The sequence below is a fragment of the Anaeromyxobacter oryzisoli genome (assembly GCF_022690765.1).
GTDB lineage: Bacteria > Myxococcota > Myxococcia > Myxococcales > Anaeromyxobacteraceae > Anaeromyxobacter > Anaeromyxobacter oryzisoli.
Genome location: NZ_JALCZA010000001.1, coordinates 113,498 through 165,937 on the forward strand (window position 1 = coordinate 113,498; position 52,440 = coordinate 165,937).

The following is a 52,440-nucleotide window of genomic DNA, read 5'->3' on the forward strand; positions in this document are numbered from 1 at the left end:
ACCGGAGACGACCCGTTCGCCCCGAAGTCGAAGGGCGACGTGCGCCACGAGGCGTGGTTCGACTCCGCGCCCGCTGACGCGGGCGCTACGCTCACCACGAACGGGTGAGGCTGGCGCGAATCGCGAACTCCCGTTCAGTTCGGCACGTCCTCGGGGGTGCGCGACACCTCGAGCCAGCTCGCGCCGTCGTACACGAACTCGATGGCGCGGCTCATCCCGGCTGCCGGCTGCTTCCAGGGAGCCAGCTTGTACGCGGGGCTCCAGACCGCGCCGCCCATCGCTCCGGCGGTCGTGTTCTTGACGCGGATGGTGACGTGCTGGCCGGCGATCCCGTTGCTGGGGGCCGCGATCTGGAAGCCCGCGGCGTCCTTCGGCTCGATCAGGAAGTCGGTCCCCGACAGCGCGGTGGCGGCGAGCGACGCTCCGTACGTCACCGTCACCGGCTTCGCGACGGCAGAGGTTCGCGCGTCGGTCGGGGTTCCCTTGCCGGTCGCGCCGGGCGCGGCGCGCGCCGTCGTCTCCGGTGCCGGCGCCGCCTCGTGACCTGCCCGGCTCGGCTGCTGGGGGCGCGGCTTCAGCGCCTCCTCGAGCCTCCCCTCGCTGATCCCGCCTGCGAAGGCGAGGCGGGCGAAGACGATCACGACGGCGACGACGAGGATCCGGATCCGCTTCATGCCGATCTCTCCGAGAAGTTCCGCGGCAGGCTATCCCGGGCTCGAGCCCTGCGCCACGCCGGGAGCAGCAGCGAATCCCGGATCCAGTTCTCGACGGTGACGCCCGGGGTGTGCTCGTAGTGCCGCCGATTCCCGGTGACCACCGTCGCCTGGCGGACCACGGCGATCGCCGCGACGAAGAGATCGGCGTCCGCGAGCCGCTGTCCCCTGCGCTCGAGGAGCGCCTTGGCCTCGCCACGGCGGCGACGCCCGGGCCAACACCACCGAAAGGGCGGCGCGGACGCGGGCGGCCCGTAGAGGGGATAGTGGTCGAGCTCGGGTTCGCGTGCCCTACGGTTTCCGACCGGTCACGGGTCGCTCGGCGGGCATGGCCAGGGTAGGATACGTGCGTGGCGACGAGGATCCGGATCGACCGCGGGGCGCTTGCCGAGTTCTGCAAGCGTCATCACATCCGCAGGTTGTCCCTGTTCGGGTCGGTGCTGCGCCAAGACTTCAGACCGGAGAGCGACGTCGACGTGCTGGTGGAGTTCGAGCCGGACCAGGTGCCAGGCTTCATCGCACTGCACGGCATCGAAGAGGAGCTGTCGAGCCTGCTCGGCGGGCGCACGGTGGACCTCGTGACCGAGCGCTTCCTGAATCGCCGCATCCGCGATCGCGTGCTGGCCGGCGCCGAGGTCCAGTATGCAGCGGGATGACGAGGTCTACGTCGGGCACATGCTCGACCTGTCGCGCAAGGTCGCAGCCAAGGTCGCTGGCGTTCGCCGCGAGGAGTTCGAGGAGGACGAGAACCTTCGCCTCGCGCTCGCGCACCTGCTGCAGACCATCGGCGAGGCTGCGCGTCGCGTCTCGGGCGAGTTTTAGGGAGCTCGCCCGAAGCTGATCTCCCGACTCCGGTCCGGCTGAGCCGCGCCGCTTGATGCCACGCCGGAACCTTGCGACTGTGTCGCCTGATGGCCATCCACCTGCCCGATGAACGCATCCTGGTGACCGGCGGCGCCGGCTTCCTCGGCTCCTTCGTGGTCGAGGAGCTCCGCCGCCGCGGCGCGCGCGAGATCTTCGTGCCGCGCTCGAAGGACTACGATCTCGTCCGGATGGACGCGGTCGAGCGGCTCTACCGCGACGCGCGCCCGACCCTGGTGCTGCACCTCGCGGCGCGGGTGGGCGGCATCGGGGCGAACCGCGAGAACCCGGGGAAGTTCTTCTACGAGAACCTCATGATGGGCGTGCAGCTCATCGAGGTGGGCCGGCGGATCGGCCTGAAGAAGCTCGTCGCCCTCGGCACCATCTGCGCCTACCCCAAGTTCTGCCCGGTGCCCTTCAAGGAAGAGGACCTCTGGAACGGCTACCCCGAGGAGACCAACGCGCCGTACGGCCTCGCCAAGAAGATGCTGCTCGTCCAGAGCGAGGCCTACCGGCAGCAGTACGGGTTCGACTCGGTGGTGCTCTTCCCGGTGAACCTCTACGGCCCGCGCGACAACTTCGACCCGAAGAGCTCGCACGTGATCCCGGCCCTGATCCGGAAGTGCGTGGAGGCGCGGGAGCGCGGCGAGAGGCAGATCGTGGTCTGGGGCGACGGCTCGGCCTCGCGCGAGTTCCTCCACGCCCGCGACGCGGCGGAGGGGATCGTCGCGGCGGCGGAGCGGTACGAGAAGTCCGAGCCGGTGAACCTCGGCGCGGGGTTCGAGATCAAGATCCGGGACCTGGTGCCGCTCGTCGCGCGGGCCTGCCGCTTCGAGGGCGAGCTCGTGTGGGACGCCTCGAAGCCGAACGGGCAGCCGCGGCGGATGCTGGACACCTCGAAGGCGCTCCGCGAGTTCGGCTGGAAGGCGCGGACCGGGTTCGAGGAGGGGCTCCGGGAGACGGTGGAGTGGTTCGAGAAGAACCGGTGAGCGGGCGCCCTTCGACTCCGCGCGGCCTGCGGCCGCGCTACGCTCAGGGCGAACGGGGGCGGGGTCACTGGGGCCCCTTCGACCGCCCGCGGCCTGCGGCCGCGCTACGCTCAGGGCGAACGGGTCATGGGGTAGGTTCAGGAACGGGCCCGGGTGACGGGTTCACAGCCAGCGACGAACGTAACGGGGGCAGCGCGTGAAGAAGGCGCTCATCACCGGCATCACCGGCCAGGACGGCAGCTACCTCGCGGAGCTGCTGCTCGAGAAGGGGTACGAGGTCCACGGCATCGTCCGCCGCTCCTCCTCCTTCAACACGCAGCGGATCGACCACGTCTACCAGGACCCGCACACCCCGGGCTGCCGCCTCTTCCTGCACTACGGCGACCTGAACGACAGCTCGTCGCTCAACCTGCTCCTCAGGAAGCTGCGGCCGGACGAGATCTACAACCTCGGCGCGCAGAGCCACGTGCGCGTCTCCTTCGACGTCCCGGAGTACACCGGCGAGGTCACCGGCCTCGGCGCCTGCCGCCTCCTCGAGGCGATCCGCGAGCTCGACCTGAAGGACACCCGCGTCTACCAGGCGTCCTCGTCCGAGATGTTCGGCGCCTCGCCGCCGCCGCAGAACGAGAAGACCCCGTTCTACCCGCGGAGCCCGTACGGCTGCGCCAAGGTCTACGCCTACTGGATCGGCGTGAACTACCGCGAGGCGTACGGGCTGCACGTCTCGAACGGCATACTTTTCAACCACGAGGGACCTCGTCGCGGTGAGACCTTCGTCACGCGCAAGGTCACCCGCGCCGCCGCCCGCATCAAGCTCGGCCTCCAGAAGAAGCTCTTCCTCGGCAACCTCGAGGCGCGCCGCGACTGGGGCTACGCGAAGGACTACGTCGAGGCGATGTGGCTGATCCTCCAGCAGCCGGAGGGGGACGACTTCGTGATCGCGACCGGCGAGGATCACTCGGTCCGGGAGCTCTGCGACGCGGCCTTCGGCCACGTCGGCCTGGACTACCGCGAGTTCGTGGACAAGGACCCGCGCTACTACCGGCCGACCGAGGTCGATCACCTCCTCGGCGATCCCTCGAAGGCCGAGCGGAAGCTCGGCTGGAAGCCGCGGACCAGCTTCGCGGAGCTCGTCCGGCTCATGATGGAGAGCGATCTCCAGCTCGCCGAGCGCGAGCTGCGCGCCGGCGTCGGGCCCGCGGTGTCGCGCCACGGCTGACGGGCGAGCGGGCCTCGGGCTTCAGGGCCTTCGGGCCGCGGGGTGGACTGCGGTCGAGTCCGAGGTCTCGATCGCGGCGGACGAAGGCGACGGAGCGCTCGCCGCGCGTGGCGGCCTCCCCGCGGGCGCGCTGGCGGCCGCCAGGCGACGGCGCCTCCTGCCCCCTCCTCGGCCGGTTTCGGCGGAGAGGGACGGGTGGTAGAAGTCGTCCCTCGAATGACCTCCCTCTCCGTCCTCGTCCCCGTCTACAACGAGCAGCACCTCGTCGCGACCTCGCTCCAGCGGCTCGAGGTCCTCGAGGGATCGCCGCACCTCGAGCGCGTCCAGGTGGTCGTCGTGGACGACGCCTCCCGCGACGGCTCCGCAACGGTGCTCCGCGCCTTCGCCGAGGCGCGCGGCGTGCGCTGGCTGGACGACGGCCCGATCGAGCAGGGGGTCGAGCTCAAGGGGCACGGCCGGCAGGGGAAGATCGAGTGGGTCTTCCTCCGCCACGTCCTGAACGGCGGGAAGGGCCGGGCGATCCGCACCGCCCTCGCCGAGGCGGACTGCGAGCTCTCGGTCATCCACGACGCCGACCTCGAGTACCACCCGAAGGACCTCCTCCGGATCGTCGAGGTCTTCGTGAACGAGCAGGCCGACGCGGTGTTCGGCTCGCGCTTCGCCGGCGGCGAGGCGCGGCGCGCCCTCCTCTTCCGGCACGAGCTCGGGAACCGGCTCCTCACGTTCCTCACCAACTGGGTGACCAACGTGAACCTCACGGACATGGAGACCTGCTACAAGGCGGTCCGCACCGACCTCCTCAAGTCGATCCCCATCGTCTCGAACGACTTCCGCCTCGAGCCCGAGCTGACCATCAAGCTCGCGAAGCGCGAGGCGCGGATCTTCGAGGTCCCGATCAGCTACGCGGGCCGGACCTACCAGGAGGGGAAGAAGATCAACTGGCGCGACGGATTCAAGGCGCTCTGGGCGATCCTCCGCTTCGCCCTCTCCGACGAGGTCTACGCGCAGGATGCCTACGGCTCGCAGATCCTGGGCCGCCTCGCCCGCGCGCCGCGCTTCAACGCCTGGATGGCCGACACGATCCGGCCGTTCTGCGGGCAGAAGGTCCTCGAGATCGGGAGCGGCACCGGCAACCTCACCCGCCGCCTCGTCCCGCGCGACACCTACGTCGCCTCGGACGTCAACCCGCTCTACCTGCAGACCCTGAACGGCCTCACCGTCGATCGCCCGTACCTCGAGGTCACCCTCACCGACGTCACCAAGGGCGAGTCGTTCCCGCAGGTGCCGGACGGGTTCGACACCGTCGTCTGCCTGAACGTGATCGAGCACGTGGACGACGACCGCGGCTCGCTCGAGAACATCCGCCGGGTCCTCGCCCGCAACGGCAAGGCGATCATCCTCGTCCCGCACGGCCCGGGGCTCCTCGGGACGCTCGACGAGGTGCTCGGCCACCGCCGCCGCTACACCGAGGAGACGCTCCGGCAGCTCGCGGCGGACGCGGGCTTCGACGTGCTCGAGGTGCTCCGCTTCAACCGGGTGGGCTGGTTCGCGTGGTGGCTGAACGGGAAGGTGCTCCGCCGCCACACCTTCGGGCTCGGGCAGATCCTCATGCTGAACGTCCTCACGCCGATCTTCCGGCTGGTGGACAAGGCGATGCCCTTCCCGCCGCTCTCGCTCATCGCGATCCTGCGGCCGTCGGCCGACGCCGCGGCGCCGGAGGTGCAGGTGGCACCGGGCGAGGCGGCCGCCCCCGACGAGGCGACCGACGTGGCGGCCTCGATGCCGCGGTGACGCCGGCGCCCCCTGCGACCCTCCGCCGCTCCCGGCGGGGCGTGCGTGGCGCGCGCGGCCGGGTTAGTCCCGGAGGCCGGGAGGCTTCCATGAAGGTCTTCGTCACCGGAGCGACCGGGTACGTGGGCGGCGCGATCGTGCAGGCCCTCGTGCGCGGGGGGCACGAGGTCACCGGGCTCTCCCGCGACGGCGAGAAGGACGGGATGGTGGCGCGGCTCGGCGCGCGCCCGGTCCGCGGCGCGCTCGGCGAGCTGCGCGCGCTCTCCCGCCAGATGTCCGAGCACGACGCGCTCGTGCACGCGGCGATGGACTACGGCCTCGGTCCGCCGGCGGACCTCGAGGCGATCGAGGCGATGCTGGCCGCGGCCGGCGAGGCGGGGCGCCCGCTCACCGTGGTCTACACCTCGGGGGTGTGGGTGCTAGGGGAGACGCGCACGGCGGCGAGCGAGGGCGCGCCGCTCCTGCGCCCCGCCGCGGCGGTCGTCTGGCGGCCGCCGCACGAGCGCCGGGTGCTCGAGGCGGCCACCGACCGGATTCACCCCGCGGTGGTGCGGCCGGGGATGGTCTACGGCGAGAAGCGCGGGCTCGTGAACCGCTGGTTCGAGACGGCGGCGCGCGACGGGGCCGCGGCGGTGGTCGGCACCGGCGCGAACCGCTGGCCGCTCGTGCACCGCGAGGACCTCGCCGAGCTGTACCGCGCGATCGTCGAGCGCGGCGCGCGCGGGATCTTCCACGGCGTGGACGGGGCCTCCCCGACCACGGGCGAGGCCGCGGCCGCGGCGAGCCGCGCCGCCGGGAGGGGCGGCGCGGTGAAGCTCGTCCCGCTCGACGAGGCGCGGCGGAGCATGGGGCCGATGGCCGACGCGCTCGCCATGGACCAGGTGGTGGTGAGCGCCCGCGGCGCAGAGGTGGGCTGGGCCCCGCGCCACCCGCCGTTCGTGCAGGGGGCGGAGGCGGCGTACCGCGAGTGGAGCGGGTGAGAGTGTGAACCTCTCCCCCCGTTCGCCCCGAGCGTAGCGCGGCCGGAGGCCGCGCGGAGTCGAGGGGCGCGCGCCCGCCCTACGGCTGGCTCGCGCCCGGCGCCCCCGGCCCCCAGGCCGGCGCGCTCGCCCCGCGGAGGGCGCCCTGCGCGGTCTGGCGGAGGAACGCGCCGACGCCCCGGTAGCTGTGGAGCTTGTTGTCGTGGGCGACGATCTCGACCGCGGCGCCCGCCGCGACCGCCCGGGCGACCAGCGCCTCGCCGAGGTGCCGCAGCACCTTGAGGTCGCCGCCGCAGTACGGGCAGGTGTCGGCGGCCTCGGCGTTCGCGCCGATGGCGTCGCACTGATCGCAGCGCCAGCCGGTGAGGGCGAAGTCCTCCTCGAGCACGAGCTCGTGCACGCGCTTCTGGTTCAGGGCCTCGACGACGTCGTTCGGCCCCATCACCGCGAGCCCGCCGCGGAGCGACTGCCCGACCACGGCGTCGATGACCCGGCGCTCCTCCTCCCGCTCGCGCGCGGCGAGCGCCGCGGCGGCCCCGTCCGCCGCCCCGGCGGAGTGCATCCCGCTGTCCCCGCGGTCCCACGCGCGCGGCCGCGGGATCCGCGCGATCACCCGGGCGCGCAGCCGCTCCGGCAGGTCCCGCTCGAAGGCGGCGATTGCCTCGCTCGTCCCCACCAGCACGAGGTGCGCGTCGGGGCTCCGGTCGTGGATCGCCGCGAGCTGCTGCACCGCCGCCCGCCGGTTCCGCAGCTCGAACGCCTCCTGGTGCCGCTCGTCCTTCTCGACGCGCTCGTACTCCCGGCCGTGCTGCGCGGGGCCGGGGTTGTACTCGTCGGCGTCCCGGCGCGGGACGAAGCCGCGGATCCGCGTCTCGGCCCCGAGATCGCCGAGGCTCACCTGGAAGAGGTCGGCGCCCTGCGGCGAGGGCGCGACCACGATGACGGGCTCGTGGTCGTCGGCGAGCCGGGCGAGCTGGGTGAGGTGCGGGAACCCGTCGGCGCAGAGCTCCGGCCGGAACGGCTGCGCGAAGGAGAGGACGCGCCAGAGCCCGAGCGCCTCGCACGCGAAGAGGGCGAGCCCGCGCCGCGCCGCATCGTACTGCTGGCTCGTGAGCCCCGCGACATGGCGCCGGAGCCGCTCGAGGCTCCGCGCGAGCCCCTCCCGCCCCGGCGTCCCCTCGCCGCACCGGCCGAGCAGGCGCCGGATGCCCTCCTGCACGAACAGGCGAACGCGCTGCCGCTGCTGCTCGTCGTTCCACCGCGTGTCGAGGTAGAGGCTGACGATGGGCTCGCTGCCGCTGCGGACGCGCGCGAGCTCCGAGAGCGTCCCGTCGAGCTGGGTCATGTCTTCGCTCCTCGTGTGAACGTGTCTCTTCTCTCTCTCTCCCTAGACCTGCTCACGGGGGAACCGGGGCGGCCCGCCCGGCTCCCCGCCTCCGGCCCTTCCGCTGCCGCCGGCCGGGCGCGAGCGGCACGAGGGGGCCGCCCGGCGAGGGCGCCGCGATTTGCGCCGGGGGCGGCGGGTGGGTTACATCGCGGAGCGCCTTGGCCCTCCTCGACGCCCTCCGCGCGCTCACCGCCTTCACCCCGCCGCCGGCCCTGCCGGACGCGGACCTCGACGCCCTCGCCGACGTGCTGATCGCCCACGGCCTCGCGCCGCTCGCGTCGTACCAGCTCGAGAACACCCGCCTCGGCGCGGGGCTCCCCGAGGCGTTCCGCGAGAAGCTCCTCGGGCACTACCAGGGGGTCGCGAACGACAACGTGATGAAGCTCGTCACGCTGCGCGGCGCCCTGAAGCTCGCCGCGGACGTGCCGGTGGTCCTCCTCGACGCGAGCGCGTACCTGGACTGGCTCTACCCGCACCTCGCCTGGCGGCCGCTCGGGGACCTCCGGTTCGCGCTCCGCGCGGAGGACGCGGCGCGCTTCGCCGACGCGGTGAAGGGGCCGCTCTCCGTCGAGCGGACCGAGCACGACGGCCGGGTGGCCGTGTTCACCGACGGGAAGATCACCCTCTCCGCGCAGGAGGGGCTCTGGACCGGGGGGCCGGCGGACCCGCTCCTCTTCGAGCGCGCGCGCCCGTACCGTGCCTTCGGCCCCCGGGCGGCGCGCCCCTCCCCGGAGGACGCGCTGCTCGCGACCGTCGCGGAGCAGGCCCAGCTCGGGCTCTTCGCGCCGCTCGTCACGTTCGTGGATCTCCGCGAGCTGCTCCGCGAGCCGCTCGACGCCGCCTACCTGGGCCGCCGCGCCGGCGCGCTCCGGCTCTCCCGCGCGCTGTACGGGGCGCTCGCCCTGGTGGCGCACTTCTTCCCCGAGGTGGCGGACCCCGCCGCGGCGCTCGCGCCCGAGCTCTCCTTCGCCGAGCGCGTCGCGGTGGACCGGGTGGTCGAGGCGGCGAAGGACCCGGTCCGGCTCCGCCACCTGCGCGGCGCCGACGCCGCGGCCCGGCTGGTGGTCGCACCGCACGGCGACCCCCACGCGAGCTGAGCGAAGCGCGCGGCGTCCCCCTCGCCCGGCGATCCCTCGCGTCGGCGCTCCCCCGCGGGAGCGCTTGGTGCTAGATCTTTGGAGATCTTCGATTTTCCCCCGAGGGGCGCACACGTGAACATCACCGTCGTCGGAACCGGTTACGTCGGCCTCGTCACCGGCACCTGCTTCGCGGAGTCGGGCCAACGGGTCACCTGCGTGGACATCGACCCCGCGAAGATCGCGCTCCTCCAGGGCGGCGGGATCCCGATCTACGAGCCGGGGCTCGAGGAGCTGGTCCACCGGAACGTGAAGGAGGGGCGGCTCGGGTTCACGACCTCCTACGCCGAGGCGATGCGGGGGGCGGACATCGCGTTCATCGCAGTGGGGACCCCGCCGGGCGAGAACGGCGAGGCGGATCTCCGGTACGTGCTCGCCGCCGCCGCGGAGATCGGGCGGCACATGACCGGCCCCTGCGTGGTGGTGGACAAGTCCACGGTGCCGGTGGGGAGCGCCGAGAAGGTGGCGGCGGTCCTGAAGGAGACCTCGAAGCACCCGTTCGACGTCTGCTCGAACCCGGAGTTCCTGAAGGAGGGGGCGGCGATCGACGACTTCATGCGGCCGGACCGCGTGGTCGTGGGCGTCGCCTCCGAGCGGGCGCGGGCGGTGATGGCCGAGCTGTACGCGCCGTTCGTCCGGGGCGAGCAGCCGGTCCTCTTCATGGACATCCGCTCGGCGGAGCTCACCAAGTACGCGGCGAACGCGATGCTCGCCACCCGGATCTCGTTCATGAACGAGATGTCGGCGCTCTGCGAGAAGCTGGGCGCCGACGTGGACATGGTCCGCCGCGGCATCGGCTCCGACCGGCGCATCGGCCACCCGTTCCTCTTCCCGGGGGTCGGGTTTGGCGGCTCCTGCTTCCCGAAGGACGTCCGCGCGGTGATGACGATGGCGCGCGCGGTCGGCCTCGACTTCGACCTGCTCCGCTCGGTCGAGCGCGTGAATGAGCGCCAGAAGCGCTGGCTCGTGGAGAAGGCCGCGAAGCACTTCGGCGCGCTCGCCGGGAGGACGATCGCGCTGTGGGGGCTCGCGTTCAAGCCGAAGACCGACGACATGCGCGAGGCGCCGGCGATCACGGTCATCGAGGGGCTCCTCGGGAACGGCGCGAAGGTCCGCGCCCACGATCCGGTGGCGCGCGAGGTCGCGGCGCGGCTGTTCCGGGGGCGCGGGGTCGAGCTCGTGGACGAGCCCTACGCCGCCGCCGACGGGGCCGACGCGCTCCTGCTCGTCACCGAGTGGAACGAGTTCCGCCAGCCGGACCTGGGCCGCCTGAAGCGCGTGATGAAGCAGCCGGTCCTGCTCGACGGCCGGAACGTCTGGGACGCCGCGAAGTGCCGCGCCGCGGGGTTCACGTACTACGGCGTCGGGCGGAACGCGGAGTAAAACGCGCCCGCGGGGGGATGGGGGTCTCCGTGACCGTCACCGTGCCCGTGACCGTCACCGGGTCCCGTGCCCGATTCCCGGGTCCCGTGGCCCGTAGCCCGTAGCCCGTGAACCGCCGGGCCGCTCGCGCAGGCTCGATCCCCGCTCATCGCTGGTCCGTGCGGAGCCCCGAATCGGTGCCGGTCCGATGACCGGCGCGACCGCGAATGGGCCGCGAATCGACCGCATCATCCGCCGCGCGGCCCGGCCCCGCCGCGGCCTCGCCCTCTCGGACCGCACATCCGGCTCAGCATCTGAGTGATGCGCACGACCAGTGCCCGTGCCTCCGCATGGCGCTCCGGCGTTCCGATCCCGCGCACACGCAGGACGTCCAGGATCGCGGCGCACTCCAGCGCGCTGCCCTTCGCGATCTCGTAGAAGCGGCGCTTCTCACCGCGGGAGTGCCGTCCAGCGCCCTCGGCGATGTTCAGCACGATGCTCTGACCGGCACGCTCCAGCTGATCGAGCATGTACCGCTCGCCTTGCCGCGGGACGAGAGAGAGCGCCATCGGGAGGAACTCGAGGGCGATCCGGTAGACGTCGAGACGGTCGTGCTCGAGCTCGGGATCGATCGGCATGCCGTAGCGCAATGCAGGCGCCGGGCCGCCGTCGGGACAGGGGCGACGCGCGGTCGGGGCGTGCAGGTCACGTCGGGGTGCGGATCGGCGCCCGTCTCCGTGACCGTTCCCCGCGCCGACCTCCCGCCTCCCGACTCCCGTGGCCGTGGGCCGTGACCCGTGGGGCCGTCGGATCACGGGAACCGGGCCACGGTTCACGGAAAGGCCGGTGACGGTGACGGGCACGGACCACGGGTTCGCGTTCGGGTTCGCGTTCGGATCCGGGTCCGGGTCCGGACGTCACACCCGCTGATTCCGCCCCCGCGACAGCATCAGCAGGACCCCGGCGACCTCCTCGACGACCTCGGCGAGGCGGCGGGAGACGTCGAGCTCCTCGAGGAGGCGCTGCCGGTCCTCGGGCTCCGAGATGGCGGCCGCGGCCACGACGTCGGCGATCGCGGAGGCGTCCTTCATCTGCGCGACGGCCTCAGCGAGCGCGGGCGCGCCGGACTCGGCGGGGAGCCGCTGCGCGAGCTGGTAGACGAGCTGCCGGAGCGACTCGAGGGCGGGCTGGAGCGTGGCCCGATCCGCGGGCCAGACGTCCTCCAGGATCTCGGCGCGGAACTCGCGGTAGGGGTGCGCCGCGGGCAGCTCCTCGAGGAGCCGCACGCGGGCGATCCCCCGGACCACGACGTCGAAGCGCCCGTCCTCGTGCCGCTCCACCTGCTCGAGGAGGCCCGCGCCCGCCACCGGGAACACCGGCGGGTGCGGCTCGTGCGCCGCCTCCCGGGACCCGAGGCCGGGCACCGCCAGCACGCGGTCGCCGCCGAGCGCGTCCTCGACGAGCGCGCGGTAGCGCGGCTCGAAGACGTGAAACGGCGTGGGCGTCCCGGGCAGGACGACCACGCCGTGGAGAGGAAACACCTTGAGAGCGGCGCACGCCTTCGCGAGCGCCGCCCTGGGTGACGGCGGAGCGATCCGCTCCGCGCACATCTCAGTGCGTCGCGGGCGACGCGGAGGGGGCCGGAGCCGCCTTCACGGTCGTCTCGATCCGCATCTTGTAGAAGGACCGGTACACGAACACGAGCGCGACGGCGAGGAACGCCGCGGCGAGCGCGATGCGCGCCGTCCCCTCCATCCGGATCGCGAGCTCGACGGCGAGCAGGCCGAAGAGCGTCGTGAACTTGATGATGGGGTTCATCGCGACCGAGGAGGTGTCCTTGAAGGGGTCGCCGACGGTGTCGCCGACCACGGTCGCGGCGTGCAGGTCGGTGCCCTTCGCCTTGAGCTCGACCTCGACCACCTTCTTCGCGTTGTCCCAGGCGCCGCCGGCGTTCGCCATGAAGATCGCCTGGAAGAGGCCGAAGATCGCGATCGAGAGCAGGTAGCCGATGAAGAAGAACTCGTTCACGAACGCGAAGGACAGCGTGGCGAAGAAGACCACGAGGAAGATGTTGAACATGCCCTTCTGCGCGTACTGGGTGCAGATCTCGACGACCCGCTTCGAGTCCTCGACCGAGGCCTTCTCGACGCCCTCGAGCCGGATGTTCTGCTTGATGAACTCGACCGCCCGGTAGGCGCCGGTGGAGACCGCCTGCATGGAGGCGCCGGTGAACCAGTAGATCACCGAGCCGCCCATGATGAGCCCGAGCAGGAAGAGCGGGTTCATGATCGAGAGCTTCTCGATGTGGGCGGTGAGGCCGTTCGTGAGGACGAAGATGATCGAGAAGATCATCGTGGTCGCGCCGACCACCGCGGTGCCGATGAGCACCGGCTTCGCGGTCGCCTTGAAGGTGTTGCCGGCGCCGTCGTTCTCCTCGAGGTAGTCCTTCGCCCGGTCGAAGTTGAGGTCGAAGCCGAAGTCCTTCTTCACCTCGGCCTTCACGTTCGGGACGTTCTCGATGAGCGAGAGCTCGTAGACCGACTGCGCGTTGTCCGTCACCGGGCCGTAGGAGTCCACCGCGATGGTGACCGGGCCCATGCCGAGGAAGCCGAACGCGACGAGGCCGAAGGCGAACACCGCCGGGGCCGCCATCAGCATGTCGAGGCCGAAGGTGGAGACGCCGTAGCCGACGCCCATGAGCGCGATGATGACGAGCCCCATCCAGAAGGCGGAGAAGTTGCCCGCCGTGAGGCCGGCGAGGACGTTCAGCGAGGCCCCGCCCTCCTTGGACGCCGTGACGACCTCCTTCACGTGGCCGGAGGAGGTGGAGGTGAAGACCTTGATCACCTCGGGGATGATGGCGCCGGCGAGGGTGCCGCAGGTGATGATCGTGGAGAGCTTCCACCACATCGTGCCGTCGCCGAGGTCGCCGATGACGGCCTTCGAGACGGCGTAGGTGGCGACCACCGAGATGATGGAGGTGAGCCACACGAGGGAGGTGAGCGGCGCCTCGAAGTTCATCCGCTCGACGTTCCGGTACTTCGCGGCCGCGAGGCTCTCGTTGATCCAGTACGAGACGACCGACGCGATGATCATCATGATGCGCATCGCGAAGATCCAGACGAGCAGCTTCACCTGCACGGCCTCGCTGGAGACCGCGAGCACGATGAAGGAGACGAGCGCGACGCCCGTCACGCCGTAGGTCTCGAAGCCGTCCGCGGAGGGGCCGACCGAGTCACCCGCGTTGTCGCCCGTGCAGTCGGCGATCACGCCGGGGTTGCGGGCGTCGTCCTCCTTGATCTTGAAGACGATCTTCATGAGGTCCGCGCCGATGTCGGCGATCTTCGTGAAGATGCCGCCGGCGATGCGGAGCGCGGACGCGCCGAGCGACTCGCCGATGGCGAACCCGATGAAGCAGGAGCCGGCGAGGTGACGATCGACGAAGAGGAGGATGAACAGCATGATGAGCAGCTCGACGCTGATGAGCATCGTGCCGATCGACATGCCGGCCTTGAGCGGGATGGCGTAGGTCGGGAAGGGCTTGCCGCGGAGGGCCGCGAACGCCGAGCGGCTGTTCGCGTAGGTGTTCACGCGGATGCCGAACCAGGCGACGCCCGACGAGCCGAGGATGCCCACCAGGCTGAAGGCCAGGACGATGGCGAGCCGGCCGGCGCTCATGGGCTCGGCGGCGAGGAACCCGAAGTACGCGACCATGATGACCGCGATGAAGGCCCACAGGGTCGCGATGAACTTGCCCTGCGTGACCAGGTAGGTCTTCGCCGTCTCGTAGATCAGCTCCGAGATGTCGAGCATCGACCGGTGCACGGGGAGGTTCTTGAGCTGGTTCGCGACGACCAGGCCGAAGACGAGGCCGGCCGCCGCGACGACCAGGCCGATGGAGAGCAGGGTGTGACCGCTCATCCCGAGGAACTGCTCGGAGCGGAGGTCGGGGAGAATGAGGTTCGCCTCGCCACCGCCCGCACCGAGCGCGAGGGACGAGAGGATGCTGATCGGGTTCATGACAGGGACTGCCCCTCCAACTGATGGGAGAATCCGTGAAAACGCGGCTCGTTGCGCAAAGATACGCAGGCCGCGAAACGGCTGAGACGGCGGATACTACCGGCCCGGGTCGTTTTTTGGCAAGGGGACGCCGGAGCCGCGGGCGCTGCCCGGGCTCCACCTTCGAGGGATCGGGGGCCCGGCGGCCCGCCTACCCCGCCCCAGGCGCCTTCTGCTGGGCCTCGGCGCCGCCCAGGTCGAGCGTCGCGAAGTTGAGGCTGAAGTAGCCGGCGACGCCGCAGGAGTACATGACGCGCTTGACGATCCGGAACGGCACACCCTTGTCCGCCTGGATGTTCACCTGCCCGTCCCACTTCTTCTCGACGTCGTTCTGGTGCAGGTACTCCCAGCGCTTCTTCTCGTCGCGGAGCCGCTCCTCGAGGCCGGGGATGTTGAGGTAGCCCGAGTCGCGGTCCAGGTCCGCCACGTCGGCCACCTTCTCGCCCGTCACCACGATCTGCGAGCCGCTGATCGCCACCACCGGCGCGATCTCGATCGTCTGCCCGTGGCGCGCGTCCGGGAGCTGGATGTCCTTCTGCATGTACAGCACCTCGCCGGTGGACGAGAACTGCTGCAGGAGGAAGATGACGAGCATCGTCATCATGTCGACCATCGGGATGACGTTCAGCTCGGTGTTGGTCGCCTTCTTGCCGCGCTGGATCTTCCCGCCGAGGATCTTCGACTTCTCGAAGCGCTTCGCGGGGCGCTTGCCGGGCGTGACGATGGGCATCTCGAGCCTCTAGACCCCGGAGACCGACACCGCGGTGAGCCCCTGGCCCACGCAGGTGTCGATCACCTCGACGAGATCGCCGTAGGGCACCGTGTCCTCGGCGGAGACCGTGATCGCCGCGGTCTCCGGGTAGTCGGCGTGGAGCTGCTTCAGCCGCTCGCCGAGCGCCTTGTAGTCCTGCTTCACGCCGCCGGCCGCCCGGTCGAGCGGGATCTCGTACGCGAGGCCGGACGTGGTGGTGAGGTTCATGCCGCGCTCGCCCACGGCGAGCGTCACGACGAGCTGCTTCTGCTGCTCGGCCTGCTCCGGCTCCGGCGCACCCGAGCCGAACTGCTGGACCTGGAGCCGCGAGATCTGCGTCCAGACCGCGGTGTAGAGCAGGAAGGTGATGCAGCAGGAGAGGAGGTCGATCGCCGGGACCACGTTGACGGTCGCGTCGAGCGCCTTCTTCTTCTTTTTCCCGGAGCCGCCCTGCTCGGGCATCGCGCCGCCGCCCATCGGCTACCTCCTTCTTCCAGATCCGTCCGCTCGCCCTGAGCCCCGCTCGCCCGCGCCGCCGCGCGCGTCCTGCCCGCGGCGGCCCGCGTGAGCGGGATCGCGCCTACTCGTCGGCCGCCACCGTCGCGGGCATCTTCATCTTGTCCTTGTTCGCGACGATGAGGTTCAGCACCGAGACGCTGCTCTCGTTGATGTCGTCCATCATGTGCTGCGAGCGGCCCTGCAGGACGGAGTACGCGATGAGCGCCGGGATGGCGGTGAGGAGGCCGAACGCGGTGCAGTTCATCGCCTCGGAGATCGACGAGGCGAGGATGCGGGCCTTCTCCGCCGGCGGCGCGTCGGCGACGGCGCCGAACGCGCTGATGAGGCCGATGATGGTGCCGAGGAGGCCGAGCAGGGTCGCGACGTTGCCGATCATCGCGAGGTAGCCGGTGCGCTTCTCGATCTTGGGCGACTCGCGCAGCGTCGCCTCGTCCATGGCGGCCTGCACGTCGGCCTCGCCCTTCGGCACGTTGATGAGGCCGGCCTTGATCACGGAGACCAGCGGCGTCTTCTTCTGCGAGGCGCAGAAGCTGATCGCGCGGTCGAGATCGCCCCTGTAGATGTGCTCCTTGAGGCCCTTCAGGAAGGCCTCCTTGTCCACCGCGGTCGTGAAGAACAGCGCGTGGACGCGATCGATTACGAGACCGATGACCACCACGAGCGAGGCGAGGATGGCGTGCATCATCCACCCACCCTCGCTGTAGTGCTTCGCCAACGCCCGGAAGATTTCCATTTGCCTCGTGCTCCTCAGGAGGTAAGGCCGTGCGCCGTCCCTCGATCCTGGCGCTTGCCCGGTCGGTCGATCCCCTATCACGGGCTTTTCCGGGGCGTCAACGCGACGGGGTATGCCCTCCGCGCACCCGGTCATCCCCACGCTCCGTGAGAGGCCAGGCCGACTGGCTGGTCCGGTCTAGGATGCTGCACCCGGCCACCCGGGCCGGCAATTGCCCGTCCGCGAGCGCCGTCGTACGCTCCCCCTCCGTCCCCGCGACCCTCCGGCCCCCACCCCGCGGGCGGGGCCACACGCCCGGGGCAGGCAGCGCCCCCGGCTGCTCGGCATCCTCTCCGAACCCCGATGCTCGAAGCCGCCTTCGCCCCCTACCGCCTCCCGCCGGGCGCCCTCCCGGAGGAGTCCGCGCGCGCCGCCGAGGCGCTCGCCGCGGAGCCGCTCCTCGCGCCGCCCGCGGAGCCGCTCCCGGCGCCGCTCGTGGACCGCGCCCTGGCGGATCTGCCGGCCGGACGCGCCGCGTCGCCCACCGAGGCCTGCCGGGCCGCGGACGGCTCGCCCTGCGGCCTCTCGGGGCCGCCCCGCGCCTGCCTCGCGTCCCAGCGCCAGCGGGCGCGGCTCGACGAGGCCTCCCGGGCCGCCCTCGAGGCCGGCTTCGCGGGCGTCTGCCTGGACCGGCCGGACGCGTCCCTCGCCCTCGGGTTGCTCGGCGCGGGCTTCTGCCCGGACTGCCAGCGGGCGCTCGGCCGGCACCTGCAGCGCGAGTACGGCGAGCACTTCCAGCCGGTGGACTACCTCGCCCTCGCCCGCGAGGCGCTCGCCTCCGCGCCGGGGGCGGTGGCCTTCGACCAGCTCCCGTTCGGCCGGGACTTCTGGCGGGTGCGCAACGAGCTGCTCGAGCAGGCGATCCGCGACTACGCCCGCGGCGCGCGCGACGCGGCCCGGGCGGCGGGCAAGGCGTTCGAGGTGGTGGCGCAGTTCGAGGCGATCGGCCCGGCCCAGCTCCGCTCCATCCAGCTCGTGGACGGGGCGATCTTCCCCGCCCCCGTCCCGACCACCGGGGCGGGGCTCGGCCTCGCCCGCCTGCTCCGCGGCACGGCGGGGCGCCGCCCGGTCGCGATCGCCCCCACGCCGGCGCCGCAGCAGCCGGGCGGGCTCCCGCGCCTCGCGGCGGTAGCGGCCACCTGCGGCGTCGAGCTCTCCGGCCTGGAGCCGGCCGGCGAGGCGGGCGCCGAGGTCGCCCGCACCCGGCGGCTCGCCCGCCAGCTCGCGCTGCGGGCGGGACGCGCCCCGGCGCAGGGGACGCCGGTGGTGGAGTGCGCGGTGCTCTACTCCGCCGAGGCGGATCTCTGGACCGGGGGGCGGCACCGGCTCGCGGTGGAGCGGGCGGGCGACGCGCTCGGCGCGCTCCACGTCCAGGCCCCGGTGATCACGCGGCTCCAGGACGCGCCGCCGGAGGCCGCCCTGGTCCTGGCCGACGCGGGGGCGCTCTCCTCGCGCGAGGCGAAGGAGGTCCGGCGCAGGCTCGAGGCGGGCGCGCGCGTCCTCGCCTTCGGCGACCCGGCGCAGGTGGACGAGGCCGGGCGGCCGGCGGGGACCTTCCTGCCCGCCGGAAAGCCGGGCGGCGTGAAGGTCGGCGCGGGCCGGCTCGCGCAGCTTCCGCCGCTCGCGCCGGAGGCGGGCAGCGCGGCGCCGGCGGACCCGGAGCAGCTCGGCAAGGCGCTCGCGGTGCTCCTCGGGAAGGGGCGGCGCGCGGCGGGCGTGGCAGGCCGCACGCCCGTGCTGGTGGTGCTGCACCGGACCGGGGAGACCCTCGACGCGCACCTGGTCGCCCTCGGGCCGGAGAAGGCGCAGGGCGCGACCTTGTTCCTCGGCTCGCACGTCGCGGGCGGCGCCCGGCGCGGCCGGTTCGTCTCGGCGGACGGGACCGACGTGCGGATCCCGCTGAACCCGTCGGGCTACTCGATCTCGACGGTCCTCCCGAGCTTCCGAGGGTACGCGGTGCTGTCGCTGGGGGCGTAGCGCGGGGGCGGATCGGGCCACGGGCTACGGATCACGGAAGCCCGTCACCGTGCCCGTGACCGTCACCGTTCCCCGTGCCCGCGTCCCGCCTCCCGTGGCCCGTCGCCCGTGGCCCGTCGTCCGTGACCGGTGATGCCGTCGCCGTCGCCCGTGACCCATGTGCCGTCGGACCACGGGAAGGGGGCCACGGGACACGGGAACCGGATCACGGGTCACGGAACGGCCGGTGACGGTGACGATGACGGATCACGGAGGGACCGCGTCACCCCGTGCGCCGCGCGCGGTACGCCGCGAGGGCGGCGTCCATCACCTCGCGCACCGCGACGCCGCGCTCGCGGGCCCGGGCGAGGCAGTCGTCGTACTCCGGGTGCGCGCCGAGCTCGTGCCCGTCGCGCGACGCGATCTTCACGCGCACCGCGCCGTAGGGCGTCGCGACCTCCGCGAGCCGGCGCGCGAGGACGTCCCGCTCCACCGCGTGCCGGCGCACGCCGAGCGTGGTGGTCTCGGCGAACAGCGCGGCGGTCACTGCGGCCCGCCGGCCCTCGTCGCAGAGCGCGCCGAGGAGGATCCCGGGCCGGCCCTTCTTCATGGTCACCGGGGCGGCCCACGCGTCGAGCGCGCCCGCCTCGAGCGCGGCCTCGATCGCGCGGGCGACGAGCTGGCCGGGGCAGTCGTCGAGGTTCGCCTCGAGGACCCAGAGCCGCTCCCCGTCGCCGCCCTCGGCGGCGCCCGGGGAGGCGCCCGCCACCGCCTCGTCCTCCCCCGAGCCCTGGGCGCGCGAGGTTCGCCCCGATTCGTACAGCTCACCCGAGGTCATCCGGAGCACGTTCGGCCGATCCGGCCAGGCCGCCGTCCCGACCCCGTACCCGATCCGCCCCGGCACGAACGACGGGAGCGGCCCGAGCTGGGCGAGCTCGGCGAGGAGCGCGGCGCCGGTGGGGGTGACCGCCTCGCCCTGGGGGCCGCCGGGACGGATCGGCAGGCCGGCGAGGAGCTCGAGCACCGCGGGCGGCGGCACCGGCATCACGCCGTGCGCGGTCCGCACCATCCCGCGCCCGAGCTCGGGCGGCGTCGAGACCACCCGCGGCCAGCCGAGGAGGTCGAGCACCACCGCCGCGCCGCACACGTCCACGATCGAGTCGATCGCCCCGACCTCGTGGAAGTGCACCCGCTCCACCGGGATCCCGTGCACCTTCGCCTCGGCCCGGCCGATCCGCTCGAAGATCGCCCGCGCCGCGGCGCGCGCCCGCGGCGCCAGCCCGCTCGCGTCCACCAGGGCGAGGATCTCGGCGAGCCCCCGCTCGTGCGGCTGCTCGCCCTCGACCACCACGTCCACGTGCGTTCCGCGGATCCCGTGCTCCGTCTTGGCCCGCACCTCGAGCCGCCAACCGGGGAGCTTCAGCGTCTCGAGGGCGGCGACGAGCGCGCCCCGGTCCACGCCGAGGTCGATCGCCGCCGCCATGAACATGTCGCCGGCGATCCCGCCGACCGGCTCGAGGACGAGGAGAGAGGTTGTCATGAGGTGCACTCCGGGGCGCCCTTCGACTCCGGCGCGCTCGCGCGCGCCTACGCTCAGGGCGAGCGGGGGTTGGTTTACACCGGCGCGATCCCGCGCGCCCGCGTTCAGGGCGAGCGGCGGGTGGTTTCCTCCGGCGCGATCCGCCCGCGTTCAGCGCGAGCGGGGGTTGGTTTACTCCGGCGCCTCCGCGCGGCTGGGTTCACGGACGAGCGGGGGTGGTCTACTCGCGCGCGATCAGCCCCGCCACGAACGCGGCGCCGAACCCGTTGTCCACGTTCACGACCGTCACGTTCGGCGCGCAGGAGTTCAGCATCGTGAAGAGCGGCGCGAGCCCGCCGAGCGAGGCACCGTAGCCGACCGAGGTGGGCACCCCGATGACCGGCCGCCCGACGAGGCCGCCCACGACGGAGGGCAGCGCGCCCTCCATCCCCGCGGCGACGATCACCGCCCGGGCGGACGCGAGATCGTGCCGGCGGGCCAGGAGCCGGTGCAGGCCGGCCACGCCGACGTCGTAGACGCGCAGGGCCTCGACGCCCATCACGTCCAGCGTCACCGCCGCCTCCTCGCACACCGGGATGTCCGAGGTGCCCGCGCAGCAGACCGCCACCGGCCCCCTGGCGGGCAGGTCCATCCGACCCTTCCGGAGGGTGCGGGACACCGGATCGTACACGCTGCCACGCACCGCGCGGCGCGCCGGCCCGGCCTTCTCCGGCGAGAGCCGGGTCACGAGGAGGGGCCCGTCCGACGCGAGCCTCCGCGCGATGGCGGCGACCTGGGCCGCGGTCTTGGACTCCGCGAGCACCACCTCCGGCATCCCGACCCGGAGCATCCGGTGGGTGTCCACGGTGGCCATGTCGCCGAGCCGCTCGAACGGCGCGTCCCGGAGCTCCCGGAGGGCGTCGTCGAGCGTGGCCTGCCCCGCCTTCACCCGGCCGAGGAGCCGGCGCAGCTTCTTCTCGTCCATGCGGATGCTCTTAGCGCAGATCGCCCCGGAGCGGGGCGCGCGCCGCCTGCCGCGAGAGCAGGCGCCGCACGAGCTCGGCGATCCGCGCCGGCTCGGGCATCACGAGGACGAGCCCCTCGAAGGCGGGGGCGCCCTCCCGCGGCGCACAGGTGAAGCGGGTGGCGAGGGCGATGGAGCCGGCGTGGGTGACGAGCCCCTCGACGCACTCCCTCCCGGAGCCGCGGGCGAACGCGGGCACCGAGAGAAGCAGCCGCTCGCCGACGAGCGCCGCCACTGCGGAGACGAAGGCGCTCCCGGCGATGTTCCCGGACTCGAGCAGCGCGCTCTCCGCCATCCCGCCCCAGGCGCCGCCCGCCGGGAACCCGAGCGCCGCCGCGAGCGCCGCCGCGTCGCGCTCCGGGAGCGCGAGCAGGAGGTCCCCCTCGAGCGCCCCCTCGAGCTTCACGCCGACCGTCACGAGGTCCTGGCCGAGCCCGCCGAGGAAGGCCGCGATGGCGCCCTCCTCGGCGCCCACCCACGCCTCCGGCACGTCCATCGAGAGGCGGCGGCGGACGAGCTCGCCGAGGGCGGTGATCGCGCGGCCGCAGCCCACGCTCGCGAGCTCCTGGAGCGCGTCCAGCTCGCCGGGGCCGAAGGAGACGGGGCTCAAGCGCGCCCCCCCCGACCGCCCGCCCCGGCCCCCGGGAAAGACTCCGTTCGCCCTGAGCGGAGGCCCCGCGAAGCGGGGCGGAAGTCGAAGGGCGCGGCCGCCCCGAGGAGCGCGGAGGCCGTGGACCGCCCAGGGCGCGGCGAGCCGAGCGCGGCGCCGGTCACGCCGCCACCAGCCGCTGCACGTCGAGGATGAACACCGGCCGCCCGTTGCCGAGCACGGTCACCGCCGAGAGCCCGGGCACGTCCTCGAGCGGGCTCCCGAGGGCCTTGAGCACCGCGTCCTGCTGGCCGAGCAGCGCGTCCACGGCCAGGCCGATCCGGCCGGCGTCCGCCTCGGCCACCACCACCGCTCGCTCGTCCTTCGCCGGCGCCGCCGCGAAGCCGAGCAGGCGGGTCAGGTCGTGCACCGGGACGAGGTCGCCGCCGTACGGGAGGACCGGGCCGCCGCGGCTCCGATCGAGGCGCGAGAGCTCCACCTGGGCCGCGCCGTGCACCTTCGCGATGGGGAGCCCGAGCACCTCCTCGCCGACGCGCACGAGGAGCACCGGCTGGACCGCGACGGTGAGGGGCAGCCGGAAGGTGAAGCGGCTCCCCGCGCCGCGCGCGCTCTCGATCTCGAGCGTGCCGCCCAGCCCCTCGATGGCCCGCTTCACCGCGTCCATCCCGACGCCGCGGCCGGAGAGATCGGTCACCGCCTCGGCGGTGGACACCCCCGGCAGGCAGCAGAGGAGGAGCGCCTCGCGCTCGGACAGCGCCGCGGCCTGCTCCTCCGTGAGGGCCCCGCGCGCGACCGCGGCCGCCCGGAGGCGCGTCGCGTCCATCCCCTTGCCGTCGTCCGAGATCTCGACGATCACCCGGTCGCGCTCGCGGCGCGCCTGGAGCGTCACCCGGCCGGTGGCGGGCTTGCCGGCGAGGAGCCGCAGGTGCGGCGCCTCGACGCCGTGGTCGATGGCGTTCCGCAGGACGTGCAGGAGCGGGTCCGAGAGCTCCTCGAGGATGGCCCGGTCGATCTCGATCTCCGCCCCGTGGATCTCGACCTCGACCTGCTTGTTCACCTTTCGCGCGATGTCCCGGGCGGCGCGCGGGAGCTGCTCGGTGACCAGCGCGAGCGGCGTCATCCGGACGGCCATCACCTTGTCGTGGAGGTCCTTCACGATCGCGCCGAGCCGATCCACCCCCTCGTCGAGGAGCGGCCGCTGGGCGGCGGGCAGGCTGCGGCCCACCTCCCGGATCCGGGCGGTCGCGAGGATGAGCTCGCCCACCGCGTCGAGGAACGTGTCGAGGAGCTCGGTCTTCACGCGGACGGTGCGGGCCGGCTCCGCGGACCGGGCCTCCCGCGCAGCGGCCGCGGGCGCGGGCCCGGCCGCGGGGCGCTCGGGGGCGGCCTCGCCGAGGGCCACGCCGGCGAGGTCCGAGATCTGCCCGAGCGCGCGCTCGACGCTCCGGAGCGGCTCCGACGTCTCGAGGAGGACCTGGAGCTTCTTCCCCGGGACGCGCCCCGCCCTGAGCTCCTCCACCGAGGGCACGCTCCGCGCCACCGTCCCCAGGGCGGCGAGCTTCTTCACCACCAGGAAGGCGCGGACCGCGGGGATGGGGCAGCTCGCGGCGATCTCCACGTCGAGCTGCACGCGCCGCAAGGTCCGGGCCTGGGGGGCCTCGGCCCCCCTCCGCGCGGTCCCGGGGTCCGGCTCCGGCGGCGCGGGGGCGGCGGCGGCCCCGGACCCGCCGGCGCCCTTCGCGGGCTCCCGGCCGGTCGCGGCGCCCTCGGCAGCGCCGTCCGCGGCGGCGCGCGCCGGCTCCTTCGCGGGCTGCGCCGGCTGCACGCACCGCTCGCGCGACCGCCGCGCGGCCTCGACGAGCCGCGCGACGAGGGCGGGATCCGCCGGCGGCTTCGCGCCGCTCGCCGCGGCCTCGACCATCGCCTGGAGCGCGTCGCCCGCCGCGAGGAGCACGTCCACCGCCTCGCCGTCGAGCCGGGCGGGGTCCTTGCGGAACACGTCCACCAGGTCCTCGGCCTTGTGGGCGAGGGCGCCGATCCCCTCGAGCTGCATCGAGGCGGCCATCCCCTTCACGCTGTGCGCGTGGCGGAAGAGGCTGTCGATGGTGCCCTGGACCGCGCCGCCGTCCCGGGCCGCCTGCTCGAGCTGGACGAGATCGCGCCCGTAGCCGGCGAGGTGCTCGCCGGCCTCGGCGACGAAGAGCGAGAGGTACTTCTGGAGGTCCACCGTTCCCTCCGTCGCGGGGCGGCGCGCCCCGGACCCGTCGAGGGGGGCGGCTACGCGTCCCCGAGGACCTTCTTCACGACGGAGAGGACGTCCTCCGACTTGAACGGCTTCACGATGAAGTCGCTCGCGCCGGCCTCGATCGCCTCCATCACCAGCGACTCCTGGCCGAGCGCGCTGCACATCACGACCACCGCGCGGGCGTCCTGCTTCACGATCTCGCGGGTCGCCTCGATGCCGCTCTTGAAGGGCATCACGATGTCCATGGTGGTGAGATCGGGCTTGAGCTCGCGGTACTTCTCCACCGCCTCGAGGCCGTTCGCGGCCTCGCCCACCACCTCGAAGCCGGAGCCCGAGAAGATGTCCTTGATCATGTTTCGCATGAAGATCGCGTCGTCGACGATCAGGACTCGCTTCGGCATGGGCCTCTGGTTCCTCCCCGGCGGGGTGGACGAAAGCTATCACCGGTTTCGCGCGGCGGACAAGGACGCGGGCGCCCACCCACCTGCCCGTACGTGAACGCTAGCGGCCGCCGAAGAGCGCGACCGCCGCGTCCATCAGCGCGGCCGCGCCGAGCACGGTGACCGCGCCGGCGCGCGCGGCGGTCACCCCTCGGACGAGGCCGGCGCCGCCCTCGGCGGGCGGCGCGAGCGGCTCCACGCCGGCGACCGCGCCCACGAGGAAGCCCAGGGTCCGCCGATCCTGGTCGAGGATCACGACGTGCCCCACCCCCTCGGCGAGCGGCTGCGGCGCGAGGCCGACGAGGGCCGCGAGGTCCACCACCGCGACCACCCGGCCGCGCAGGTTCATCACCCCGCGCACCGCCTCGGAGGCGCGCGGCACCCGCGCGAAGGGCGGCTGCGGGGGCACCACCTCCCGGACGGCCTCGAGCGGCAGCGCGTAGCGCTCGCCGGCGACCCGGAACACGACGTGGCGCGCGGGGGCGTCGCCGGTGCGCTCGCCCGGCCTCGTCGCCGCCGCCTCGCTCGCGAGCTCCGCCATCCCCGAGGCCCCGTCAGCCGAGCCGGAACCGGGAGACGACCGTCTGGAGCTCCACGGAGAGGTTCGTGAGCTCCTGCGCGGCGCTCGCCATCTGCGCGACCGCGGCGGTCTGCTCGGTCATCACCTTGCGCACCTGCCCCGTGGCGCTCGCGTTGGACGACGCGACGTCGGAGATGTGGTCCATCGCCTGGACCATGTCCGCCGAGCCCTCGAGCTGCTCCCGGGCGGACCGCGAGATGACGCCCACCTTGTCGGCGCCGCTCGCGGCGATCTTCGCGATGTCGGCGAGGGCGAGCACGATCGCGTTCACGTCCTCGCGCCCCTCCCCGAGCTCGGCCACCGACTCCTTCATGGTCTCGACGACCTTCGCCGCGCGGCCGGAGATGTCCGTCGCGAGCGAGGAGATCTGCTCGGCGGACCGGCCGGCAGCCTCGGCGAGCTTGCGGACCTCCTCGGCGACGACGGCGAAGCCGCGGCCGTACTCGCCGGCGCGGGCGGCCTCGATGGTGGCGTTCAGCGCGAGGAGGTTCGTCTGGTTCGCGACCTGGGTGATCGCCTCGACGATCTTCGAGATCTCCTTGGTCCGCTCGCCGAAGGCGAAGACCTGCTCGCTCGCCGCCTCGATCCGGGCGAACACCTTCTTCACCTTCTCGCCCGCGAGCCGCGCCGCCGCGCCGCCGCTGGCCGCGCCGGAGGACGTCTCCGCCGACGCCCGCGCCGCGTCCTCGGCGCTCTTCGCGGTCCGCTCGATGGACGCCGCGATCGCGCCGATCACCTTCGAGGTCCGCTCCACCAGGTCCGACTGCTGCCCGGCGCCCTCGGCGATCTTCTCCATCGAGGAGGCGACCTCGTCCGTCGAGGCGTTCACCTCCTCGGCGGACCCCTGCAGCTCGGTCGCGGCCTCGGACACCGACTGCGCCGTGCGCTGGATCCGGGAGACCAGGTCCCGCAGGTTCTCCTGCATGGTCCGGATCGCGATGGTGAGGTCGTCGATCTCGTCGTGGAAGGCCTTCTGCTCCTCGGAGAGCACCGCGCGCGAGAGGTCGCCGCGGCTGATCTCGACCGCGCTCGCCTTGAGCCGGCCGAGGCGGGAGACCCGGGCGATCGCCATGGTGAGCGCGAAGCCGAGCGCGAGCGTGAGGGCGAGGATGGTCACCACCTCGCCGACCCGGCTCACCACGTGCGCCTGGACGAGCGGCACCGCGAAGAGGAGGACGCCGCCGAGGATGAAGTAGGAGGTGAGGATCTTGGTCTGGAGCGAGACGGTGAGGCCGGGCGCCGGCGGGGCGAGCCGGAGGGCCGGCTCGGCGGCGCGCCCGCGGACCGCGACGAGGTGCGGCGCGTCCTGGTGGCGCGCGCTCGGGCGCGTGGAAAGTCGCTCTTCCCCTCTCGCTCTCGGCACGTCGCGCCTCGCCTTCGTCGGCTCGTGGGACAGGTGCGGGGTCGCCCGGGGACGCCTACGACGGCCGGCGGGCGGGGCGACGGCGCCGGCTGGATCCTAGACGCCCCCCCTGCGAAGTCAAAGAGGTCGCCGGTGCGCGGAGGTGGTCGTGCCCGGGGGGCAGCGGCAGCTCGCGTCCGTCCGGATCGACGACCCGCACGCCCCGGCCGCGCACCAGCCGTCCGATCACGGTGAGTGGGGTGCGGGCCGCCCGCGCCTCGGCGAGCGCCTCCGGGAGGCGCGTCGGGGGGATCGCCGCGAGCAGCTCGTAGTCCTCGCCGCCGCCGAGGGCCGGCGCCCAGGGGTCGTCCCGGCCGGCGACGGCGCGCCGGTACGCGGCGGAGCGCGGGAGCGCGGCGGCGTCCACCAGGGCGCCCGCGCCCGAGGCGTCGCAGAGGTGGGCGAGGTCGGCGACCAGGCCGTCCGAGAGGTCGATCGCCGCCGAGGCGACCCCGGCGAGGGCGGCGCCGAGCGCGAGGCGCGGCACGGGACGGCGCTGCCGGCGCACCAGCGCGGCGGGGGCGCCGGGGACGAGCCCGAGCGCGGCGTCCCCGATCGTCCCGGACACGGCGAGCAGGTCGCCGGGGCTCGCGCCCGCCCGGGTGAGGGCCGCGCCCGGCTCGACGGCGCCGACCACGGCGACGGTGAGGGACAGCTCCGACGCCCGCGAGACGTTCCCGCCGGCGACGGCGATCCGGTGCCGGCGCGCGCACGCCCCCAGGCCGCGGGCGATCCCGGCGACGCGCGCCGCGGGCGTGCCCCGCGGGAGGGCCAGCGCGACGAGCGCCCAGAGCGGCCGCGCGCCCATGGCGGCGAGGTCCGAGAGGTTCACCGCGAGCGCCTTCCAGCCGACGTCCTCGGCGGAGAAGCGCGCGTCGAAGTGCACGCCCTCCACCACGGCGTCCACCGTGGCGGCGAGGTCCGCGCCGGGCGGCGGGCGGAGCAGCGCGGCGTCGTCGCCGACGCCGAGGAGGACGCCCTCGCCGCCGAGGGGGAGCCCGCGCGTGAAGCGGTCGATGAGGGCGAACTCGCCCCCCCGCGGGGCCGCGCGATAGGGACGCCGGACCACGGCGCGCGCCCTCACCGAACACCGCCCGCCGCGGCGGCGGAGGGGACGGGGGTGACGAGCGGGCCGGCCGCCGCGGATCGGATCGGGAGGACCACGGTGAAGGTGGAGCCGGCGCCCGGGGCGGAGCGCACCTGCACCTCCCCGCCGTGGGCCTCGACGTAGCTCTTCACGATGGCGAGGCCGAGGCCGGCGCCGCCGTACTCGCGCGTCGTCGAGCCGTCCACCTGGAAGAAGACCTCGAACACCTTCGCGAGGTGCTCCTCCGAGATGCCGATCCCGCTGTCGGTCACGTGGATCGCGAGCCGCTCGCCGCCCAGCGCCTCGCCGCGCACCACGACGCTGCCGCCGGCCGGGGTGAACTTCACCGCGTTCGAGCAGAGGTTCACGAGGCACTGCCGGAGCTTGTCGCGGTCCGCGTGGATCCGCGGGAGCTGCACCGGCTCGCACGAGACCTTGAGCCCCCGCTTCCTGGCGAGCGGGAGCAGCGTCGCCACGGCGTCGCGCATGAGCTGGCAGACGTCCACCTCGGAGAGCACGAGGCGCACGCGCCCCGCCTCGATCTTGGAGATGTCGAGGATGGAGGTGATGAGCTGCAGCAGGTTCTCGCCCTTCTCCATGATGATGCCGAGGTACTCGCGCTGCTCGGCGGTGAGCGGGCCGCCGAGCCCCTCGAGCATCATCTCGGAGTAGCCGATCACGCTCGTGAGCGGGGTCCGGAGCTCGTGGCTCATGGTCGCGAGGAAGCTCGACTTGAGCCGGTCGAGCTCCTTGAGCGCCGAGTAGCTCTCCGCGAGCTTCTGGTTCTTCTCGGAGAGCTCGCGGTAGCTCTCCCGCACCGCCTCGATGTGGAGCTTCGCGGCGATCAGGTTCTTGTGGCCGGTGAAGACGAGCACGTCCACGAGATCCATGAAGTGCTTCAGGATCTTCCCGGCGGTGCCCATGGGCACCCGGCGGATCTTGGACTGGTAGCTCGCCGCGCGCCGCGGGTCGAGGTCGGCGTGGCCGAGGAGCGCCTCGGGCAGCTCGCGCTCCTCCTCCGGGACGAACGGGCCGAACACCACGCGGCCGAGGCAGTCGCCCTCGTAGAGGATGGGCTGGACCACGTAGCGGCACCCGGAGAAGCAGGCGAAGGTGACGGGCCGGGCCTCCTCCGCGAGGCGCTCCGACTTCACCCGCCCGACCGTCTCCATGCACCGCGCGCGGCCGGCGGGCTTCGACCAGAGGTACCCGCAGAAGTCGGCGTTGCCGACCTTCACGTCCACCAGGCGGTTTCCCTCCTCGTCGAAGACCTTGAGGCCGACCCGGTACAGCTCGGAGAACGAGTGGCAGACCTCCGCGAACGAGCGGAGGTCGAGCAGATCGGCGAGCGGGAGCCGCTGGTTGAGGAACGACGGCGGGAGGCTCATCGCCCGGCGGCCCCCTCGGCCGGGAGGTGCGTCCCCCGCAGATCGACGTGGGAGAAGATCTGGCCGAGGAACTCCCTCTCGGGGATCTGCAAGCGCTCGTCGAGGGAGAACGCCCGGTCGAGGCTCCGGTAGCACCGCTGCAGGACGGCGTAGAGCGTCTCGACGACCCCCTCGCCGCGGATCGCCACCGCCGGCAAGACCGGCGGCTGGATCACGCTGCGGAGATCGTCGAGCTCGCCGTCGCCGCGGGCGTCCGGGAGGTCGCGCTTGTTCATCTGGACGACGATGGGCAGGGACCGCCAGTCGAGCCCGTTCGCCTCCAGGTTCTTCAGCATGTCGTTCCAGTACGCGAGCGTGGACGCGGCCTCGCTCCGCCGCGAGTCCGCCACGAACGCCACCGCGTCCGAGCCCTGGAGGACGATCCGCCGGGTGGACTCGTGCATCACCTGGCCCGGCACCGTGTAGAGCTTCAGCTTCACCTTCACGCCCGACCTGGTGCGGAAGAAGACGGGCATCATGTCGAAGAAGAGCGTCCGGTCGTCCTTCGTGTCGAGCGTCATCAGGCGCCCGCGGACGCACGGGTCGATCTTCTGGAAGAGCGACTGGAGGTTCGTCGTCTTCCCCGACAGCGCCGGGCCGTAATAGACGACCTTCACGGCGATCTCGCGGCTGTCGGAGTTGAACAGGACCATGTGCGGGCTCGGATCGCCGGGCACCGTGCCGGGCGCGGGTACTCTACCCGATCGCGGAATGGGTCGTCCCGTCGTCGTCCAGTCCCACGCGCGAGGGGGGACCTGCGCCGTCGCGGCACGCCGGCGCCGCCGCGCCGGCCACGCCGGGATCGCGGGCCGCCGGACCTCGCCGTCCCTCTTGACCACGAACTTACCCTGCGGGGGCCTTTGATCTAGACTCAGGTGCGGGGGAAGGAGCAAGCATCCGACATGGACGGTACCGTCCCGCCGCGCAACGCCGACGTCCCCGAGTCGGAGATCGCGGAGCGGCTCCGGTGGCTGCTCGGCCTCCGCTGGCTCATCGTCCCCCTGTTCGTCGCGGTGGACGTGGCGAACGACCTGCTCACGAACCGCCGCGCGCCCTGGACCGCCCTGGGGATCGGCGGGCTGCTCCTCGCCGCGAACGGCCTCTACTCCTACCAGCTCTCCCGCAGGATCTCCGCCGCGGCGCTCCTCCGCTGGGCCCGCTTCGAGTCGGCGGTGGTGGTGGCGATCCCGGTCCTGGTGGCGTTCCTCCACGGCGAGAGCGCGAGCGCGCTCCGCTTCGGCGTGCTCGTCGGCGTGGTGGGCGCCGCGGCGATCCTGCCGCGCAGCTCCGAGGTGGCGGTGGTGGGGATGTGGGCGATCTGCGCGGTGATCGTCGGTGACGCGGTCGCCGCCGGGTTCGACCCCGCCCGCATCCCGCCCGGCGCCGTCGCGCGCTGGGCCATGGAGGGCGGGATCATCGTCACGGTGTCCGTGATCGCCTGCCACCTCCACTCGACCCGCGAGTGGGCGCTCCAGCGCCTCGGCGCCACGCAGGAGAAGCTCGACCGCGCCCAGGGCGAGTGGGAGACCGCGTTCGACGGCCTCCACGAGCTGGTCTTCACCACCGATCGCGCGGGGCGGATCCTGCGCGCGAACCGCGCCTTCGCGCGGCGCCTCGCGGCCCGCCCGCACGAGCTCGTCGGGCGGCGCCTCGCCGAGGTGCTCGCCGGCCACCCGGACCGCTGGTGGTCCGTGCCGGGCGACGGGATCGTCGAGGTCGAGGACCCGCTCTTCGACACCGTCTTCGAGATCTCCTCGACCCGCAACGGCGACCGCGTGATCCGGATCGCCCGCGACGTGGGCGAGGAGCGCCAGCTCTACGCCCGCCTCGTCCAGGCGGACAAGCTCGCCGCCGTCGGCGTCCTCGCCTCCGGCGTCGCCCACGAGATCAACAACCCGACGGCCTTCGTCACCTCGAACCTGACCGAGCTGAAGCGCTACCTCGGCGCGTACGAGGGCGCGATCTCCGAGCTGGCCGAGCTCGGGATGCAGGCCGGCCGGGCGAACGAGGTCCGGGCCCTGCTCGCGCGCGCGGAGGTCGCCTTCGCGCGCCGCGAGGCGGGCGCCTCGGTCTCCGACAGCCTCGTCGGCATGGGGCGCATCGAGCAGATCTCGACCCACCTCCGCTCCGTCGCCCGGCGCGACCTGACCGGCGAGCCGGCGGGGCCGGTGGACCTCGGCGAGGTCCTGCAGATGGTCGTGCGGACCGCGTCGGCGGATCTGCGCGCCGCGTCCGCCCAGGTGGACCTGGCCGGCCCCGTCCACGTCATCGGCCACCGGGGCGAGCTCGTGGACGTGGTGCTGAACCTCGTCGTGAACGCGATCCAGGCCCGCGAGGAGGGGCGGCCCAACCACGTCACCCTCTCCCTCTCCCGCGAGGGCGCCTCCGGCGTGATCCGGATCCAGGACACCGGGCGGGGGATCGCCCCCGCGCACATGAAGCGGCTGTTCGAGCCGTTCTTCACCACCAAGGCGGCCGGCGAGGGGACCGGGCTCGGGCTCTCCCTCGCGCGGCGGATCGTCCTCGCGCACGGCGGCTCGCTCGACGTGTCGAGCGAGCTCGGCGTCGGCTCGGTGTTCACGGTCCGCCTGCCCGCGCTCGAGAGCGAGCGCGCCGTCCCGGCGGCGCCGGCCGCGTAGCGGGTGGTCAGCGGCGCCCGCTCGCGTCAAGGTGCTGCGGCGCTCGACGCCCGCCTGCGTGGGGGGAGGCTCCTCCCTGCGCCGCTCGTGAATCCGGTTCGGATTTCCTCATGCCCTCACGACGAAGAGGAGGCCCGGTCGCGGCGGGACCTCGCAGGCGAGCGCCCTTGAATGACGAGCGGTCTGGGCTCAAGAGGATGGAAAGGCCGGGGCGCCGCAGTGCATGGGAACCGTCTGCGCAAGATCGGCCCCGAAGAGGCCCGCGTTTCACCGAGAGCGCTACGAGCCTTCGCCGGCAGCGCGACCCTGACGCGCGTCCGCTCGTTCGCGAGGCGGCGAACGGTTTCACGGTGAGCGTTGGGCCGCAACCCTTTCGCGGGAACCCCAGTTTCACCATTCGGCGGTTGACGCATTTTCCGGTCGGTGACGCTTCACGAGCCCGGATCGTCCGATAAGGCCTCCCCCCGCAGCCCCGCGCGGGCGCCGTGCGGCGCGAGTCCGCGCGGAGGCGAGGCGCGAGGACGGGCTTTCGTTCTCGCGCCTGGCGCCGAATGCGTGCGTCTGGGGAGGCCGCGAGATCGCGTGAGACCATCGGTTCATGCACGCACGCGATCTCTCCGCCCGCCTCTCCGAGCTCCTCCGCCGCGAGCACGACTGCATGGCCGACTTCCTGGTCGCCCTCGCCGACTTCGATCGCCGCCACCTCTGGCGCGACCTGGGCCACGCGAACCTCTTCTCCTTCCTCCACCGGGACCTCGGCCTCTCCAAGGGCGCCGCGTTCTACCGGAAGACCGCCGCCGAGCTCGTGCAGCGCTGCCCGGAGATCATCGAGCCACTCCGGGACGGCAGGCTCTGCTTCACCAGCGTGGTCGAGCTCGCGAAGGTCCTCACCCCGGAGAACCGCGGCGAGGTGCTGCCCCGATTCTTCCACCGCTCGAAGCGCGAGGCGCGGGAGGTCGTGGCGGAGCTGAAGCCGGTCGAGGCACCGCCGCGCCGGGAGGTCATCACCGCGGTGCGCAGTCCGGCTCCTTCGGCGGCGGCCGTGGTGGAGCTTCCGGTCGCGGCAACCGACGCGACCGTGCCGGCGAAGCCGCCCGAGACCGCCGCGCCGTGCGGTTGGCCAGCAGAACACCTCGATGCCAACTCTCCGCGCGCGGCGGCGCAGGCCCCATCTTCCCGCGAGTCCCGTGCCGAATCGGTCGAGCCGCTCAGCGCCGACCTCCGGCGGCTCCACTTCAACGTCTCCCGCCGCTTCATCGAAAAACTCGAGGCGGCGCGGGATGCGCTCTCCCACTCCCACTTCGGCGCCGGCACCGAGGAGATCCTGGAGGCCGGCCTCGACCTCCTCCTCGCCCGGAGCGCCAAGCGGAAGGGGCTCGTGCAGAAGCCGCTCGCGGAGCGCAGGCCCTCGCAGCCGGATCACATACCCGCCGCGGTGAAGCGCGCCGTCTGGATCCGCGACGGCGGCCGCTGCCAGTACCCCCTCGACTCCGGCGGCATCTGCGGCTCGACCTGCCAAGGCCCTCGGCGGTCGGCCGACGATCAAGAACATTCGCCTCCTTTGCCGGGCTCACAACCAGCGCGCCGCTCGGGAGGCCTTCGGGGACGCCTTGATGGACCGCTATACGCGCCGGTCGAACGATGAGCTCTTCGACCCCGCATCCGTTGAGCCACCGGGAACGCCGTCGCCGCGCGCAGCGAAGAAGAAGCGCTCAGGGTGAGCGGATGACCGGCCCCGCTCTCGGACGACGCTCACGGGGCCTACGTGCGGCCACCGGACCTGCTCCAGCGCTCCCGGCGCCCCCACGGCGCGCGGCCGAGAGCCGCGGCGAGCGCCTCATCATGTCGCTGGAGCACGGGCTTCTTCGGGGCCGATCTTGTCACTCCGATTCCCGGCCCGCGGAGGCGTCCTGGCCTCCACCTCCTTCCCGAGCCAGCACCACGTTTGCCGTGCAGGCGCGCCCGCACTCGCGGGCCCCAGCGCCTTCCAGGCACGCCTCCGCTAGTCGGCCATCGTGTGCCCCCGCTCGGCGACTGCATCGTGTGCCTCGCGACGGTCGATGCAAGCGGGCGGCGCCCTCAGCGCCCCGGCGCGCCTTCCCACCACCGCCGCGCGTCCTCGATCGTCCGGAGCAGCGGCGTCTTCGGGAGCGTGGCGAGGAACGCGCGGCCGTAGCTCCTCGTGACGAGGCGCCGGTCGAGCACCGCGACGAGGCCGCGATCCTCCCGGGTCCGCACGAGCCGCCCGAACCCCTGCCGCAGCGCGAGGGCGGCGGCGGGGACCTGGAGCTCGGCGAAGCCGTCGCGCCCGGCCTCCTCGAGCGTCCGCAGGCGCGCGGCGACCACCGGATCGCCGGGCGGCGCGAAGGGGAGCCGGTCGATGACCACGAGCGAGAGCGCCTCGCCGGGGACGTCCACGCCCTCCCAGAAGCTCGCCGTCGCGAACAGGACCGACGGCTCCGCCTTGAACTCCTCGAGGAGCCGCGACTTGGGCCGCTCCCCCTGGAGCAGGAGCTGGTAGGGGAGCGCGCGGCAGGCCCGGTGGAACGCGAGCATGTTGCGCGTCGAGGTGCAGAGCACGAAGGCGCGCCCGCCCGTGATGTCGGTGAGCTCGCGGATCGCCTCCGCCGCCTCGGCGACGAAGGCGGGGTCGTTCGGCTCGGGGAGGCTCGCGGGCGAGACGAGCGCCGCCTGCCGCTCGAAGTCGAAGGGCCCGGGGAACCGGACCTCCTCCACGTCGAACTCCGGGGCGAGCCCGACCTGCCGGCGGAAGAACTCGAAGCGCCCCTGCGCCGCGAGCGTGGCGCTCGTGAAGACGGCCGTGTCGGTCCGCCGGTAGAGCCGCTCCTGGAGCTCGTCGGCGACGTCGATCGGCGCGGCGTGCAGGAACACGCCCCGGCCGCGGACCTCGCCGAAGTACACCCGCGACGGCTCCTTCATGGCCGTCACCGCGGCGAGCTCCACCCGGAGCTCCCCGGCGCGCCGCCCGATCAGCTGGAGCTGCGGGCTCTCGGCGTCGGAGAGCAGATCGCGGAGGGTCCCGAGCGCCGCGTCGAGCCGCCCGAGCTCCCGCCCCGCCGGGTCGAGGACGTCCTCGGTGAGCGGCGCCTTCACCGCCTCCTCTCTCCGTGCACCCTGGGCGTAGCCGCCGCGCCGCGGCGACGCGGTCGAAGGGTCACCCCGAGGGGAGCCGCCCTGCGGCGGGAACAGGCTCGAAGGGTCGCCCTGGGCGTAGCGGCCGCGCCGCGGCCGGGCGGTCGAAGGGCCGCCCCGCAGGCCGTCCGCGACCGCCTGGAAGAAGCGCTCCCCGGCCTTGCGCAGCTCACCGGTCGCCTCCTTCATCATCGTGCCGAGGTCCGGCCGGTCGGCCACCACGCGGAGCGCGTCGCGGGAGAGCTCGTCCACCCGGAACGACGAGACCTGGAGGCCGAAGTACTCCGTCGCGACGTCCTCGATCGCGTGGGCCTCGTCGAAGACCACCACGTCGTGCTCTGGCAGGATCTCCACGCCGGCGCGGGACGTCCGCATGGCGAGGTCCGCGAAGAAGAGGTGGTGGTTCACGAGCAGCACGTCCGCCTCGGCCGCCCGGGCGCGGGCGCGGGTGACGAAGCACTCCTCGTAGCGCGCGCACTCGCGCCCGAGGCAGTTCTCGCTGGTGGCGGAGAGGTCGCGCCAGGCGTGGAGCTGGTCGGGGAGGTCGAGCTCCGCCCGGTCGCCGGTCGCGGTCTCGCGCGCCCACGCCTCGATGCGCGGCCAGAGCGGCGCCTCGTCCCGCGAGGCGAAGGTGGGGGCGCGCGCGAACTCCTCGCCGCGGGCGAGGCAGTAGTAGTTCGAGCGGCCCTTGAGGTAGGCGGCGGAGAGCTCCAGGCCGCAGCGCTCCCGCAGGAGCGGGATGTCCTTCCCCCAGATCTGCTCCTGGAGCGTCTTCGTCGCGGTGGAGACGATCACGCGGCGGCCCGAGAGGATCGCCGGGACGAGGTAGGCGAGGGTCTTGCCGGTGCCGGTCCCGGCCTCGGCGACGAGGTAGCCGCGGCGGGCGATGGCGTGCTCGACGGCGCGGGCCAGGGCGAGCTGGTCCTCGCGGTGCTCGTAGCCGGGGAGCGCCGCGGCGAGGCGGCCGCCGGCGCCGAGCACGTCGTCCACGGTGAGCGGGGCGGGGGAGGCGATCAATGGGAGCCCGGGAGGAGCAGCGCGGCGTCGCGCCAGAGGAGGACGAGGGCGGCGACGAGCAGCGCGACCAGCAGCCCGATCGCCACCACCTTCAGCGCCCGCGGGGCGACCGCGGGCAGGCGGGTCCGGGGGACGAGCGCGAGCCCGGCGGCGGTGGCGCGCTTCACCACCTCGTCCCGGAAGCGGCGCGCGACGGCGTCGTCCGGGCGCGCGTCGAGCACCGCCCGGTAGCGGCCGCCGGCGACGGCGAGCCCTTCGAGGTCGCGGAAGCGGGCGAGGTACTCTTGGTGAACCTTCTCGTCGCCCCAGGCGGCGACCACCCGGGCCCAGGCCTCCGGCTCGGGGTCCGGCGGCGCGGCCGCGGGCGCGCCGGGCGCGTCCAGCGCCGCATCCGGCGCGGGCACAGCGGACGCGCCCTCGCCGGGCGCGGCGGGCGCGGCCTCACCAGGCGCATCGGGGGCGTCGTGCAGATCGTCGGGAGCCATCGCGGGTTCGGGCGGAGTCTACCCCAAGGCGGCCCGTTCCTAGAACGACACCGGAACGGGGACGAAGGTCAGGACGAAGAGCGCGATCGAGAGGAGCGCGATCCCCCGCCGGCCGGGCGAGAGCGGCTCCTCGACCAGGGCGGGCGGGTGATCCAGCCGGATCACGAACCGCGTGAGCGCCCACCAGACGATCCAGCTGAACGACACGAAGACGCCGGCGAGGAGGAGCCCCGCGGAGAGCACCCGCCCGATCGCCCGCGCGCGCCGCCCGCCCAGCCAGGCGTAGACGACGTGCCCCCCGTCGAGCTGCCCGAGCGGCAGGAGGTTCAGGGTGGTCACGAACAGCCCGAGCCAGGCGGCGAGGGCGACCGGGTGGAGGAAGACGTCGGTGCCGGGCGGGCGGCTGCCGAGCACGAGCCGCTCGACGGCGAGCGTGAGCAGGCTGTCGCCCAGCACCATGGGGCCCGTCCCCGCCGCCGCAGGGGCGGCGCGGCCGGCGAGCCAGTCCCGGAGCATGCCGAAGGGCGCCGCGGCCGCGTGCGCCTGGCTCGCGAGATCGACGGCGCGGACCTCGGAGTGCGCGCAGCCCCAGGCGAGGAGCGGCACCGCGACGAGGACGCCGGCGAGGGGCCCGGCCGCGCCGATGTCGAGCGTCGCGCGGCGCGAGGGGAGGCGCGACCGGATCCGGATCACCGCGCCGAGCGTGCCGAAGCCGAACGGGATCGGAATGAAGTACGGCAGGGACGAGTCCACGCGGTGCCGGCGCGCGAGCACGTAGTGCCCCATCTCGTGCGTGCCGAGGATCGCGACGAGCGCCGCGGAGAACGCGACGCCGCCGAGCAGCGCGGTGGTCGCGATCGTGGCGAGGAACAGCGCGGCGGGGAGCGCGGGGAAGCGGGCGCGGGCCGGCGTGCGTACGAGGACGTCCTCCATCCGGCTCGAAACCTAATCCGCGCGCGGTGGCGGGGCCACCGGGGCGGGGCTACCCCCCACCGGCGCCCGGCCCGGCCAGCTCTTCCCGGGTGAGCTCGCGGAGCCCGTCCCTGTCCACCGTGAGGAAGAACAGCTCCTTCTCCGGCGTCCGCTTCGGGCCGATCGTGATGTCGCCGGTCGCGCCCTCGAACCCCTTCACCGCGGCGAGCGCGTCGCGGAAGGCGGGGCGGGTCTGCACCTTGCGCGCGAGGATCAGCTCGCGCGCCATCCGCGCCGCGTCGTGCGCCGACGCCTCGAGGATCGTCGGCGTCTGCCCCGGGTACTTCCGCGCGAAGGCCTCCACGAAGGCCCGGGTGGCGGGGCGCGCGGACCCGGCGTAGAAGCCGTCCACGAAGATCGCGCACCGGACGTAGCGGCCGGCGCCGCCGGGGGAGGTGTCGAAGAGGCTGGGATCGGCCCCCCAGCCGTTCGCGCCGAGGAGCTGCACGGGCCGGAGGTCCGGGCGGTGCATGGTCCGCCGCAGCCGCGCGATCTCCTCGGGCATGCAGGTCTGGGTCACCACGTCCTCGACCGCCAGGGCCGGGGTGATGAGCCGCACGTTCCGCGAGAAGTCGGGGATGAAGATCGCGTCGAAGTCCATCACGGGCGCGAGCCGCGCGCGCGCCTTCTCCATCGCCTTCCGGCGCCGGAAGGGGTCCTTCTCCCGCTCCGCGATCTCGCGGGCCTCCTGCTGGAAGTCGGTCCGGGCCTCGAGGTGGCTCTTGCCGACCAGGTCCTTCACGAGCGGCGTGAAGGTGGTCCGGTCGGCGGCGTAGGCCTCCTCGGCGCGCATCACGCCGCCGCGCGCCGCGACGTCGGCCCGGAACGCTGTCGCGAGCTCCACGCCGTAGGGGATCTGCGGGTACATGACGGCGAACCGCTTCATCCCGCGGCGGCCCATCGCGAAGTCCACCAGCGCCCGCGCCTGGGCGCTCGCGGTGAGCATGTTCTGGAACACGTTCGGCCCCGCGTCGGTCACCCCCTCCTGCTTCGAGAGGGAGACGAACGGGAGCTGCAGCTCCTCGGCGGTCGTGGCGGCGCGCTCGGCCTCGGCGTTGGTGACGCCGCCGATCACCATGATCGCCCCCTCCTCCAGGGCGAGCGCCTCGAGGGCCTGGGCCGCGCCGTCGGGCTCGCCGCGGGTGTCGCGCACCACGAGCCGGACCCCCGGCGCGCCGTCGAGGGCGACGCCGACGCCCTCCAGGATCGCCTCGCCCCAGCGCTTGTAGTTGCCGGAGAGCGGCACGGCGACGCCGACCACGTTCGGGCGGACGAAGGTGAGCTTGGCGATGCGCTGCGCGATCCCCTGCGCGTCCCGGGCGTAGGGGCCGCTCGGCCAGCGCATGAACACCTCGCGGGCGAGCTGCTCGGCGCGCGGGTAGTCGCGGAGGTGCATCGCGATGCGGGCGGCCTTCATCGTGAGGGCCGGCTGCACCGGCGCGTCGGCGGGGAGCGACTCGCGGAGCCGCGCGACGTCCGCGTCGGCCAGCCGATCGACCGCGTCGGCGGCCCGCGTCACGGCCTGGGCCCGCGCGTCGCCGGTCCCCCGCGCCGCGACCTCGTTGAGCCAGCGCACCGCCTCGGGCATCGCCCCGGCCGCCTCGGCGGCGGCCGCCGCCTGCGCCGCGGCCTGCGGTCTCCAGCCCTCGGGGAGGCGGGGGTAGATGGAGTCGAGGGTCTGGAGGGCGTCGCGCGCGCGGCCCATCGCGACGTCGGCGAGGGCGAGCGTGTACCTCGCCTCGTCGGCGCGCGGGTAGAGCGGGTGCTCGGCGAGGAGCGTCCCGATCGCCTGCGCGGCCCGCTCCGGCCGGCGCGCCGCGAGGAGCAGGTTGCCCGCCTCGTGGAGCGCGGTGGCGGCGGAGGCGTCCCCGCGGTGACGGTGGGCGAAGGAGAGGAGCCGCTCCGCGCCGGCCTCGGGCGCCAGCCGCCTGGCCTCGGCGCGCGTCGCCTCGAGCTCGGCCCGCGCCGCCTCGCTCGCCGGGGCCGGCGCCGCGGCCGGGCGGGCAGGCGCGGGCGCCGGGAGGACCGCACCGGGCCGCTCCGGCTCGTTCACGACCACCGCCCGGTTCGGGCAGCCTACGAGCAGGAGGAGGAGAGGAACGGCGAGCATTCGGCGGGCGCGCATGGATCCCGGGTCTACAGCGGAAACACCGGGGTGGGAAGGAGGCTTCCCTGCCGCCGGCATCCTCCCGGACCGCGCACCCGCCTGCGAACCCGGCACCCTGCCCGTCACCCCGGTCCGTGGCCGGATCGCCGAGGCCGCGGGTTACGCCTTCCTCGACTCCCGGAGCAGATCGCCGACCTTCTGCCAGAACGACCGGGCGCGGGGGTTGGTCTCCTCGCCGGAGAGCGCGGCGAACCGCTCGAGGAGCTCGCGCTGCTCCTTCGAGAGGTGGGTCGGGGTCTCCACCGCGACGCGCACGTGCTGATCGCCGCGCCCGCCGCCCCCGAGCGAGGGGATGCCGCGCCCCTTGAGGCGGAAGACCTTCCCGGTCTGCGTGCCGGCGGGGATCTTGAGCACGTCCTTGCCGTCGAGGGTCGGGACGTCGATCTGGCCGCCGAGGGCGGCCTGCGCGAAGGAGATGGGCATCTCGCAGAGGACCTCGGTCCCCTCGCGGCTGAAGATGGGGTGCTCGCGCACCTGGATCACGACGTACAGGTCGCCCGGCCTCCCGTTCGGCACCGGGGGCGCCTCGCCGCCGCCCTCGACCTTCACCGCGGTCCCGGTGTCCACGCCGGGCGGGATCTTCACCTCGTAGGTCGCCCGCTCGCGGGTGGAGCCCGCGCCGCCGCAGGTCGGGCACTTGTCCACGATGACCTGGCCGGAGCCGCCGCACTGGTGGCAGGTCCGGGCGATCGAGAAGAAGCCCTGGGTGAGCCGGATCTCGCCCTGCCCGTGGCAGGTGGGGCAGGTCCGCGGTCCGGTGCCGGGCTTCGCCCCGGACCCCTTGCAGGCGTCGCAGAGCTTCGAGCGCGGGATGGTGATCCGCGCGGTGGCGCCGAAGGCGGCCTCCTCGAAGGTGAGCTCGTGGTGGTAGCGCAGGTCGGCGCCGCGGGTGCGGGCCCGGGTGCGCCGGCCGCCGCCGAACATCTCGCCGAAGATGTCGCCGAAGATGTCGTTCACCGACGCGGCGCCGCCGAAGCCGAAGCCCTCGAACCCGGCGCCGTTCGCGTGTCCGAAGCGGTCGTAGTTCGCGCGCTTCTCCTCGTCGGAGAGCACCGCGTACGCCTCGGACGCCTCCTTGAACTTCTCCTCCGCCTCCTTGGAGCCCTGGTTCTTGTCCGGATGGTACTGGTGGGCGAGCTTGCGGTAGGCGGACTTGATGGTCGGGCCGTCCGCGTCGCGGGCGACCCCGAGGACCTCGTAATAGTCTCGCTTTTCCGCAGTACTTCCAGGCATTTCGGCGTCCAGGTGCTAGGGGTTCGCGGCGAATATAACGCACGGGAGCGGGCTGACAATTCGCCCCGCCCCCGGCCACGGCTCCCGGCGAGCGCGGGACGCGGCTCCTGCCCGGCCCCGGCTAGCTCCCGCCCTGCTGGGCGTAGATGGCGTCGGCGATCCGGTAGGCCGAGCCCTCGAGCCGGGCGAGCGCCTCCCTGATCGCGTCCGCGTCGTCGCGGGGGAGGAGCGCCTTCAGCGCGTCGAGGTCGGCGCGGATCTCGGCCAGGTCCTCGGGCTTGAGCACGCTCCCGTACTCCTCGAGGCTCTTCTCGGTCGTGTAGACGAGCCCCTCGGCGTTGTTCCTCAGGTCGGCGAGCTCCTTCTTCACCTTGTCGTCGGCCTTGTGGGTCTCCGCCTCCTGGACCATCCGCTGGATGTCCTCCTCGGAGAGGCCGGAGGAGGCGGTGATCCGGATCTGCTGCACCTTCCCGGTGCCGAGGTCCTTCGCGGAGACGTGGACGATGCCGTTCGCGTCGATGTCGAAGGTGACCTCGATCTGGGGGACGCCGCGCGGCGCGGGCGGGATGCCCACCAGCTCGAAGCGGCCCAGCGTCTTGTCGTCGGCCGCCATCTCGCGCTCGCCCTGGAGCACGTGGACGGAGACGAGGGGCTGGTTGTCCACCGCGGTGGAGAAGACCTGCGACTTCTTGCAGGGGACGGTGGTGTTCTTCTCGATGATCTTCGTGAACACGCCGCCGGCGGTCTCGACGCCGAGCGAGAGCGGGCTCACGTCGAGGAGGAGGACGTCCTTCACCTCCCCCTTCAGCACGCCCCCCTGGATCGCGGCCCCGACCGCCACCACCTCGTCGGGGTTCACGCCCTTGTGCGGCTCCTTGCCGAAGAACCGCTTCACGACCTCCTGCACCTTCGGCATGCGCGTCATGCCGCCGACCAGGATCACCGTGTCGAGCTGGCCGACGGTGACGCCCGCGTCGCGGAGGGCCGTCTTGCACGGCTCGATGGTCCGCTCGACCAGGTCGCCGACCAGCTCCTCGAGGGTGGCGCGGTCGATGGTCTCGGCGAGGTGCTTGGGGCCGGTGGCGTCGGCGGTGATGAACGGGAGGTTCACCTCCGTCTCGCCGGCGGACGAGAGCTCGTGCTTCGCCCGCTCCGCGGCCTCCTTGAGCCGCTGGAGCGCCATCCGGTCCTTCTTGAGGTCGATCCCGTGCTGCGCGGCGAACCGCCCGGCGAGCCAGTCGATGATCCGCTGGTCGAAGTCCTCGCCGCCGAGGAAGGTGTCGCCGTTCGTCGCCTTCACCTCGAACACGCCCTGGTTCAGCTCGAGGATGGTGATGTCGAAGGTGCCGCCGCCGAGGTCGTAGACCGCCACCTTCTCGCCCTTGCCGGCCTGCTGCTTGTCGATGCCGTAGGCGAGGGCGGCCGCGGTCGGCTCGTTGATGATGCGGAGCACGTTCAGGCCGGCGATGCGCCCCGCGTCCTTGGTGGCCTGGCGCTGGGCGTCGTTGAAGTAGGCGGGGCAGGTGACGATCGCCTCGGTGACCGGCTCGCCGAGGTAGTCCTCCGCGGTCTGCTTCATCTTCGCGAGGATCATCGCGGAGACCTCGGACGGCGAGTGCTTCGCCCCGGCGATCTCCACCCACGCGTCCTGGTTGTCGGCGGCCACGATCCGGTACGGGACGAGGCCGGCGGACCGCTTCACCCCGGGGTCGTCGAACTTGCGACCGATGAGCCGCTTCACCACGTAGACCGTGGACTCCGGGTTGGTGATCGCCTGGCGCTTCGCGATCTGCCCGACGAGCCGCTCGCCGCCCTCGGTGAAGGCGACCATCGACGGCGTGGTGCGGGATCCCTCGCTGTTCGGGATCACCACCGCCTCGCCGCCCTCCAGCACCGCGACGCAGCTGTTCGTCGTCCCGAGATCGATGCCGATGACCTTGCTCATCTCGCCGTCCTCGATCGGCGAAGGGGGGCGCTACGGCGCGCCGCCGCCCTCGCCCGTCTCCCCGGCCGCGCCGCCGGCGGGCGCGGCCGGGAGCGCGACCGCCACCCCGACCATCGCCGGCCGCACGAGCCGCTCGTTCAGCGTGAACCCGCGCGCGTGCTCCAGCACCACCGTCCCCGGCGCCGCGTCGGCGGTGGGGACCTGCATGAGCGCCTCGTGCCGCGCCGGATCGAACGGCTGGCCCAGGGCGGAGAAGCCCTTCACGCCGTGCCGCCCGAGGGTCTGCTCGAAGGTCGCCCGCACGAGCTCGACGCCCTTGCGGAGCGGGTCGTCCGGGGACGTCGCCGCGGCGAGGGCGCGATCGAGCCCGTCCACCACGGGGAGGAGGTCCTTGAGGAGCCGCTCGGCCCCGAACTTCTGGATCTCCTCCTTCTCCCTCGCCGCCCGCTTCCGGTAGTTCTCGAGGTCGGCCGCCGAGCGCAGATATCGGTCGTGCGCCTCCTCGAGGCGGCCCAGCGTCTCGCGCGCCTTGGTCTGCGAGAGCTCGAGCTGCGCCTCGAGGCTCTTCACCCGCTCGGCGAGCGCCCCCGCGTCGGCGGGGCGCTCCGCGGCCGGCTCGACCTCGAGCGCGACGCCCTCCGGCGCGCCGGCGGCCTCCGTGACGTGGGCGCCCTGCGCGACCTCGGCGACGTGCTCCACGGAACGGAGCGCCTCCTCCACCGCGTCGGCGGGGATGTCGGCCTGGAAGGCACCCTTCTCGTGGCTGTCGGCCATCGGGTTCGGACTCGCTGATCGGAGAGCGCCCCCGCGCGGCGGGAGCGGCGGTGCGAGCGCACCGAGCGCGCACATCATGTCACACGGCGTCGGGGCCGAACAAGCGGCCGGCGACGGCGACGAGGCCGCGCGCGCCGGCGCCGTTACGCGTGCGCGCGGCGCCGGGCGCGGTGGAGGTGTGGAATCAGCCTCCCTCGACGAGCGCCGCGAGCGCGCGGGAGAGCTGCCGGGCGGTGAGATCCACCAGGGGGATCACGCGGGCGTAGTTCATGCGCGTCGGGCCCACCACCGCGAGCGTCCCGAGCACGTGGCCGCCGAGGCCGTAGGGGGCCGCCACCATCGACACGTCGGCCATCGCGGCGAACTCGCTCTCCGCGCCGATGAAGATCTGGACCTCCTGGGCGGAGAGGACGCGGTCGAGCACCCGCAGGATCCGATCCTTCTCGGCGAAGGCCCGCAGGAGCGCCCGCGCCTTCTGCACGTCCGCGAACTCCGGCGCGTCGAGGAAGCTGTCCTGCCCGTCGACCAGCACGTCGCCGCGGGTCGGGGCGGCGGAGAAGGTCTGCTCGGCGAGGACCAGGGCCTTCTGGAGGAGATCCTGCAGCGCGCTCTGGTCGGCGCGCATGTCGGCGAGGATCCCGTCCCGGAGCGCGGCGAGGTCGAGCTCCCCCTCGCCGGCGCGGGCGAGCTTGCCGGTGAGGTAGCTCGCCGCCCGCTCGAGCTCGGAGGGCTCCATGGGGAACTCGAGCTGGACCAGCTTGTTCGTGACGATCCCCGCCTCCGACACGAACACCGCCAGGACCCGGTTCTCGCGCAGCCGCACGAACTCGAGGTGGCGCAGCGGGTCGATCTTCGGCGGCGGGGTCGTGACCACGCCGGCGTGGTGCGACAGCGAGTGCAGCAGGTCGGCGGTGCCCTCGAGGAGCGCCGAGACGTCGGCGCTCGCGTGGGCGAAGCGCTCGATCCGGTCGCGGTCGGCCACCGACGGCGGGCGGACCTTGAGGAGCGCGTCCACGTAGAGCCGGTAGCCCTTCGCGGTGGGGACGCGGCCGGAGGAGGCGTGGGGCTTCTCGAGGAACCCGAGCGCCTCGAGGTCGGCCATCACGCTGCGGATGGTGGCGGGCGAGCAGTCGAGCTCGTGGCGGGCGAGGAGCGGCTGGCTCGCCACCGGCTCCCCGGTCTGGATGTAGTCCTGGACCAGCGCGCGGAGGATCTCGCGCTCACGCCGGTCGAGCTCGCCCGAGGGCAGCGGCATCGGCGTCCACCCGCTTCACTCCGAGGCGAGGTGCCTCGCGGCCGCCTGGGAGAGCGTCCCGAACCGGCCCTGGCCGACCTCGCGCCAGCGCGCCGCCGCGAGCGCCCGGTCGCCGACCTGCTCGGCGACCAGGGCCTCGAGGTGCGCGCGCTCTTCCGCATATAGATAAGCGAACCCGGCCCGCGCCGCACCGGAGTCGTCGAGCCGCAGCGCCTCGCGGAGCGCATCGCGCGCGGCCGCGCCGTCGCCGCGGGCGTCGGCGAGCACCGCGAGCGCGTACCACGGCTCCGGCGTCGCCGGGTCGATGCCGCGGGCGGTCTCGAGGTACGCCTGGGCCGCCGTGAGGTAGCCCTCGAGCGCGTACAGCTCCCCCAGGTTCACGAGCGCCGCCTGCTGGACCCGGGGGGGCCCGTTCGCCACTGCGTCGTCGAGCAGCCGGCGGGCCGCCTCGGCGTGGCCCTCGAGGTGGTAGGAGACCGCGAGGTCGTTGAGGGCGCCCAGGTCGTCCGGGTTGGCGGTGAGGGCGGCCTCGTAGGCGCCGCGGGCGCCCGCCGGATCCCCCGCGAGCAGCTTCTGCGAGCCCGCGGTCGAGGCGTCGGAGAGCGTCGCCAGGACCGGGACCGCCTCGCCGCTCGGGCGCGGCCCCGCCTCGCCACCGCAGGCGGCGAGGAGGAGCGCGGCGAGCGCGGGGAGGCGGAGGAGTCGTGGCATCGAAGACCGCAATGCACCCTCGGCAGCTTCCCCGCGGGGCAGGGGCGAGTGTAGTGACCAGCGCGCGACCGATCAAGGAAGCGGGCGGTCCCGCGAGCGCGCCGCGGCCCGAGGAGTTATTCAAGGACGCCCGCGTCCCCGGCCGGTGCGCTCCGCCGTGGCGCCCCCGGCCGACGCCTCCTAAGATGCCGCCCTCCGCAGACCCGATGGACACCGCAGAGACGACCAGCCAGACCCCCGACGCGCGCGCGCGCCTGCGCCGCGCCCTCGAGGAGCACCGCCGCGCCGACGTGACCGGCCTCGTCGGCGCCTCCCGCGCCCTCCTCGTCCGGGATCTCCTCGCCCCGGGCCCCGCCCGGGCCCGCACCGTGCTCGCCGTGGCGACGGACGAGGAGGAGGCGGAGGCCCTCGCGAAGGACCTCTCCTTCTTCCTGGGGGGCGGCGCGGTGCTGCGCGTCCCCGCCGACGCCGTGCTCCCCTACGACGACCTCTCCCCGGATCGGGGCGTGGAGATGGACCGGCTCGCGGCGCTGGCGCGGCTGCACCTCGCCCCGGAGGCGGCCAAGGCGGTGGTGATCTCCGCCCGCGGCCTCGCGCGCCGCGTCCTCCCGCGCCGGGTCTTCGAGGCGGGCTCGGACCTCCTCGGCAAGGGGATCGAGATCGACCGCGAGGCGCTCGCGGCCAAGCTCGTGCTCCTCGGCTTCACGCGGACCCCGCTCGTCGAGGACCCGGGCACGTTCGCGGTGCGCGGCGGGATCGTGGACCTCTGGAGCCCCGCCGACGAGAAGCCGGTCCGGCTCGAGTTCTTCGGGGACGAGATCGAGAGCTGCCGGGCCTTCGACCCCGAGACGCAGCGGAGCGAGGGGGACGTCCCGGAGGTGCTGCTCTGCCCGGCCCGCGAGGCCCTCTTCAGCGAGGACGGGAAGGAGGCGGCGAAGGCGGCCGTCCGCGACGCGGCCGAGCGCGTGAACCGCCCGACCTCGCGGGTGCGGGAGGTCCTGGACGCGATCGACGGCGGCACCCCGTTCTTCGGGATGGAGGCGCTCCTCCCCGGCTTCCACCGGGGCGGGCTCGGCACGCTGTTCGACTACCTCCCGGCCGGCACCGCGATCTACCTCGACGACGCCGCCGGCGTGGAGGAGGCCCTGCACGAGCTCGAGGCCGAGCTCGCGCGCGAGCACGAGGACGCGGTGCGGCGCGAGGAGCTGGTGCTCCCGCCCGGGGAGCACTTCCTCCCGGCCGAGGAGGCGCTCGCGCGGGCCCTCGAGCGCCCCACGGTCCGCCGCCACCGGGTCTGGCTCGGCACCGGCGAGCCCGTCCGGCTCGCCCTGGCCGAGACGGCGGGGCTGCGCGCCGAGATCGAGGGGTCCCGCGGCGAGGACGGCGCCCTCGCGCCCCTGATCCGCCGGCTCGAGGACTGGCGCCGGCGCGGCATCACCGCGGTGGTCGCCTGCGGCACCGCCTCGTCCTCGGAGCGGCTCCGCCGCCTCCTCGAGGATCGCCGCCAGCAGCCCCGCGTCCACACCGGGCCGCCCGGCGAGCCGCGCGAGCTCTACGACCCGGCCGTCCACGTCCACGTCTTCGCCGGCGAGATCTCCGCCGGGTTCGTGGACGCCGGGGCGGGCCTCGCGGTCCTCTCCGACGAGGAGATCTTCGGCCGCCGGGTGCGGAAGAAGGCGCGCCGGACCTCCGACGAGAACGCCTTCGCCGCGGCGTTCCGCGAGCTCAACGAGGGGGACCTCGTCGTCCACGTCGAGCACGGGATCGCCCGGTACCAGGGGCTCACCAAGATGCAGATCCGCGGGGTGGAGGGCGACTTCCTCGTCCTCGCCTACGACGGCGCGGATCGCCTGTACCTCCCCGTCGCCAAGCTCCGGCAGGTCCAGAAGTTCACCGGCGCCTCCCCGGAGTCGATCCGGCTCGACCGGCTCGGCGGCTCGTCGTTCGCGCTGCGCAAGGCGCGGGTGAAGGAGCAGCTCCTCAAGATGGCGGCGGAGCTCCTCGACATCTACGCGGCGCGCGCCGCCCACCCCGGCTTCCAGTACCCGGAGCCGGACGAGGTCTACCGCGAGTTCGAGGCGGAGTTCCCCTGGGAGGAGACGCCGGACCAGGCGAAGGCGATCGACGACGTCCTGCGCGACATGCGCAAGGGGCGGACCGGCCCGGCCCAGAGCGCCCCGATGGACCGGCTCGTCTGCGGCGACGTGGGCTACGGCAAGACCGAGGTCGCGATGCGGGCGGCCATGCTCGCCGTCCTCTCCCACAAGCAGGTGGCCATCCTCGTCCCGACCACCGTCCTCGCCGCCCAGCACGAGCGCACCTTCCGGGAGCGGTTCAAGGGCTACCCGGTCCGGATCGAGGCGGTCTCGCGCATGAAGACGCACGAGGAGACGAAGGGGCTCCTCCGCGACGCCTCGGCGGGCAAGGTGGACATCCTCATCGGCACCCACCGGCTCCTCGGAGCCGACGTGTCGTTCAAGGACCTCGGCCTGGTGGTGGTGGACGAGGAGCAGCGCTTCGGCGTCGCCCACAAGGAGCGGCTCAAGAAGCTCCGCAAGCTCGTGGACGTCCTCACCCTCACCGCCACCCCCATCCCGCGCACGCTCCACATGAGCCTCGCCGGGGTGCGCGATCTTTCGATCATCGCCACGCCGCCCGAGGACCGCCGGGCGATCCGCACCTTCGTGATGAAGTTCGACCCCGCCGCGGTGAAGGAGGCGGTGGAGAACGAGCTCAAGCGCGGCGGGCAGGTCTACTTCGTCCACAACCGCGTCCGCTCCATCGGCGCGATCGAGCGGTTCCTGCACGACCTCGTGCCGCAGGCCCGCATCGGCGTCGCGCACGGGCAGATGGGCGAGGGGAAGCTCGACGAGGTGATGAGCCGGTTCGTGGACAAGGAGCTGGACGTCCTCGTCGCGACCTCCATCGTCGAGTCCGGCCTCGACATCCCGGCGGCGAACACGATCATCGTGAACCGGGCCGACCACTTCGGCCTGTCGCAGCTCTACCAGATCCGCGGCCGCGTCGGCCGGAGCCGCGAGCGCGCCTACGCGTACCTGCTCGTGCCGGCCCGCCGCCCGGTGACGAAGGACGCGCAGAAGCGGCTCGAGGTCCTCCAGCGGTTCAGCGAGCTCGGCGCGGGCTTCAAGATCGCGAGCCACGACCTCGAGATCCGCGGCGCCGGCAACCTGCTCGGCAAGGACCAGTCGGGCCAGATCGAGGCGGTCGGGTTCGAGCTCTACCAGGACCTGCTCGGCGAGGCGGTCCGCGAGCTCAAGGGCGAGGCGCCCCGCGAGGACGTGGATCCGGACGTGCAGCTCCCGGTCCCGGCGTTCATCCCGGACCCGTACATGCCGGACGTCCACCAGCGGCTCTGGTTCTACAAGCGCCTCGCGCAGGCGGCGTCCGACGAGGACCTCGACCAGGTCCGCGCCGAGATGATCGACCGCTGCGGCGACCCGCCGGACGAGGTGGACGCCCTCTGCGACCTCATGGCGGTGAAGGTCCGGCTCCGCGCCCTCCGCATCCGCGCCCTCGAGTCCGGGCCGGGGCGGCTCGTCTTCACCCTGGGCGAAGCGGCGGCGCTCGACCCCTTCCTCCTCGCCAAGCAGGTGCAGGGCTCGCAGGGGCGGCTCCGGCTCACCCCGGACATGAAGCTGGTCGCGACCATCGGCCCGCCCCCCGCGCCGAAGCCCGCGAAGGGTGCGTCCGGCAAGGGCGCGAAGGTCGCGAAGGGTGCGAAGGGCGCTGCGGCGCGCAGGCCCGCGCCCGCCGCCCCGCCGGCCGCGCTCGCGCCCCCGCCCACGCCGGCGCAGCAGGCGGCGAGCGGCCGGGAGCTCCTCCAGGCGGCGCGCGCCGCGCTCGCCGAGCTCGCCCACTGCGCCCGGCCCGAGTGACGGCCTCGCGGCCGCCCGCGTCGAACCGGCGCGGGCGACCCGCGAGCCCCGCGTCCCGGCGCGCAGGCAACGGCGGCGAGCAGCCTGGCGGGGGGCCGGATCCTTGATCACCGGGTCGTTCCATGCTTTTTTCTGCCGTCGGACGCTCGGGCGGGCCCCACGGCAACGGAACAACGTCTCCGATTTGCGCGTTCGCACGCCAGGTCCCTTTCCCACCACCAGCCCAGAGGAGCTTCCCTCCATGCTGCGTCGCTATGTCGTCCTTGGTCTCGCCGCGTCGGCGATCGCCGCCTGCAGCCCGCAGTCCGGCCCGCGGAAGACCGGGCCCGCCGTCGCCAAGGGCAACGGCGTCACCATCACCGCGGACGAGTTCAAGGCGCGCCTCGACGAGCAGTCGCCGTTCATCCGCGCCCGCTACAGCACGCTCGAGCGGAAGAAGGAGTTCCTCGACAGCCTGATTCGGTTCGAGGTGCTCGCCCGCGAGGCGGAGAAGCAGGGGCTCGCGAACGACCCCGACGTGCAGCTCACCCTGAAGAAGATCATGGTCCAGAAGCTCGTCCAGAAGCGCTTCCAGGACCAGAACGCCGCGCCGCTGCCCGACGCCGAGCTGCAGGCCTACTACGACCAGCACCGCGACGACTACGTGAAGCCGAAGCGGGTCCGCGCCTCGGCGATCGTCTTCAACGCGCCCGAGGGGACGCCGGATCGCGCGAAGAAGACGGACCTCGCGAAGAAGGCGCTCGCGAAGGTGAAGGCCGAGGAGAAGACGAACGCCATGGCCTTCGCGCAGGCCGTCGGCGAGTTCTCCGAGGACGGCGCCTCGAAGCCGATGGCCGGCGACCTCGCGTTCAAGACCCAGGCGGAGCTCGAGCAGGCGTACGGCAAGGAGCTGGCCTCGGCGGTCTTCACCCTCAAGGCCGGCGAGACGTCGGGCGTGATCCAGGGGAAGCAGGGGCTCTACATCGTGAAGGTGACCGGGCAGCAGGAGGAGATGAACCGGACCTTCGACCAGGTGAAGCCCCAGATCTCGGCCCGCCTCTCCCGCGAGAAGAAGACGAAGGAGTTCGACGACTACCTGAAGAAGCTGCGCGCCGACGCGAACGTCCAGATCGACGAGAAGGTGCTCGACGGCGTGCAGATCGCGCCCGCGCCCGCCGACGGCGGCATGATGCCGGGCATGCCTGGAATGCCGGGCATGGGCCACCCGGGCATGGGCGGCCCCATGGTCATGCCGAACGCGCCCGCCGGCCGGCCGACCGCCACGCCGACCCGCGCCCCCGCCGCGAAGTAGCGATCCGGGCGTGCGCCAAGGCGGCTCGACGCGAGCGGGTCTCGTCCCCATGAGAACCCTGCCCCTCATCCTGGCCGGCGCGCTCGCGGCGGCCTGCGGCAAGTGGGGGGGCGGCGCCCCGGGCGCCCCCCTCGCGAAGACCGTCGCCGTGGTGAACGGCGAGCCCATCGCCGGGGACGCCCTCGCCCGCGAGCTGCGCGACGCGCAGGCGGGCGCCGACGGCGCGCCCGCGGCGACGGGCGACGTGCTCCGCAAGCGCGTCCTCGACGACCTGGTGGACCGGGCGCTCCTGCTCCAGCAGGCGCGCGCCCGGTCCGTCGCCGTCGGCCAGGACCAGGTCGAGCGCGCGTTCCTCCGGCTGCGGGCCGAGTACCCGGGCAGCCACTTCGAGGACCTGCTCGCGCAGCAGCGGCTCAGCCAGGCGGAGCTCAAGGCGCGCCTGAAGGAGCAGCTCACCCTCGAGCGGCTCTTCGAGCAGGAGGTCTTCCCGCAGGTGAAGGTGCCGGACGCGGAGGTCGAGCGGTACTACGCCGCGCACGGCGCCGAGTTCGAGGAGCCGGAGCGGGTCCGCGTCCTCCAGATCGTCGTGGCGTCGAAGGAGGAGGCGCAGCAGATCAGGGACCGGCTCCGGGCGCACCCCCAGACCTTCGCCGAGGTGGCCCGCAGGTCGTCGATCGCGCCGGAGGGCAAGAGCGGCGGCGACCTCGGCTTCATCGGGAAGGGCTCCGGGTTCCCGGAGGTCTTCGACGTCTGCTTCACGCTCCCTCCCAACGCCATCTCCGACGTGACCCCCTCCCCTTACGGCTTCCACATCTTCAAGGTCGTCGAGAAGCGGCCCGCCCAGCGCCGGACGCTCGAGCAGGCCCGGCCGGCGATCCTCGAGAAGCTCGGCCGCGACCGGCGGACCGCCGCGCAGGACGAGTACGTGGCCGCCCTCCGCAAGCGCGCGAAGATCACGATCGACGAGAAGGCCCTCGCCGCGGTGACCCCGTGAACCTCTCCCCCTCGCTCGCCCTCGCCGCCCTCCTCGCCCTCGCCGGACCGGCGCCGGCCGTCGCGGCGCCGGGCGCCGTGACCCGCGTCCCCCTCGATCGCGTCGCGGCGACGGTGAACGGCGAGGTCGTGACCTACGTCGAGCTCGTGCGCCGCGCCGGGTCCTCCTACGAGCAGGCGCAGCAGCTCCCGCCCGGGAAGGCCCGCGACGAGGCGGTGGCCGAGGCGCTCCGCAAGGCGTTCGATCTCGTCGTCGCGGACCGGCTCTTCCAGGCGCAGGCGAAGGAGCTCGACATCGAGATCACCGACGCCCAGGTCGACGCGCAGATCGAGGACATCAAGAAGCGGAACAACTTCGACGACGCCGCCTTCCAGGCCGCCCTCCGTCAGGAGGGGCTCGATCTCCAGGCGTTCCGCGCGCAGATCCGCGCCCAGCTCCAGAACTACTCGCTCCTCCAGGCCAAGATCGGCAACAAGGTCAAGACCACCGACGAGGACCTCCGCAACTACTACCAGTCGCACCCGCAGGAGTTCGAGGGCGCCGAGGAGGTCCACGTCCGCCACATCTTCCTGCCCATCCCCGCCGGCGCCTCCGACGCCCAGGTCGCGAAGGTGCAGGCCGAGGCGCAGCGGGTGGTGCAGCGGCTCAAGGCGGGGGCCGACTTCGCCCAGATCGCGAAGGCCGTCTCGAAGGGGCCGGCCGCCGACGACGGGGGCGATCTCGGCTGGATCCGCCGCGGCACCCTCGATCACGCCCTCGAGGATCCCGCCTTCGCCCTGAAGGCCGGCCAGATCTCCGATCCCATCCGCTTCGGCCCCGGGTTCCACGTGCTCCGGGTGGACGAGCGCCGCCGCGGCGGCGGCAAGACGTTCGAGGAGGCGCGCGAGGAGATCCGCGCCCGCCTCGTCGAGGAGCAGGGCGAGACCTACCGCAAGCAGTACATCGCCGAGCTCCGCCGCGACGCGCTCATCGACGTGAAGCTCCCCGAGCTGAAGCCGTGACGGTGGCCGGACGGGATCGCAGGGCGGCGGCGCCGTCCGCCGCCGCGGCGCGCGCGCTCCCGGGCGCCGGATCGGCCC

General features: G+C 73.5%; 43 protein-coding genes (1 of these 43 running past the window's edge). 16 read left to right on the forward strand and 27 right to left on the reverse strand.

Going from position 1 to position 52,440, the window contains the following annotated elements; translation table 11 throughout:
• Positions 1-108: the 3' portion of a hypothetical protein gene (locus MNZ27_RS00505; protein ID WP_242392055.1), read on the forward strand. 39 nt of this gene lie to the left of the window's left edge; only the last 108 of its 147 coding nucleotides appear in the window; its start codon lies beyond the left edge, outside the window; the stop codon is at positions 106-108.
• A gap of 26 nt (positions 109-134) precedes the next feature.
• On the opposite strand, the gene MNZ27_RS00510 is transcribed toward MNZ27_RS00505, so the two are convergent.
• Positions 135-674: a hypothetical protein gene (locus tag MNZ27_RS00510; protein ID WP_242392056.1), complete on the reverse strand. Its 540-nt coding sequence runs from the start codon at positions 672-674 to the stop codon at positions 135-137.
• Positions 675-1,063: 389 nt separating this feature from the next.
• Here MNZ27_RS00510 and MNZ27_RS00515 point away from each other — a divergent pair, with 389 nt between their 5' ends.
• The 6 genes from MNZ27_RS00515 (at position 1,064) to MNZ27_RS00540 (ending at position 6,553) form a co-directional block, all read left to right on the forward strand.
• A complete protein-coding gene (locus MNZ27_RS00515; protein WP_242392057.1) occupies positions 1,064-1,369 on the forward strand; it encodes a nucleotidyltransferase family protein in 306 nt (101 codons plus the stop codon).
• Complete coding sequence (locus MNZ27_RS00520) at positions 1,356-1,535, forward strand: HepT-like ribonuclease domain-containing protein (RefSeq protein WP_242392058.1); 180 nt, start codon at positions 1,356-1,358, stop codon at positions 1,533-1,535. Before MNZ27_RS00515 ends, MNZ27_RS00520 begins: the two co-directional genes overlap by 14 nt.
• Before the next feature lie 89 nt (positions 1,536-1,624).
• Positions 1,625-2,563 (forward strand): GDP-L-fucose synthase family protein, encoded by a 939-nt coding sequence (locus MNZ27_RS00525; protein ID WP_242392059.1) that lies wholly within the window; start codon positions 1,625-1,627, stop codon positions 2,561-2,563.
• 196 nt (positions 2,564-2,759) lie between these two features.
• Positions 2,760-3,782: a GDP-mannose 4,6-dehydratase gene (gene gmd / locus MNZ27_RS00530; RefSeq protein WP_242392060.1), complete on the forward strand. Its 1,023-nt coding sequence runs from the start codon at positions 2,760-2,762 to the stop codon at positions 3,780-3,782.
• A 216-nt stretch (positions 3,783-3,998) separates the two neighbouring features.
• On the forward strand, positions 3,999-5,573 hold the full coding sequence (locus MNZ27_RS00535; protein ID WP_242392061.1) for a glycosyltransferase: 1,575 nt from the start codon (positions 3,999-4,001) through the stop codon (positions 5,571-5,573).
• A gap of 89 nt (positions 5,574-5,662) precedes the next feature.
• Positions 5,663-6,553 carry an NAD-dependent epimerase/dehydratase family protein gene (locus MNZ27_RS00540; protein ID WP_242392062.1) on the forward strand — a complete coding sequence of 297 codons (891 nt, stop codon included), beginning with the start codon at positions 5,663-5,665 and terminating at the stop codon, positions 6,551-6,553.
• 79 nt (positions 6,554-6,632) lie between these two features.
• Here the strand turns inward: MNZ27_RS00540 and MNZ27_RS00545 are convergent, their stop codons facing one another.
• Positions 6,633-7,898, reverse strand: coding sequence for a baeRF10 domain-containing protein (locus MNZ27_RS00545; protein WP_242392063.1), 1,266 nt, complete (start codon positions 7,896-7,898; stop codon positions 6,633-6,635).
• Between the two features lie 200 nt (positions 7,899-8,098).
• On the opposite strand from MNZ27_RS00545, the gene MNZ27_RS00550 reads away from it, so the two are divergent.
• Both MNZ27_RS00550 and MNZ27_RS00555 read left to right on the forward strand, forming a co-directional pair.
• Positions 8,099-9,037: a nucleotidyltransferase family protein gene (locus tag MNZ27_RS00550; protein ID WP_242392064.1), complete on the forward strand. Its 939-nt coding sequence runs from the start codon at positions 8,099-8,101 to the stop codon at positions 9,035-9,037.
• A gap of 114 nt (positions 9,038-9,151) precedes the next feature.
• Positions 9,152-10,459, forward strand: a complete 1,308-nt coding sequence (locus MNZ27_RS00555; RefSeq protein WP_242392065.1) for a UDP-glucose dehydrogenase family protein — start codon at positions 9,152-9,154, stop codon at positions 10,457-10,459.
• Between the two features lie 227 nt (positions 10,460-10,686).
• Here the strand turns inward: MNZ27_RS00555 and MNZ27_RS00560 are convergent, their stop codons facing one another.
• The 6 genes from MNZ27_RS00560 to MNZ27_RS00585 form a co-directional block, all read right to left on the reverse strand.
• Positions 10,687-11,076: a four helix bundle protein gene (locus MNZ27_RS00560; RefSeq protein ID WP_242392066.1), complete on the reverse strand. Its 390-nt coding sequence runs from the start codon at positions 11,074-11,076 to the stop codon at positions 10,687-10,689.
• Between the two features lie 279 nt (positions 11,077-11,355).
• Positions 11,356-11,979: an LON peptidase substrate-binding domain-containing protein gene (locus tag MNZ27_RS00565; RefSeq protein ID WP_242392067.1), complete on the reverse strand. Its 624-nt coding sequence runs from the start codon at positions 11,977-11,979 to the stop codon at positions 11,356-11,358.
• Positions 11,980-12,049: 70 nt separating this feature from the next.
• A complete protein-coding gene (locus MNZ27_RS00570; RefSeq protein ID WP_242392068.1) occupies positions 12,050-14,458 on the reverse strand; it encodes a sodium-translocating pyrophosphatase in 2,409 nt (802 codons plus the stop codon).
• Between the two features lie 190 nt (positions 14,459-14,648).
• A complete protein-coding gene (locus tag MNZ27_RS00575) occupies positions 14,649-15,227 on the reverse strand; it encodes an ExbD/TolR family protein (protein WP_242392069.1) in 579 nt (192 codons plus the stop codon).
• 9 nt (positions 15,228-15,236) lie between these two features.
• On the reverse strand, positions 15,237-15,725 hold the full coding sequence (locus tag MNZ27_RS00580; protein ID WP_242392070.1) for an ExbD/TolR family protein: 489 nt from the start codon (positions 15,723-15,725) through the stop codon (positions 15,237-15,239).
• A 103-nt stretch (positions 15,726-15,828) separates the two neighbouring features.
• The gene (locus MNZ27_RS00585; RefSeq protein WP_242392071.1) at positions 15,829-16,500 is read right to left on the reverse strand and encodes a MotA/TolQ/ExbB proton channel family protein; all 672 of its coding nucleotides are present in this window, start codon (positions 16,498-16,500) and stop codon (positions 15,829-15,831) included.
• Positions 16,501-16,842: 342 nt separating this feature from the next.
• Here MNZ27_RS00585 and MNZ27_RS00590 point away from each other — a divergent pair, with 342 nt between their 5' ends.
• Entirely contained in the window at positions 16,843-18,516 is a 1,674-nt protein-coding gene (locus MNZ27_RS00590; RefSeq protein WP_242392072.1) for a hypothetical protein, read from the forward strand.
• Positions 18,517-18,778: 262 nt separating this feature from the next.
• Here MNZ27_RS00590 and larC read toward each other — a convergent pair whose 3' ends face one another.
• The 10 genes from larC to MNZ27_RS00640 form a co-directional block, all read right to left on the reverse strand.
• Positions 18,779-20,035, reverse strand: a complete 1,257-nt coding sequence (larC, locus tag MNZ27_RS00595) for a nickel pincer cofactor biosynthesis protein LarC (protein ID WP_242392073.1) — start codon at positions 20,033-20,035, stop codon at positions 18,779-18,781.
• Between the two features lie 220 nt (positions 20,036-20,255).
• Positions 20,256-20,999, reverse strand: a complete 744-nt coding sequence (gene larB / locus MNZ27_RS00600; RefSeq protein ID WP_242392074.1) for a nickel pincer cofactor biosynthesis protein LarB — start codon at positions 20,997-20,999, stop codon at positions 20,256-20,258.
• Positions 21,000-21,009: 10 nt separating this feature from the next.
• A complete protein-coding gene (locus MNZ27_RS00605; RefSeq protein ID WP_242392075.1) occupies positions 21,010-21,648 on the reverse strand; it encodes a chemotaxis protein CheC in 639 nt (212 codons plus the stop codon).
• Positions 21,649-21,808: 160 nt separating this feature from the next.
• The gene (locus MNZ27_RS00610; RefSeq protein WP_242392076.1) at positions 21,809-23,875 is read right to left on the reverse strand and encodes a chemotaxis protein CheA; all 2,067 of its coding nucleotides are present in this window, start codon (positions 23,873-23,875) and stop codon (positions 21,809-21,811) included.
• A gap of 50 nt (positions 23,876-23,925) precedes the next feature.
• Positions 23,926-24,294, reverse strand: a complete 369-nt coding sequence (locus MNZ27_RS00615; RefSeq protein ID WP_242392077.1) for a response regulator — start codon at positions 24,292-24,294, stop codon at positions 23,926-23,928.
• 100 nt (positions 24,295-24,394) lie between these two features.
• Complete coding sequence (locus MNZ27_RS00620; protein WP_242392078.1) at positions 24,395-24,874, reverse strand: chemotaxis protein CheW; 480 nt, start codon at positions 24,872-24,874, stop codon at positions 24,395-24,397.
• A gap of 13 nt (positions 24,875-24,887) precedes the next feature.
• Complete coding sequence (locus tag MNZ27_RS00625; protein ID WP_242392079.1) at positions 24,888-26,276, reverse strand: methyl-accepting chemotaxis protein; 1,389 nt, start codon at positions 26,274-26,276, stop codon at positions 24,888-24,890.
• 55 nt (positions 26,277-26,331) lie between these two features.
• Positions 26,332-27,384 (reverse strand): thiamine-phosphate kinase, encoded by a 1,053-nt coding sequence (gene thiL, locus MNZ27_RS00630; RefSeq protein ID WP_242392080.1) that lies wholly within the window; start codon positions 27,382-27,384, stop codon positions 26,332-26,334.
• A gap of 11 nt (positions 27,385-27,395) precedes the next feature.
• The gene (locus tag MNZ27_RS00635) at positions 27,396-28,790 is read right to left on the reverse strand and encodes an ATP-binding protein (protein ID WP_242392081.1); all 1,395 of its coding nucleotides are present in this window, start codon (positions 28,788-28,790) and stop codon (positions 27,396-27,398) included.
• Positions 28,787-29,482 carry a GTP-binding protein gene (locus MNZ27_RS00640; RefSeq protein ID WP_242392098.1) on the reverse strand — a complete coding sequence of 232 codons (696 nt, stop codon included), beginning with the start codon at positions 29,480-29,482 and terminating at the stop codon, positions 28,787-28,789. The genes MNZ27_RS00635 and MNZ27_RS00640 overlap by 4 nt, the downstream gene beginning before the upstream one ends.
• 249 nt (positions 29,483-29,731) lie before the next feature.
• Between MNZ27_RS00640 and MNZ27_RS00645 the strand changes: the two genes are divergently transcribed.
• Both MNZ27_RS00645 and MNZ27_RS00650 read left to right on the forward strand, forming a co-directional pair.
• Positions 29,732-31,468: a sensor histidine kinase gene (locus MNZ27_RS00645; RefSeq protein ID WP_242392082.1), complete on the forward strand. Its 1,737-nt coding sequence runs from the start codon at positions 29,732-29,734 to the stop codon at positions 31,466-31,468.
• Between the two features lie 598 nt (positions 31,469-32,066).
• Positions 32,067-33,113: an HNH endonuclease gene (locus tag MNZ27_RS00650; protein ID WP_308197884.1), complete on the forward strand. Its 1,047-nt coding sequence runs from the start codon at positions 32,067-32,069 to the stop codon at positions 33,111-33,113.
• A 434-nt stretch (positions 33,114-33,547) separates the two neighbouring features.
• Here the strand turns inward: MNZ27_RS00650 and MNZ27_RS00655 are convergent, their stop codons facing one another.
• From MNZ27_RS00655 to MNZ27_RS00695, 9 genes are all read right to left on the reverse strand, one after another.
• Positions 33,548-35,638 carry an ATP-dependent DNA helicase gene (locus MNZ27_RS00655; RefSeq protein ID WP_408629667.1) on the reverse strand — a complete coding sequence of 697 codons (2,091 nt, stop codon included), beginning with the start codon at positions 35,636-35,638 and terminating at the stop codon, positions 33,548-33,550.
• On the reverse strand, positions 35,635-36,042 hold the full coding sequence (locus MNZ27_RS00660) for a hypothetical protein (protein WP_242392083.1): 408 nt from the start codon (positions 36,040-36,042) through the stop codon (positions 35,635-35,637). Before MNZ27_RS00660 ends, MNZ27_RS00655 begins: the two co-directional genes overlap by 4 nt.
• A gap of 120 nt (positions 36,043-36,162) precedes the next feature.
• Positions 36,163-37,056: a site-2 protease family protein gene (locus MNZ27_RS00665; RefSeq protein ID WP_242392084.1), complete on the reverse strand. Its 894-nt coding sequence runs from the start codon at positions 37,054-37,056 to the stop codon at positions 36,163-36,165.
• Between the two features lie 49 nt (positions 37,057-37,105).
• Complete coding sequence (locus tag MNZ27_RS00670; protein ID WP_242392085.1) at positions 37,106-39,220, reverse strand: penicillin-binding protein activator; 2,115 nt, start codon at positions 39,218-39,220, stop codon at positions 37,106-37,108.
• Between the two features lie 141 nt (positions 39,221-39,361).
• Positions 39,362-40,495 (reverse strand): molecular chaperone DnaJ, encoded by a 1,134-nt coding sequence (dnaJ, locus tag MNZ27_RS00675; RefSeq protein ID WP_242392086.1) that lies wholly within the window; start codon positions 40,493-40,495, stop codon positions 39,362-39,364.
• A gap of 121 nt (positions 40,496-40,616) precedes the next feature.
• Positions 40,617-42,440 carry a molecular chaperone DnaK gene (dnaK, locus tag MNZ27_RS00680; protein ID WP_242392087.1) on the reverse strand — a complete coding sequence of 608 codons (1,824 nt, stop codon included), beginning with the start codon at positions 42,438-42,440 and terminating at the stop codon, positions 40,617-40,619.
• 30 nt (positions 42,441-42,470) lie between these two features.
• Positions 42,471-43,214: a nucleotide exchange factor GrpE gene (locus MNZ27_RS00685; RefSeq protein WP_242392088.1), complete on the reverse strand. Its 744-nt coding sequence runs from the start codon at positions 43,212-43,214 to the stop codon at positions 42,471-42,473.
• A 184-nt stretch (positions 43,215-43,398) separates the two neighbouring features.
• On the reverse strand, positions 43,399-44,469 hold the full coding sequence (gene hrcA, locus MNZ27_RS00690) for a heat-inducible transcriptional repressor HrcA (protein WP_242392089.1): 1,071 nt from the start codon (positions 44,467-44,469) through the stop codon (positions 43,399-43,401).
• Between the two features lie 15 nt (positions 44,470-44,484).
• Complete coding sequence (locus MNZ27_RS00695; protein WP_242392090.1) at positions 44,485-45,180, reverse strand: tetratricopeptide repeat protein; 696 nt, start codon at positions 45,178-45,180, stop codon at positions 44,485-44,487.
• Between the two features lie 206 nt (positions 45,181-45,386).
• Here MNZ27_RS00695 and mfd point away from each other — a divergent pair, with 206 nt between their 5' ends.
• From mfd to MNZ27_RS00715, 4 genes are all read left to right on the forward strand, one after another.
• Positions 45,387-49,076, forward strand: a complete 3,690-nt coding sequence (mfd, locus tag MNZ27_RS00700) for a transcription-repair coupling factor (RefSeq protein ID WP_242392091.1) — start codon at positions 45,387-45,389, stop codon at positions 49,074-49,076.
• Between the two features lie 241 nt (positions 49,077-49,317).
• Complete coding sequence (locus tag MNZ27_RS00705; RefSeq protein ID WP_242392092.1) at positions 49,318-50,367, forward strand: peptidylprolyl isomerase; 1,050 nt, start codon at positions 49,318-49,320, stop codon at positions 50,365-50,367.
• A 49-nt stretch (positions 50,368-50,416) separates the two neighbouring features.
• On the forward strand, positions 50,417-51,361 hold the full coding sequence (locus MNZ27_RS00710; RefSeq protein WP_242392093.1) for a peptidylprolyl isomerase: 945 nt from the start codon (positions 50,417-50,419) through the stop codon (positions 51,359-51,361).
• Entirely contained in the window at positions 51,358-52,362 is a 1,005-nt protein-coding gene (locus MNZ27_RS00715) for a peptidylprolyl isomerase (RefSeq protein WP_242392094.1), read from the forward strand. Before MNZ27_RS00710 ends, MNZ27_RS00715 begins: the two co-directional genes overlap by 4 nt.
• Positions 52,363-52,440 lie beyond the last annotated feature (78 nt).

Coding starts and splice junctions, on each gene's coding strand:
- MNZ27_RS00510 (WP_242392056.1), bottom strand. CDS start 674: ATGAAGCGGATCCGGATCCTCGTCGTCGCCGTCGTGATCGTCTTCGCC.
- MNZ27_RS00520 (WP_242392058.1), top strand. CDS start 1,356: ATGCAGCGGGATGACGAGGTCTACGTCGGGCACATGCTCGACCTGTCG.
- MNZ27_RS00525 (WP_242392059.1), top strand. CDS start 1,625: ATGGCCATCCACCTGCCCGATGAACGCATCCTGGTGACCGGCGGCGCC.
- MNZ27_RS00535 (WP_242392061.1), top strand. CDS start 3,999: ATGACCTCCCTCTCCGTCCTCGTCCCCGTCTACAACGAGCAGCACCTC.
- MNZ27_RS00540 (WP_242392062.1), top strand. CDS start 5,663: ATGAAGGTCTTCGTCACCGGAGCGACCGGGTACGTGGGCGGCGCGATC.
- MNZ27_RS00545 (WP_242392063.1), bottom strand. CDS start 7,898: ATGACCCAGCTCGACGGGACGCTCTCGGAGCTCGCGCGCGTCCGCAGC.
- MNZ27_RS00560 (WP_242392066.1), bottom strand. CDS start 11,076: ATGCCGATCGATCCCGAGCTCGAGCACGACCGTCTCGACGTCTACCGG.
- MNZ27_RS00570 (WP_242392068.1), bottom strand. CDS start 14,458: ATGAACCCGATCAGCATCCTCTCGTCCCTCGCGCTCGGTGCGGGCGGT.
- MNZ27_RS00575 (WP_242392069.1), bottom strand. CDS start 15,227: ATGCCCATCGTCACGCCCGGCAAGCGCCCCGCGAAGCGCTTCGAGAAG.
- MNZ27_RS00580 (WP_242392070.1), bottom strand. CDS start 15,725: ATGGGCGGCGGCGCGATGCCCGAGCAGGGCGGCTCCGGGAAAAAGAAG.
- MNZ27_RS00585 (WP_242392071.1), bottom strand. CDS start 16,500: ATGGAAATCTTCCGGGCGTTGGCGAAGCACTACAGCGAGGGTGGGTGG.
- MNZ27_RS00590 (WP_242392072.1), top strand. CDS start 16,843: ATGCTCGAAGCCGCCTTCGCCCCCTACCGCCTCCCGCCGGGCGCCCTC.
- larC (WP_242392073.1), bottom strand. CDS start 20,035: ATGACAACCTCTCTCCTCGTCCTCGAGCCGGTCGGCGGGATCGCCGGC.
- larB (WP_242392074.1), bottom strand. CDS start 20,999: ATGGACGAGAAGAAGCTGCGCCGGCTCCTCGGCCGGGTGAAGGCGGGG.
- MNZ27_RS00615 (WP_242392077.1), bottom strand. CDS start 24,294: ATGCCGAAGCGAGTCCTGATCGTCGACGACGCGATCTTCATGCGAAAC.
- MNZ27_RS00620 (WP_242392078.1), bottom strand. CDS start 24,874: ATGGCGGAGCTCGCGAGCGAGGCGGCGGCGACGAGGCCGGGCGAGCGC.
- MNZ27_RS00635 (WP_242392081.1), bottom strand. CDS start 28,790: ATGAGCCTCCCGCCGTCGTTCCTCAACCAGCGGCTCCCGCTCGCCGAT.
- MNZ27_RS00640 (WP_242392098.1), bottom strand. CDS start 29,482: ATGGTCCTGTTCAACTCCGACAGCCGCGAGATCGCCGTGAAGGTCGTC.
- MNZ27_RS00645 (WP_242392082.1), top strand. CDS start 29,732: ATGGACGGTACCGTCCCGCCGCGCAACGCCGACGTCCCCGAGTCGGAG.
- MNZ27_RS00650 (WP_308197884.1), top strand. CDS start 32,067: ATGCACGCACGCGATCTCTCCGCCCGCCTCTCCGAGCTCCTCCGCCGC.
- MNZ27_RS00665 (WP_242392084.1), bottom strand. CDS start 37,056: ATGGAGGACGTCCTCGTACGCACGCCGGCCCGCGCCCGCTTCCCCGCG.
- MNZ27_RS00670 (WP_242392085.1), bottom strand. CDS start 39,220: ATGCGCGCCCGCCGAATGCTCGCCGTTCCTCTCCTCCTCCTGCTCGTA.
- dnaJ (WP_242392086.1), bottom strand. CDS start 40,495: ATGCCTGGAAGTACTGCGGAAAAGCGAGACTATTACGAGGTCCTCGGG.
- dnaK (WP_242392087.1), bottom strand. CDS start 42,440: ATGAGCAAGGTCATCGGCATCGATCTCGGGACGACGAACAGCTGCGTC.
- MNZ27_RS00685 (WP_242392088.1), bottom strand. CDS start 43,214: ATGGCCGACAGCCACGAGAAGGGTGCCTTCCAGGCCGACATCCCCGCC.
- hrcA (WP_242392089.1), bottom strand. CDS start 44,469: ATGCCGCTGCCCTCGGGCGAGCTCGACCGGCGTGAGCGCGAGATCCTC.
- MNZ27_RS00695 (WP_242392090.1), bottom strand. CDS start 45,180: ATGCCACGACTCCTCCGCCTCCCCGCGCTCGCCGCGCTCCTCCTCGCC.
- mfd (WP_242392091.1), top strand. CDS start 45,387: ATGGACACCGCAGAGACGACCAGCCAGACCCCCGACGCGCGCGCGCGC.
- MNZ27_RS00705 (WP_242392092.1), top strand. CDS start 49,318: ATGCTGCGTCGCTATGTCGTCCTTGGTCTCGCCGCGTCGGCGATCGCC.
- MNZ27_RS00710 (WP_242392093.1), top strand. CDS start 50,417: ATGAGAACCCTGCCCCTCATCCTGGCCGGCGCGCTCGCGGCGGCCTGC.